This is a genomic window from Kineosporia sp. A_224 (genome assembly GCF_002198655.1).
Lineage (GTDB): Bacteria > Actinomycetota > Actinomycetes > Actinomycetales > Kineosporiaceae > R-H-3.
Genome location: NZ_MWLN01000184.1, coordinates 1 through 55,297, shown reverse-complemented (window position 1 = coordinate 55,297; position 55,297 = coordinate 1). Strand labels below are relative to the sequence as shown.

Annotated in this window: 53 protein-coding genes and 1 pseudogene (1 of these 54 cut by a window edge); 28 read left to right on the top strand and 26 right to left on the bottom strand. The window is 74.3% G+C overall.

Annotation, left to right across the window (positions count from 1 at the left end):
- Positions 1-2,263, bottom strand: the start of a protein-coding gene (locus EDJALFJO_RS19155; RefSeq protein WP_198950450.1) for a multicopper oxidase domain-containing protein. The gene continues 3,587 nt to the left of window position 1, outside the view; 2,263 of the gene's 5,850 nt are visible here — the first part of the coding sequence; its start codon is at positions 2,261-2,263; its stop codon lies beyond the left edge, outside the window.
- Positions 2,264-2,702: 439 nt separating this feature from the next.
- Between EDJALFJO_RS19155 and EDJALFJO_RS19150 the strand changes: the two genes are divergently transcribed.
- Positions 2,703-3,365, top strand: a complete 663-nt coding sequence (locus EDJALFJO_RS19150; protein ID WP_088287909.1) for a response regulator transcription factor — start codon at positions 2,703-2,705, stop codon at positions 3,363-3,365.
- Entirely contained in the window at positions 3,365-4,474 is a 1,110-nt protein-coding gene (locus EDJALFJO_RS19145) for a cell wall metabolism sensor histidine kinase WalK (RefSeq protein WP_088287908.1), read from the top strand. The genes EDJALFJO_RS19150 and EDJALFJO_RS19145 overlap by 1 nt, the downstream gene beginning before the upstream one ends.
- Here EDJALFJO_RS19145 and EDJALFJO_RS19140 read toward each other — a convergent pair.
- From EDJALFJO_RS19140 to EDJALFJO_RS19125, 4 genes are read right to left on the bottom strand one after another with little or no spacing between them, the layout of a single operon-like run.
- Positions 4,452-5,213, bottom strand: coding sequence for an IclR family transcriptional regulator (locus EDJALFJO_RS19140; protein WP_198950449.1), 762 nt, complete (start codon positions 5,211-5,213; stop codon positions 4,452-4,454). The genes EDJALFJO_RS19145 and EDJALFJO_RS19140 overlap by 23 nt on opposite strands.
- A 12-nt stretch (positions 5,214-5,225) precedes the next feature.
- Positions 5,226-6,266 (bottom strand): PDR/VanB family oxidoreductase, encoded by a 1,041-nt coding sequence (locus EDJALFJO_RS19135; protein WP_088287907.1) that lies wholly within the window; start codon positions 6,264-6,266, stop codon positions 5,226-5,228.
- Positions 6,259-6,456 carry a hypothetical protein gene (locus EDJALFJO_RS19130; RefSeq protein ID WP_088287906.1) on the bottom strand — a complete coding sequence of 66 codons (198 nt, stop codon included), beginning with the start codon at positions 6,454-6,456 and terminating at the stop codon, positions 6,259-6,261. The genes EDJALFJO_RS19135 and EDJALFJO_RS19130 overlap by 8 nt, the downstream gene beginning before the upstream one ends.
- Positions 6,453-7,559 (bottom strand): aromatic ring-hydroxylating dioxygenase subunit alpha, encoded by a 1,107-nt coding sequence (locus tag EDJALFJO_RS19125; protein ID WP_088287905.1) that lies wholly within the window; start codon positions 7,557-7,559, stop codon positions 6,453-6,455. Before EDJALFJO_RS19125 ends, EDJALFJO_RS19130 begins: the two co-directional genes overlap by 4 nt.
- 185 nt (positions 7,560-7,744) lie before the next feature.
- Between EDJALFJO_RS19125 and EDJALFJO_RS19120 the strand changes: the two genes are divergently transcribed.
- The 9 genes from EDJALFJO_RS19120 to EDJALFJO_RS19080 all read left to right on the top strand — a co-directional run bounded on the left by EDJALFJO_RS19120 (position 7,745) and on the right by EDJALFJO_RS19080 (position 19,263).
- Positions 7,745-10,096 carry a LuxR C-terminal-related transcriptional regulator gene (locus tag EDJALFJO_RS19120; RefSeq protein ID WP_088287904.1) on the top strand — a complete coding sequence of 784 codons (2,352 nt, stop codon included), beginning with the start codon at positions 7,745-7,747 and terminating at the stop codon, positions 10,094-10,096.
- A 144-nt stretch (positions 10,097-10,240) separates the two neighbouring features.
- Positions 10,241-11,713, top strand: a complete 1,473-nt coding sequence (locus EDJALFJO_RS19115) for an aldehyde dehydrogenase (protein WP_088287903.1) — start codon at positions 10,241-10,243, stop codon at positions 11,711-11,713.
- A gap of 54 nt (positions 11,714-11,767) precedes the next feature.
- Positions 11,768-12,874 (top strand): NAD(P)-dependent alcohol dehydrogenase, encoded by a 1,107-nt coding sequence (locus tag EDJALFJO_RS19110; RefSeq protein ID WP_088287902.1) that lies wholly within the window; start codon positions 11,768-11,770, stop codon positions 12,872-12,874.
- Positions 12,875-12,917: 43 nt separating this feature from the next.
- Positions 12,918-14,234, top strand: coding sequence for an ABC transporter substrate-binding protein (locus EDJALFJO_RS19105; protein ID WP_198950448.1), 1,317 nt, complete (start codon positions 12,918-12,920; stop codon positions 14,232-14,234).
- On the top strand, positions 14,231-14,980 hold the full coding sequence (locus tag EDJALFJO_RS19100) for an ABC transporter ATP-binding protein (protein ID WP_088287901.1): 750 nt from the start codon (positions 14,231-14,233) through the stop codon (positions 14,978-14,980). Before EDJALFJO_RS19105 ends, EDJALFJO_RS19100 begins: the two co-directional genes overlap by 4 nt.
- Positions 14,977-15,726: an ABC transporter ATP-binding protein gene (locus EDJALFJO_RS19095; RefSeq protein ID WP_088287900.1), complete on the top strand. Its 750-nt coding sequence runs from the start codon at positions 14,977-14,979 to the stop codon at positions 15,724-15,726. Before EDJALFJO_RS19100 ends, EDJALFJO_RS19095 begins: the two co-directional genes overlap by 4 nt.
- The gene (locus EDJALFJO_RS19090; RefSeq protein WP_088287899.1) at positions 15,723-16,592 is read left to right on the top strand and encodes a branched-chain amino acid ABC transporter permease; all 870 of its coding nucleotides are present in this window, start codon (positions 15,723-15,725) and stop codon (positions 16,590-16,592) included. Before EDJALFJO_RS19095 ends, EDJALFJO_RS19090 begins: the two co-directional genes overlap by 4 nt.
- The gene (locus tag EDJALFJO_RS19085; protein WP_088287898.1) at positions 16,589-17,677 is read left to right on the top strand and encodes a branched-chain amino acid ABC transporter permease; all 1,089 of its coding nucleotides are present in this window, start codon (positions 16,589-16,591) and stop codon (positions 17,675-17,677) included. The genes EDJALFJO_RS19090 and EDJALFJO_RS19085 overlap by 4 nt, the downstream gene beginning before the upstream one ends.
- Positions 17,674-19,263: a long-chain fatty acid--CoA ligase gene (locus EDJALFJO_RS19080; protein WP_198950447.1), complete on the top strand. Its 1,590-nt coding sequence runs from the start codon at positions 17,674-17,676 to the stop codon at positions 19,261-19,263. The genes EDJALFJO_RS19085 and EDJALFJO_RS19080 overlap by 4 nt, the downstream gene beginning before the upstream one ends.
- Before the next feature lie 67 nt (positions 19,264-19,330).
- Here EDJALFJO_RS19080 and EDJALFJO_RS19075 read toward each other — a convergent pair whose 3' ends face one another.
- Positions 19,331-20,278: an alpha/beta hydrolase gene (locus EDJALFJO_RS19075; protein ID WP_088287897.1), complete on the bottom strand. Its 948-nt coding sequence runs from the start codon at positions 20,276-20,278 to the stop codon at positions 19,331-19,333.
- A 152-nt stretch (positions 20,279-20,430) separates the two neighbouring features.
- Between EDJALFJO_RS19075 and EDJALFJO_RS19070 the strand changes: the two genes are divergently transcribed.
- Positions 20,431-21,177, top strand: coding sequence for a hypothetical protein (locus EDJALFJO_RS19070; RefSeq protein ID WP_233149943.1), 747 nt, complete (start codon positions 20,431-20,433; stop codon positions 21,175-21,177).
- On the opposite strand, the gene EDJALFJO_RS19065 is transcribed toward EDJALFJO_RS19070, so the two are convergent.
- Positions 21,149-22,012 (bottom strand): SDR family oxidoreductase, encoded by an 864-nt coding sequence (locus tag EDJALFJO_RS19065; RefSeq protein WP_088287895.1) that lies wholly within the window; start codon positions 22,010-22,012, stop codon positions 21,149-21,151. The two genes, EDJALFJO_RS19070 and EDJALFJO_RS19065, sit on opposite strands and share 29 nt — an antisense overlap.
- Positions 22,013-22,126: 114 nt before the next feature.
- On the opposite strand from EDJALFJO_RS19065, the gene EDJALFJO_RS19060 reads away from it, so the two are divergent.
- Both EDJALFJO_RS19060 and EDJALFJO_RS19055 read left to right on the top strand, forming a co-directional pair.
- Entirely contained in the window at positions 22,127-23,917 is a 1,791-nt protein-coding gene (locus EDJALFJO_RS19060) for an aminotransferase class V-fold PLP-dependent enzyme (RefSeq protein ID WP_088287894.1), read from the top strand.
- Positions 23,914-24,633, top strand: coding sequence for a PIG-L deacetylase family protein (locus EDJALFJO_RS19055; RefSeq protein WP_088287893.1), 720 nt, complete (start codon positions 23,914-23,916; stop codon positions 24,631-24,633). The genes EDJALFJO_RS19060 and EDJALFJO_RS19055 overlap by 4 nt, the downstream gene beginning before the upstream one ends.
- Before the next feature lie 38 nt (positions 24,634-24,671).
- Here the strand turns inward: EDJALFJO_RS19055 and EDJALFJO_RS19050 are convergent, their stop codons facing one another.
- Entirely contained in the window at positions 24,672-25,403 is a 732-nt protein-coding gene (locus tag EDJALFJO_RS19050; RefSeq protein ID WP_143448656.1) for a DUF2202 domain-containing protein, read from the bottom strand.
- A 167-nt stretch (positions 25,404-25,570) separates the two neighbouring features.
- Here EDJALFJO_RS19050 and EDJALFJO_RS19045 point away from each other — a divergent pair, with 167 nt between their 5' ends.
- Positions 25,571-26,290, top strand: a complete 720-nt coding sequence (locus EDJALFJO_RS19045; RefSeq protein ID WP_088287927.1) for a response regulator transcription factor — start codon at positions 25,571-25,573, stop codon at positions 26,288-26,290.
- The gene (locus EDJALFJO_RS19040) at positions 26,287-27,756 is read left to right on the top strand and encodes a HAMP domain-containing sensor histidine kinase (protein WP_088287891.1); all 1,470 of its coding nucleotides are present in this window, start codon (positions 26,287-26,289) and stop codon (positions 27,754-27,756) included. The genes EDJALFJO_RS19045 and EDJALFJO_RS19040 overlap by 4 nt, the downstream gene beginning before the upstream one ends.
- Here EDJALFJO_RS19040 and EDJALFJO_RS19035 read toward each other — a convergent pair.
- A complete protein-coding gene (locus EDJALFJO_RS19035; RefSeq protein WP_088287890.1) occupies positions 27,717-28,334 on the bottom strand; it encodes a cyclopropane-fatty-acyl-phospholipid synthase family protein in 618 nt (205 codons plus the stop codon). The two genes, EDJALFJO_RS19040 and EDJALFJO_RS19035, sit on opposite strands and share 40 nt — an antisense overlap.
- Positions 28,335-28,511: 177 nt before the next feature.
- On the opposite strand from EDJALFJO_RS19035, the gene EDJALFJO_RS19030 reads away from it, so the two are divergent.
- Positions 28,512-29,711 carry an FAD/NAD(P)-binding oxidoreductase gene (locus EDJALFJO_RS19030; RefSeq protein WP_088287889.1) on the top strand — a complete coding sequence of 400 codons (1,200 nt, stop codon included), beginning with the start codon at positions 28,512-28,514 and terminating at the stop codon, positions 29,709-29,711.
- Between the two features lie 33 nt (positions 29,712-29,744).
- Here EDJALFJO_RS19030 and EDJALFJO_RS19025 read toward each other — a convergent pair whose 3' ends face one another.
- From EDJALFJO_RS19025 to EDJALFJO_RS18990, 9 genes and pseudogenes are all read right to left on the bottom strand, one after another.
- The gene (locus EDJALFJO_RS19025; protein WP_088287888.1) at positions 29,745-30,515 is read right to left on the bottom strand and encodes a GntR family transcriptional regulator; all 771 of its coding nucleotides are present in this window, start codon (positions 30,513-30,515) and stop codon (positions 29,745-29,747) included.
- A gap of 259 nt (positions 30,516-30,774) precedes the next feature.
- Positions 30,775-31,032 (bottom strand): metal-sensitive transcriptional regulator, encoded by a 258-nt coding sequence (locus EDJALFJO_RS19020; protein WP_088287926.1) that lies wholly within the window; start codon positions 31,030-31,032, stop codon positions 30,775-30,777.
- A gap of 50 nt (positions 31,033-31,082) precedes the next feature.
- Positions 31,083-31,226 carry a hypothetical protein gene (locus tag EDJALFJO_RS35080; protein ID WP_198950445.1) on the bottom strand — a complete coding sequence of 48 codons (144 nt, stop codon included), beginning with the start codon at positions 31,224-31,226 and terminating at the stop codon, positions 31,083-31,085.
- Between the two features lie 65 nt (positions 31,227-31,291).
- Entirely contained in the window at positions 31,292-32,752 is a 1,461-nt protein-coding gene (locus EDJALFJO_RS19015) for an NAD(P)/FAD-dependent oxidoreductase (RefSeq protein WP_088287887.1), read from the bottom strand.
- 340 nt (positions 32,753-33,092) lie between these two features.
- Positions 33,093-33,533: a rhodanese-like domain-containing protein gene (locus EDJALFJO_RS19010; RefSeq protein ID WP_088287886.1), complete on the bottom strand. Its 441-nt coding sequence runs from the start codon at positions 33,531-33,533 to the stop codon at positions 33,093-33,095.
- Entirely contained in the window at positions 33,533-34,597 is a 1,065-nt protein-coding gene (locus tag EDJALFJO_RS19005) for an SLAC1 anion channel family protein (RefSeq protein ID WP_088287885.1), read from the bottom strand. Before EDJALFJO_RS19005 ends, EDJALFJO_RS19010 begins: the two co-directional genes overlap by 1 nt.
- Before the next feature lie 42 nt (positions 34,598-34,639).
- Positions 34,640-36,040, bottom strand: a complete 1,401-nt coding sequence (locus EDJALFJO_RS36495; protein ID WP_088287925.1) for an MBL fold metallo-hydrolase — start codon at positions 36,038-36,040, stop codon at positions 34,640-34,642.
- A 270-nt stretch (positions 36,041-36,310) separates the two neighbouring features.
- Positions 36,311-37,015: pseudogene (locus tag EDJALFJO_RS36490) on the bottom strand (sulfite exporter TauE/SafE family protein); the annotation flags it as partial.
- On the bottom strand, positions 37,012-37,335 hold the full coding sequence (locus EDJALFJO_RS18990) for a rhodanese-like domain-containing protein (protein ID WP_088287924.1): 324 nt from the start codon (positions 37,333-37,335) through the stop codon (positions 37,012-37,014). The pseudogene EDJALFJO_RS36490 and the gene EDJALFJO_RS18990, both read right to left, overlap by 4 nt.
- Positions 37,336-37,500: 165 nt before the next feature.
- Between EDJALFJO_RS18990 and EDJALFJO_RS35075 the strand changes: the two genes are divergently transcribed.
- The 3 genes from EDJALFJO_RS35075 to EDJALFJO_RS18975 all read left to right on the top strand — a co-directional run bounded on the left by EDJALFJO_RS35075 (position 37,501) and on the right by EDJALFJO_RS18975 (position 38,706).
- Positions 37,501-37,674 (top strand): hypothetical protein, encoded by a 174-nt coding sequence (locus EDJALFJO_RS35075; RefSeq protein ID WP_088287884.1) that lies wholly within the window; start codon positions 37,501-37,503, stop codon positions 37,672-37,674.
- A gap of 62 nt (positions 37,675-37,736) precedes the next feature.
- Complete coding sequence (locus EDJALFJO_RS18980; protein WP_143448655.1) at positions 37,737-38,081, top strand: hypothetical protein; 345 nt, start codon at positions 37,737-37,739, stop codon at positions 38,079-38,081.
- Complete coding sequence (locus EDJALFJO_RS18975) at positions 38,074-38,706, top strand: rhomboid-like protein (protein ID WP_088287882.1); 633 nt, start codon at positions 38,074-38,076, stop codon at positions 38,704-38,706. Before EDJALFJO_RS18980 ends, EDJALFJO_RS18975 begins: the two co-directional genes overlap by 8 nt.
- 2 nt (positions 38,707-38,708) lie before the next feature.
- Here EDJALFJO_RS18975 and EDJALFJO_RS36120 read toward each other — a convergent pair whose 3' ends face one another.
- The 4 genes from EDJALFJO_RS36120 to EDJALFJO_RS18955 all read right to left on the bottom strand — a co-directional run bounded on the left by EDJALFJO_RS36120 (position 38,709) and on the right by EDJALFJO_RS18955 (position 43,010).
- Entirely contained in the window at positions 38,709-39,503 is a 795-nt protein-coding gene (locus EDJALFJO_RS36120; RefSeq protein ID WP_088287881.1) for a sigma-70 family RNA polymerase sigma factor, read from the bottom strand.
- A 23-nt stretch (positions 39,504-39,526) separates the two neighbouring features.
- Positions 39,527-39,745, bottom strand: coding sequence for a DUF2892 domain-containing protein (locus tag EDJALFJO_RS18965; RefSeq protein ID WP_088287880.1), 219 nt, complete (start codon positions 39,743-39,745; stop codon positions 39,527-39,529).
- Between the two features lie 164 nt (positions 39,746-39,909).
- Positions 39,910-41,793, bottom strand: a complete 1,884-nt coding sequence (locus EDJALFJO_RS18960; RefSeq protein WP_198950444.1) for a glycosyl hydrolase family 28-related protein — start codon at positions 41,791-41,793, stop codon at positions 39,910-39,912.
- A 158-nt stretch (positions 41,794-41,951) separates the two neighbouring features.
- Positions 41,952-43,010, bottom strand: a complete 1,059-nt coding sequence (locus tag EDJALFJO_RS18955) for a LacI family DNA-binding transcriptional regulator (RefSeq protein WP_088287879.1) — start codon at positions 43,008-43,010, stop codon at positions 41,952-41,954.
- 155 nt (positions 43,011-43,165) lie between these two features.
- On the opposite strand from EDJALFJO_RS18955, the gene EDJALFJO_RS18950 reads away from it, so the two are divergent.
- Entirely contained in the window at positions 43,166-44,065 is a 900-nt protein-coding gene (locus EDJALFJO_RS18950; RefSeq protein WP_233149941.1) for a fumarylacetoacetate hydrolase family protein, read from the top strand.
- A 27-nt stretch (positions 44,066-44,092) separates the two neighbouring features.
- Here the strand turns inward: EDJALFJO_RS18950 and EDJALFJO_RS18945 are convergent, their stop codons facing one another.
- Positions 44,093-45,805: an ABC transporter ATP-binding protein gene (locus tag EDJALFJO_RS18945; protein WP_369812557.1), complete on the bottom strand. Its 1,713-nt coding sequence runs from the start codon at positions 45,803-45,805 to the stop codon at positions 44,093-44,095.
- A 251-nt stretch (positions 45,806-46,056) separates the two neighbouring features.
- Here EDJALFJO_RS18945 and EDJALFJO_RS18940 point away from each other — a divergent pair, with 251 nt between their 5' ends.
- Both EDJALFJO_RS18940 and EDJALFJO_RS18935 read left to right on the top strand, forming a co-directional pair.
- Positions 46,057-46,506 (top strand): MarR family winged helix-turn-helix transcriptional regulator, encoded by a 450-nt coding sequence (locus EDJALFJO_RS18940; protein ID WP_088287878.1) that lies wholly within the window; start codon positions 46,057-46,059, stop codon positions 46,504-46,506.
- Positions 46,503-46,955: a GNAT family N-acetyltransferase gene (locus EDJALFJO_RS18935; protein ID WP_198950443.1), complete on the top strand. Its 453-nt coding sequence runs from the start codon at positions 46,503-46,505 to the stop codon at positions 46,953-46,955. Before EDJALFJO_RS18940 ends, EDJALFJO_RS18935 begins: the two co-directional genes overlap by 4 nt.
- On the opposite strand, the gene EDJALFJO_RS18930 is transcribed toward EDJALFJO_RS18935, so the two are convergent.
- Both EDJALFJO_RS18930 and EDJALFJO_RS18925 read right to left on the bottom strand, forming a co-directional pair.
- Positions 46,868-47,230 carry a DUF1971 domain-containing protein gene (locus tag EDJALFJO_RS18930; RefSeq protein ID WP_088287877.1) on the bottom strand — a complete coding sequence of 121 codons (363 nt, stop codon included), beginning with the start codon at positions 47,228-47,230 and terminating at the stop codon, positions 46,868-46,870. The two genes, EDJALFJO_RS18935 and EDJALFJO_RS18930, sit on opposite strands and share 88 nt — an antisense overlap.
- A gap of 49 nt (positions 47,231-47,279) precedes the next feature.
- Positions 47,280-48,242 carry a peptidoglycan-binding protein gene (locus tag EDJALFJO_RS18925; protein WP_158220483.1) on the bottom strand — a complete coding sequence of 321 codons (963 nt, stop codon included), beginning with the start codon at positions 48,240-48,242 and terminating at the stop codon, positions 47,280-47,282.
- 185 nt (positions 48,243-48,427) lie between these two features.
- Between EDJALFJO_RS18925 and EDJALFJO_RS18920 the strand changes: the two genes are divergently transcribed.
- From EDJALFJO_RS18920 to EDJALFJO_RS18900, 5 genes are all read left to right on the top strand, one after another.
- Positions 48,428-48,925: a hypothetical protein gene (locus EDJALFJO_RS18920; RefSeq protein ID WP_088287875.1), complete on the top strand. Its 498-nt coding sequence runs from the start codon at positions 48,428-48,430 to the stop codon at positions 48,923-48,925.
- Positions 48,926-48,986: 61 nt separating this feature from the next.
- Positions 48,987-50,102: a hypothetical protein gene (locus EDJALFJO_RS18915; protein WP_088287874.1), complete on the top strand. Its 1,116-nt coding sequence runs from the start codon at positions 48,987-48,989 to the stop codon at positions 50,100-50,102.
- Entirely contained in the window at positions 50,099-51,067 is a 969-nt protein-coding gene (locus EDJALFJO_RS18910) for a hypothetical protein (RefSeq protein WP_088287873.1), read from the top strand. Before EDJALFJO_RS18915 ends, EDJALFJO_RS18910 begins: the two co-directional genes overlap by 4 nt.
- Before the next feature lie 119 nt (positions 51,068-51,186).
- Entirely contained in the window at positions 51,187-51,993 is an 807-nt protein-coding gene (gene heR, locus EDJALFJO_RS18905; protein ID WP_088287872.1) for a heliorhodopsin HeR, read from the top strand.
- A 116-nt stretch (positions 51,994-52,109) separates the two neighbouring features.
- A complete protein-coding gene (locus EDJALFJO_RS18900; protein WP_088287871.1) occupies positions 52,110-54,509 on the top strand; it encodes an FdhF/YdeP family oxidoreductase in 2,400 nt (799 codons plus the stop codon).
- On the opposite strand, the gene idi is transcribed toward EDJALFJO_RS18900, so the two are convergent.
- On the bottom strand, positions 54,502-55,086 hold the full coding sequence (idi, locus tag EDJALFJO_RS18895; protein ID WP_088287870.1) for an isopentenyl-diphosphate Delta-isomerase: 585 nt from the start codon (positions 55,084-55,086) through the stop codon (positions 54,502-54,504). The two genes, EDJALFJO_RS18900 and idi, sit on opposite strands and share 8 nt — an antisense overlap.
- Between the last annotated feature and the right edge of the window lie 211 nt (positions 55,087-55,297).

The following is a 55,297-nucleotide window of genomic DNA, read 5'->3' as shown; positions in this document are numbered from 1 at the left end:
GCGTGCCGGGGATGAGCTCCGGCTCGCAGAACGGGTCGGTCTGGTAGGTCCAGGTCGCCGGGTCGTCGAGCTTGCAGGCGGCCGTGTAGTACGGGTTCTTGATCGGGCCGTACTGGGTCCCGGTCGCCGGCGGCCAGAACCACGGGCCGTACATCCAGCGGCCGTAGGCGCTCATGCCGGAGGGGTCACCGGGGTTCTGCGCCGGCATGTAGACGTGGTGGTACCAGAACGAACCCTTGGTGCCCCAGCGGGTCTCGTCCCACGTCGGGTCCTGGAGCGCCATCTGGGCGGCGTCCGGGGTGAAGGTGCGGTCCTGGACGACGAGCGGCAGGGTGTCGTTCGCGCCGGGGATGGTCCCGGAGCTCACGAGCGCCTGCTCGGTCTCGTCGGTGATGACGTACCCGGCGGCCTCGCCGGCGTACACGTTGAGCCGGGTGATGCCCCACGAGTGGTCGTGGTAGAACATCAGCCGCGCGCTCTGCTGGTTGGTGTAGTAGAAGGTCTGGCAGCCGTCGTCGGTCTTGTCGCAGACCACCGAGTTGTCGGCCGGGTCGACCATGTCGGGCACGTTGCTCACCGCGACGCCCTGCGGCCACGCGGCGTTCTCGCCGGCCGGGGTGACCCACTGGTGCGGCGTGCCGTCGCTGATCCACGGGGTCGTGCCGCCGTGCAGGTGCAGCTCGGCGCGGTTGTCCGTGAAGCAGTGCGCGACGTCCTTGGGCTCCTGGGTGCAGTCCGGGTTGCGGACGCCGTCCATGACGGTGCCGTCGTCGACCAACGGCGTGCCCATGTCCATCGGGCCCATGCCCGAACCCATCATCGTGGAGTCGACGGGCAGGAACAGGTCACCCTTGGCGCCGGTCGGCAGGTAGTTGTGGAAGACGATCCGGGTCGGCCGGTTCTTCGTCGCACCGATGAACGGGCCGAGCCACTGCGGCGCGGTGACGCCGAAGACCTGCTGCCCGGACGTGTCGAGGACAGGCACCTTCGTGCCGTCGAGCAGCTCGTTCGTCAGCGCGACGTGCTGGCTGACGGCCGCGTTGTCCGGCGTCTCGATCTGCACGTAGCCGCGCACGAGCGTCGGGTCGATGTCGGTGTGGAACTTCGTCCGGTACTGGACGAGGCCGATGACGTACTCGTCGGCCTCCTCGCCGCTGTACGTCTTGGCCGCGGGGACGCCGAGCGGGATGAACTTGTCGGTCGCGCCCGTCGGGCAGCCGCCCGGCGCCGCCGGGCTGCAGGTGACCGGCAGCGCGTCCTGGAACTTGCGGATGCCGACGGCGAGGTACCCGGCGCCCGGGGTGTCGACGGTGATCGCGGTGACGGCACCGATGTCCGTCGCGCTCGTCGCCGTCGCGCCGGAGCCGGGGGTCCCGGTCTGGTCGCCGTCCGCCACCGCGACGTCCGGCGCGGAGGTGTAGCCGCTGCCGAAGTCGACCGGGTCGATCGCGGTCAGGTGCAGGGTCGTCGTGGCCGTCGCGAGCGTGGCGCCGGCGAGCGGGTCGGCGAGGGTGCCGTTGTGCACCGCGATCCCGGGGGCCGCGAGGTAGCCCGAGCCCGGCTCGTCGACGACGACCTGGGTGATCGTGCCGTTCGCGTCCATGCCGTCGACCGGGTCGCCGTTGGCGACCATCGGGACGTGGCCCTTGGCCTGAACGCCGTTCGCGAGGTCCGGCATGTCGAACTCGACGGTGGGCATGACGTAGTTCGCGCCGCCGTCGGTGATGGTGATGGTCGGGTCGACGCCGCCGGAGCCCTGCCCGGTCGCGGCGGTGCCGCCGCCGCCGGTGAGGGTGACGTCGAAGAACCGGTAGCCGGAACCGGCCGCACCGACCGTGTACCCGGTGACGCTGCCGGACGTCGTCACCGTCGCGGTCGCCGTCGCCGCGTTGCCGGGGTCGCCGCCGCCGATCGTCACGGTCGCGCTGCCGGTGTAGCCGCTGCCGGCGTTCGTCACGTCGATCGTCGCGATGCCGCCGGTCAGCGGGTCGACGTTCGCGCTGGCGGTCGCGCCGGTGCCGCTGCCGGTGATCTCCACGGTCGCCTTGGGCGTCGTGAGCTGGCTCAGGGCCCAGTTGGGCCACGGGCCGAAGTAGTGGGGGACCTTCGACGCGTCGGTCGGCCCCGTGGGGGTCGCGGCCTCGGCCGCGCCACCCACCAGCCCCGGCAGCGCGACGGTCAGAGCCCCGACGAGCGCCGCCGCGGCGATCGTCGCTGTCAGCGGCCGCCGTCCGACGGCCCGGCCGGCACGGCGTCCTCGCACGTGTCGCATCACTGTGTGTGTCATTGCGCCCCTTCTCCCTGACCGTCACCCCCATTCGGTGACGGAGAGCGCGGCTCACGCACGTGCCCTGAGCACACCGTGCGCCCCAGGTCGGCAACTGTCTGCATTCATGACGCGGCTGTCAGAACCGGGTCATCGGGGCGGCATGACAGGTCGATGACAGCCCCATGACGGGGCTTCATGCGGGGCCGAATGAGCCGTCGACGGACTGTGACGGAACTGGCACGCTGGGTCGCTAGCAGGGTCCGTCGGCGTGGCGCAGTCCGTCGTTCGGGCGATTGCTGTCACGGGACACATGTCATCCGGGGCCGCCGCGGTGAGGGCGAAAACTCACGCCGCGCGATGACAGCGCCGATGATGTCCCCAAGGGCCGGTGAGCGACCGGCGAACGGCTCGGAGGAAGGGTGGTGGACGCGCGATGGCGCGCCTGCTGGTGGTCGAGGACGAGGAACGGCTGCGGTCGTTCATCGTCCGCACCCTCGAGTCGGACGGGCACTTCGTGGCCGTCGCGGGGACGGGCCCGGACGGCGTCCGGCGCACCTACGAGGAGGTCTACGACCTCGTCGTCCTCGACCTCATGATCCCCGGCTTCGACGGGCTCGAGGCCCTGCGCCGGATCCTCAACCACGACCCCGAGCAGCGCGTCCTCATCCTGTCCGCGGTCGCCGACGTCGCCTCGCGCGTCCAGTGCCTGCGGATGGGGGCGACCGACTACCTCACCAAGCCGTTCGCCGCGGCCGAGCTCGTCGCCCGGGTCCAGGCCCGGCTGCGCGCCCCGAAGTCGACGGGCCTGCAGCGCTGGCTGCGGGTCGGGCCCGCGACGCTCGACCTCGAGCGGCAGGTGCTCGAGGTCTCCGGGAAGGTCGTCGCCCTGACCCACCGCGAGCTCCTCCTCGTCGGCTACCTCATGCGGCGCGCGGGCGAGGTGTGCAGCCGCGACGAGCTGCTCTCCAGCGTCTGGGGCTACGACGACCCGAGCAGCAACGTCGTCGACGTCACGGTCCGCAGGGTCCGCGGCAAGATGCCGCTGCCGATGATCGAGACCGTCCGCAACGTCGGCTACCTCTTCACGGCCTCCTGATGCCGGGCACCGCGACCACCGACCTGACCCGTGCCGCGGCCGGGCCCGCCGCCGGGCCCGCCACGGGCCGGTTCTCCCGCGACGAGCTCGTCTTCGCCGCCTGGGTGCTCTTCGCCGCGGCGAACATGGTCGTCATGGTCGCCTTCGCGGCGGCCGGCGTCATCGCGTTCCACGTCATCTGGGTGTCGATGTCGGTCGTCTACGGCGTCCAGGGCTGGTCGGCCCGACGGACGTCCGTCGTCCTGGCCGTCGTCGTCGTCGCGACGACGTTCGCGATGACCGCCTTCATCCGCGTCGAGGGCGCCGACTGGATGGAGCTCACCGAGGTCCCCCTGATGGCCGGGGTCTTCCTCGCCATGGTCTGGCACGTCCGGCGGCGGGCCGCCGCGCTCGCGGAGAGCCTCGCGGCCTCGGAGCGCGAGCGGCGGGCGCACGAGCTCAAGGAGCTCTTCGTGCGCAACTGCTCCCACGAGATGCGCACCCCCATCACGGTCGCCCGCGGGTACGCGGAGCTGGTCCGCAGCCAGGTCCAGACCGACGGTGCCCGGGAGGACGTCGACGTCGTCGTGGACGAGCTCGACAAGCTGGGCGGGCTCGCCAACCGGCTCCTGCAGCTCGCCGACGCCTACGAGGCGACGCACTTCGACTGGGGCGACGTCGACCTCGACGGCCTCGTCCGCCGCACCGTCCAGCGCTGGCGCCCCGCCGCGGACCGGGACTGGCGGGTCGAGAGCGCCCCCGTCGTCGTCGAGGGCGACGAGTCCCGGCTGGAGACGGCGCTGGACTCGCTCGTGGAGAACGCACTCAAGTTCACCTCGGACGGCGACACGATCCTCGTGCGCTGCGTCCCGACGGCCGACGGTGCCGACCTCGTCGTCGAGGACTCCGGGGTGGGGTTCGCGGCCTCGCGCAGCGGCGGGACCCGGGCGTCGGGCCGGCCCGGGACCGGCCTCGGGCTGGCGATCGTCAAGGCCATCGCCGAGACCCACGGCGGCGGCACCGAGCTGCGCGACCGGGTCGGCGGCGGGTCGGTCGTCACGCTGCGGGTCGCCCGGCACCGTCCCGCGGTGGCGCCGCGGCCGGAGGTCAGCGCGCCAGCGCCCGGCTGATCGCGGCCGCCGCGGTCCGGACGGCGGGTGCGAGCGTCCTCGGCCCGGCGCCGTCCGCCTGGACGACGACCGACAGCGCGGCGACGACGTCGCCGTCCGGCCCGCGCACGGGCGCGGCGACGGACAGGGCGTCCATCGTCACCTGCCGGTCGCTCACCGCGATGCCGCGTCGCCGGACGTCGGCGAGCATGCTCCGCAGCCGCCGCGGGTCGACGACGGTCCGCTCCGTGAAGCGCTCGAGCGGGGACGACAGGGCCTCCTCCTGGACCTCCCGCGGCGCGAACGCGAGGAGCACCAGGCCGACGCCGGTGGCGGACATCGGGAAGCGCAGCCCGACCCGGGTGAGCACCGGGACCGCGTGCCGCCCGGCGATCCGCTCGACGAAGACGACCTCGAGGCCGTCCCGGACGGCGAGCTGGACGTTCTCGTGGGTCGCCTCGTAGAGGTCGCCCATCGACGGCGCGGCCGCCTCCCGCAGCCCGATCGTGCGGGGCGCGAGTGCCGCCACCTCCCACAGGTGCAGCCCGACCCGGAGCAGCCCGTCGTCGCCGCGCTCGAGCCCGCCCCAGGCGAGCAGGTCGCCGACGAGCCGGTGGGCGGTGCTCACCGGCAGGCCGGCCCGCCGGGCGAGCGCGGACAGGGTCAGGGCCCGGTGCTCGGCGTCGAACGCGTCGAGGACGGCGAGCAGCCGTGCGCTCGCCGTCCTCGAGCCGCGCGCGGCGGCGCTGCCCTCGCCCACGCGGTGAGGGTGTCAGACCTCGACGACGAGCCGCCCGCCCGCGGACCGGGACACGCAGACGAACATCGTGTCGTGGGCGTCCCGCTCGGCGGGGGTGAGCAGCGCGTCCCGGTGGTCGACCGTCCCCGCGAGCACCGACACCTCGCACGTCCCGCAGGTCCCCTCGCGGCACGACGAGAGCACCGGGACCCCGGCCTCCTCGAGCACCTCGAGCGCCGTCCGGCCGGCGGGGACCGTCACCGTGACGCCGTGGGAGGCGACCTCGACCTCGAACGGGACGTCGCCGGCCTGGGGCGCCGGGTCGGTGGCGGCCCGGAACCGTTCGACGTGCACCCGGCCCGGCCCGAGCGCGTCGCCCTCCTTCTCGACCGCCTCGATGAGCCCCTCCGGCCCGCAGCACCAGATCCCCGCACCGGACGCCGCGGCGCGCTCGACGAGCGCGGCCACCGGCAGCGGGCCGCCGGCGTCGAGCGGGTGCAGCACCACCTCGCCGGCCCCCGCCGAGGCCGCGGCGAGCGCGGTCACCTCGTCGACGAAGGCCATCGAGGACGCCGTCCGGCCGCCGTACGCGAGGTGCCAGCGGGCGCCGGCCAGCACCGCCGCCCGGACCATCGCGAGCACCGGGGTGATCCCGATCCCGCCCGCGACGAAGACGTACTCCGGCGCCGGGTCGAGCACGAACCGGTTGCGCGGCCCACGGACCGCGACCGCGGTGCCGGGGAGCAGGGCCGCGTGCACGGCCGCCGAGCCGCCGCGGCCGGCCGGCTCCCGGAGCACCGCGACCCGGTAGGACGTCGCGTCGTCCGGGTCGCCGCAGAGCGAGTACTGCCGCACCAGCGGCCCGTCCGGGCCCGGGACGACGAGGTCGACGTGCGCCCCCGGCGTCCAGGGCGGCAGCGGGCCGCCGTCCGGTGCCCGCAGGACGAGCGCGACGACGTCGTCCGCGACGCGGGAGCGGTCGGCGACGACCAGACGCAGGTCGTGGTCCTGGCCGTGGTCCTGGCCGTGGTGCTGGTCGTGGTGCTGGTCGTGGTGCTGGTCCCGGTCAGGCATCGCCCGCCACCCCCGCCGGCAGCGGCGCGAGGAGCGCCTCGGGGCCGCTCGTGTCGTGCCCGTCCGGGTGCGCGCCGAGCCAGTCGAGCAGGGTCGCCGGGTCCTGCGCGGACGACGTCGCGCCGCAGTGGCAGCGCCCGCGCAGGACGTCCGAGCCCGGCAGCCAGTCGACCGTGAAGGTCGTGCTCATCGCACCGCGGCGCCGGCGGCGGCCCCGGCCGTTGCGTCGACCGCTGCGTCGGTCGCGGCGGTCATCCCGGCGGTCATCGCGGCGATCATCCGCCGGGCGGCGAGCGCACCGGTGTCGATGTTGATGCTCAGCTCCTGGGTGCCGGCCGGCTCCGCGGCGACGACCGTCTCGAGCAGGTCCAGCGCGGTGACGTCCTGGAGGACGACGGTCCGGTTGCTGTCGTGCAGGAACCGGCTCACCTCCTCGTCGTCCCGGGCGAAGTCGCGCGCGACGGCCCAGAAGTCGTACGTCGACGTCGCGGTCGAGGGGGTGATCGCGTAGACCACCTCGACGTGGAAGGCCCCGTCGTCCGGGCCTTCGGCGGGCGGCAGGACGCCGACCGGGGCGACCCGGCTGTGCAGCGTGTACAGGCACGGCGGGAAGTACTCGATGTCCTGCCAGCGGGTGATCCGGCCGGTGATCCCGGTCGAGTTCGCATAGAACGGCGGGCACGCGGCGTCCGCCATGTGCCGGCTGACCCGGACGATCCGGGCCTCCTCGTCGACCTCGGTGGTGATCGGCGTCTCGGCGACCTCGGGGGTGCCGATGTACCCGCCGTGCAGGTACGTCTCGTGGGACAGGTCGAGCAGGTTGTCGACGAGCAGGCCCCAGCGTGCCGCGAGCGGCTCCATGCCGCTGACCGTCGTCCAGGCCTCGTCGGCGAGCCAGGGCGCCCGCGGGATCCGGGTCGCGTCGGCGAGCGCGGGGTCGCCGATGAACACCCAGACGAACGAGTCCTGCTCGACGACCGGGTACGCGGTCACCCGGGCCGTCCGCGGCACCCGGCTCTGCCCGGGAACGGCGACGCACGTGCCGGTGCCGTCGTAGGTGAACCCGTGGTACCCGCAGACGACGGTGTCGCCGACGACCTGGCTCGGCGCGGCGGAGAGCGGGAACCGGCGGTGCACGCAGCGGTCGGCGAGGGCGGCGACGGTGCCGGACCCGGTGCGGAACAGGGCGATCGCCTCGCCGCAGACGGTCCGGCCGAGGACCTCGGAGGTGACCTCCCGGCCGTAGGCCGCGACGTACCACTGGTTGCGCACGAACGTGACGGGGCTGCTCAACGGGACCTCCGCGGGTGGGTGCCGGCGTCCCCGGGGAGGGGGCTGCCGGCCGACGGTCGGGGCGTCGCCGTCGCCGGCGACATGCCGAGGGTGTGGTGCGGGCCACCTCGCGGGGAACCAGGGTTTCCGCCTGACGGAAAGTCCGCTCCTGCCCGGCCGGGGGCGGGCACCTACGATCGCTCCCGATGAACGACGACCAGTCGGCCGCGGCACCAGGGACGTTGCCCGCGACGGTGACCCGGTTCGTGGGCCGCCGGCGGGAGCTCGGTGACGTCCGCCGGCTGCTGGGGGAGTCCCGGCTGGTCACCCTCACCGGGCCCGGCGGGGTCGGCAAGACCCGGCTGGCCCTGGCGATGGCGGCCGACGTCCGGCGCGCGTTCACCGCCGGCGTGTGGTTCGTGGACCTCGCCGTCATCACGGACGGCGGCCGGATCGCCGAGGTCGTCGCGAACACGCTCGGGGTCGCCGAGCGTTCGCCGCGGCCCGCCGTCGACAAGGTCATCGAGCACCTGCGGGACCGCAACGCCCTGCTCGTCCTGGACAACTGCGAGCACGTCGTCGCCGACTGCGCCCGGTTCGTCGACCGGATGCTGCGGCAGACGACGGACGTCCGCGTGCTCGCCACCAGCCGGCACACCACCGGCGTCGACGGCGAGCACCTCTTCGCCGTCCCCCCGCTCGCCGTCCCCGACCTGCGGCTGCCGCAGCACGCGGCGGTGACGAGCCAGTTCGACGCCGTCCGGCTGCTCACCGACCGGGTCGTCGCGATCCGGCCCGGGTTCGCGGTCACGGACGCGAACGCCGAGGCGGTGGCCCGGCTCTGCATCCGCCTCGACGGGATCCCGCTGGCGATCGAGCTGGCCGCCACCCGGCTGCGCTCGCTGTCGGTCGAGCAGGTCGTCGAGCGCCTCGAGAGCCGCTTCGCCCTGCTCACCTCGGGCAGCAGCGCCGCGCAGCCCCGGCAGCAGACCCTGCGCGCGCTCGTCGACTGGAGCCACTCGCTGTGCTCCCCGGCCCAGCGGCTGCTCTGGGCGCGGCTGTCGGTGTTCAGCGGCTCCTTCGACCTCGCCGCCGCCGAGGGGGTCTGCTCGGACGACGGTGCGCTCACCGCGGCCGGGGTGCTCGACGTCCTCGACCACCTCGTCGCGCAGTCGATCGTCGTGGGTGAGCACGACGGTCCTGCTGTCCGGTTCCGGCTGCTCGAGACGATCCGCCAGTACGGCCGCGAGCGCCTCGAGGAGCTGGGCGAGGTCGAGGACCTCACGCGGCGGCACCGCGACCACTACCTCGCCGTCGTCGAGGAGACGGCCGCCCGCTGGTGCGGGCCGCGGCAGGAGGGCGACCTGGCGCGGCTGCGGGCCGACCACGGCAACCTGCGGGCGGCGCTCGAGACGTCCGTCCGCACCGGGGACGGCGACCCGATGCCCGCGCTGCGGCTCGTGGCCGGGCTGCGCAACCACTGGTACGCCGACGACTTCCTCGCCGAGGGCCGGCAGTGGCTGGACGCCGCCCTGGCGCTGCCGGCCCCGGACGACGCGCTGCGGGCCCGGGCGCTGTGGGTCGCCGCCTGGGTCTGCCTGCTCCAGGGCGACGAGCCGGCCGCCTCGGCCCGCCTCGACGGCTGCGAGGCCCTCGGCGGCCGGGTCGGCGACGGCGCCTCGGTCGCGCACGCCCGGAGCCTGCGCGGGACGGCGGCGCTGTTCGCCGGCGCGCTCGACGACGCCGCGGCGCACTTCGAGGGCGCGATCGCCACGATGGCCGCCGACGGCGACACCGAGGGCCTGCTCTGGAGCCACTTCCAGCTCGCGATCACCCAGGTGCACCGCGGCCGCGGCCGCGACGCGGTGGCGATCTGCCAGGGCGCGCTGGCCCTGTGCGAGCAGCACGGCGAGCAGCTGTGCCGCTCCTACACGCTCTGGGTGCTCGGTTTCGAGGCGTGGCGGCGGGGCGACGCGGCGCAGGCCGAGGCCCGGGTCGCCGAGGGCCTGGCCACCCAGCGCCGGTTCAACGACTCGGTCGGGGTGGCGCTCATGATCTCGACCCTGGCCTGGGTCGCGGCGTCGACCGGCGACCTGGACCTGGCTGCCGTCCGGCTCGCGGGGGCGGACGTCGCCTGGCGGACCGCGGGGACGACGATCGCCGCCTTCGGCCCGCCGCTCGCCGGTCACCAGGCGGCCTGCCTGCAGCGGATGCAGGACGGCGGCCGCCGCCCGGGCGGGATCCCCGCCGGCGCCGCGCTGGCCCAGGTCGTCGAGGCCGTCCTCGACGGGGGCCGCGCGCGGCCGGCGCGTCCGGGGGCTGCCGGACCGGGCACTGCCGGACCGGGCACGCCGGGGCCGGGCGAGCTGACCTCCCGGGAGCTCGCGGTCGCCGAGCTCGTCGCCGAGGGCCTGAGCAACAAGGCGATCGCCGCCGCGCTGGTCATCTCGCCGCGGACCGTGGACGGCCACCTGGAGCGGATCCTCGCCAAGCTCGGGTTCTCCTCCCGGACCCAGGTCGCCGGCTGGGTGGCGGCGCGCCGCGCGGCGGCCCGGTAGCCGGCCCGCGCGCGACCGGTGCCGGGGGCCACGGGTACCCGGGTGGACCGGAACGGGTGGTGGATGGGGTGGTTCCACCCTCCCGGGTGACACCCCGCGCCGGTGACTCTCGTCGCTCCAGCAGTCGTGACGAGGAGGTCGACGATGACGGCGGTGGCCGACGAGCAGACGGTGGCACGTCCGGAGCCCGCACCCGGGGTGCTCTGGATCGGCGGGCAGCGGGCGGGGGCCGCCGACGGACGGACCCGCGAGATCCTCGACCCGTCGACCGGGGACGTCGTCACGACGGTCCCCGAGGCCGGTGCCGAGGACGTCGGACGGGCGGTCCGGGCGGCGCGTTCGGCCGCCGACTCCGGGGTGTGGTCCGGGCTGCCGCCGCGGCGGCGGGCCGAGGTGCTGGTCCGGGTCGCGGGCCTGGTCCGGGAGCACGCCGAGGAGCTCGCGCGGCTGGAGTCGCTCGACGTCGGCAAGCCGCTCCAGTTCACCCGGGCGGTCGACGTCCCGACCGTGGCCGACACCTACGAGTACTACGCGCAGCTCGCCGCGACGATCGAGGGCGCGGCCCGGTCGACGTCGATCCCGGCGTTCGCGTACACCCGCAAGGAGCCGCACGGCGTCGTCGCCGCGGTGACCCCCTTCAACTTCCCGCTCATCCTGTCGACGACGAAGCTCGCGGCGGCCCTGGTCAGCGGCAACACGGTCGTGCACAAGCCGGCCGAGGAGACGCCGCTGTCGGCCTTGCGGATGGCCGAGCTGTTCCACGAGGCGGGGCTGCCGGACGGTGTGCTCAACGTCGTCACCGGCGGCGCCGACGCGGGGCGCGCACTGGTCGGTGCCGACGGGGTCGACAAGGTCGCGTTCACCGGCTCCAGCGCCGTCGGCCGGCAGGTCGCGCAGGACGCCGGGGCCGGCCTCAAGCACGTCACCGTCGAGCTCGGCGGCAAGGGCGCGAACATCATCTTCGCCGACGCCGACCTCGACGCCGCGATCGGCTCCGCCGTCGCCGCGTTCGTCTTCAACACCGGGCAGTTCTGCATGGCCGGCACCCGGCTGCTCGTCGAGCGCCCAGTCTACGACGTCGTCGTCGGTGCGCTGCGCGGCGCCGTCCAGGGCGTCCCGGTCGGCGACCCGTTCGCCGACGGCACCGTGATCGGCCCGATGGCCGGCGCCCGGCACGCGGCGAAGGTCCGGGAGTTCCTCGACCACGGCCGCGGCCGGGGCTACGAGGTCGTCTCCGGCCCGGAGCGGACCGGGAGCGGCTTCTTCGTGCCCCCGACGGTCGTCACCGGGGTGCAGCAGGACTCCCGGCTCGTCCAGGAGGAGATCTTCGGCCCGGTCGTCACGGTGCAGCCGTTCGACACCGAGGAGGAGGCCGTCGCGCTCGCGAACGGCACCGCCTACGGCCTGGCCGCCGGCCTGCAGTCGAGGGACGTCGCCCGGGTGCACCGGGTCGCCGCGGCGCTGCGCGCCGGGATCGTCTGGGTCAACGGCTGGTCGCTGCTCGACGTCGCGATGCCGTTCGGCGGCACCGGGGCCTCCGGCCACGGCCGGGAGAACGGCCCCGAGGCGCTCGCCGAGTATCTGCGGACCAAGTCCGTCGTCGTCAACCTCGGCTGACACCCCTTCTGCGACAACCCGTTCCGGTCAGACTCGATCGAGAGGAAGTCCACCATGCCCACGCCCACCCGCGCCGCCGTCGTCGAGGCGCCCGGTTCCCCGTTCGTCGTCACCGACGTCGTCCTCGACGACGTCCGGGCCGGCGAGGTGCTCGTCGAGATCGTCGCGGCGGGCCTGTGCCACACCGACCTGGGCGTCCAGGTCGGGGGCATCCCGTTCGCCCTGCCCGGCATCCTCGGCCACGAGGGCGCCGGCATCGTCCGCGAGGTCGGCCCCGGGGTGACCCGGGTCGCCCCGGGCGACAAGGTGCTCCTCAGCTACACGTCCTGCGGCCGGTGCGAGAACTGCCGCGGCGGCCACCCGGCGTACTGCGCGACCTGGGTGCCGGACAACCTCATCACCGGGGTCCGCCGCGACGGCACCCCGACGGTGAGCCGGGCCGGCACCCCGATCGGCGGCCACTTCTTCGGCCAGTCGTCGTTCGCGGCGCACGCGATCGCCGACGAGCGCAGCGTCGTCAAGGTCCCCCAGGACGCCGACCTCGAGGTGCTCGCGCCGCTCGGCTGCGGCGTCCAGACCGGCTTCGGCACGGTGTGGAACATCCTCGACCCGGCACCCGGCAGCACGATCGCCGTCTTCGGGGTGGGCGCCGTCGGCCTCGCCGCCGTGATGGCCGCGAACCTGCTGCCGCTGGCCGCGGTGGTCGCGGTCGACCGGGTGCCGGAGCGGCTCGCGCTCGCGGCCGACCTCGGCGCCACCCACACCGTGGACGCCGACAACGAGGACGTCACGAAGGCGGTCCTGGAGGTGACCGGCGGTCGTGGCGTCGACGCGACGATCGACACCACCGCGGTGCCGGCCGTCGTCCGGACCGCGATCGACGTCCTCGCCGCCCGCGGCACCTGCGCCGTCGTCGGGGCGCCGCCGGCCGGCACCGAGGCGTCCTTCGACGTCCAGGGCATCCTGCCCGGCAAGAAGGTCGTCGGCGTGACCCTCGGCGACGGCGAGCCGGAGACCCTGCTGCCGCAGCTCGTCGCGCTGCACGGCAAGGGGTTGCTGCCGCTGGAGAAGCTCGTCCGGCACTACACGCTCGACCAGCTCGACGAGGCCGCCGGCGACATGCACCACGGGCGCACCGTCAAGCCCGTCGTCCGCTTCTGACGGTCGCCCCCGGCACCACCACCCTTCACCGCCACCCGAACCCGTGTCGAACGACGTCAGCCGTCGCGGACTGCTCCGGGGGGCCGCAGCCCTCGGCGCGGCCGCCGGCGGTGCCGGCCTGCTCGCCGCCTGCGGCGGGGTGAAGTCCGCCGGCGGCAGCACCTCCGCCGCCTCCGCGGGCGGCACCCAGACCCTGCGGATCGGCTACGTCACGCCGTCGACCGGTTTCGCCGCCGGCTTCGGCGAGGTGGACCCGTTCGTCGTCGAGCAGGTCACGAAGGCCGTCTCGAAGGGCCTGACGATCGGCGGCACGATCTACCAGGTCCGGATCGAGGTCAAGGACAGCCAGTCCGACCCGCAGCAGGCGGCGAAGGTCGCCAACGAGCTCATCGCCTCCGGCGTCGACATGCTCGTCACGAGCTCGACGCCGGAGACGGTCAACCCGGTCGCGGACGCGGCCGAGGCCGCCCGGGTGCCCTGCCTGTCGACGGTGTGCCCCTGGGAGGCGTTCTACTTCGGCCGCGGTGCCACCCCCGACAAGCCGTTCACGTACACGTACCACTTCTTCATCGGCGTCGACGACCTCGCCGTCGTCTACAAGTCCCTGTGGCTGAACGGCGTGCCGAACAACAAGAAGGTCGGCGTGCTCTGGCCGAACGACGCGGACGGCAACGCGATCCGGGCGGGCCTGGGCCCGATCCTCACCAAGGCCGGGCTGACCGTCGTCGACCCGGGCGCGTTCCCGACCGGGACCCAGGACTTCACGTCGATCATCTCGACGTTCAAGAAGTCCGACGTCGAGGTGGTCAACAGCTTCGCCATCCCGCCGGACTTCGCGACGTTCTGGAAGCAGGCCGCCCAGCAGGGGTTCCGGCCGAAGATCGCGACGATCGCGAAGACCGGCCTGCTCCCCGAGCAGGTCGAGGCGCTCGGCGACATCGGGCCCGGCCTCACCGCCGGGGTCTACTGGCACCCGTCGTGGCCGACGAGGTCGGCGCTGCTCGGGCTGTCGAGCGCGGACCTCGCCGCCGCGTACGAGAAGTCCTCGGGGAACCAGTGGACGCAGAACCTCGGCACGACGACCGCGCTGCTCGAGACCGCGATCAGCGCCCTGGTGTCGTCGGGCAGCCCGAAGGACCGCACGGCGGTCGCGAACGCGCTCGGGAAGACGTCGATCGACACCGTCGTCGGCAGGCTCGACTGGACCTCCGGCCCGGTGAAGAACGTCGTCGCCGAGCCGCTCGTCGACGGCAAGTGGGTCAAGGCCGAGGACGGGCCGTTCCCGCTGGACATCCGGATCGTCGAGAACTCCGGCTACCCGTCGGCCCCGGTCGCCGCCGCGGACACGGCGCTGTCGTGACCGCGAGCCTCGCCGGACCGGACGTCGCGCCCGCCCTCTCGGTGCGCGGCGTCCGGCACGCCTACGGCGCCGTCCCGGTGCTCCAGGGGGTCGACCTCGACGTCCGGTCCGGTGAGGTGGTCGGCGTCGTCGGCCCCAACGGGGCCGGAAAGACGACCCTGGTGGACGTCCTCACCGGGGCGGTCACCCTGCAGGAGGGGCGCGTCGTCCTCGGCGGGGACGACGTCTCCCGGGTCCGCGGCGCGGTGCGGACCCGGCACGGCCTGGCCCGCACGCACCAGGTGCCCCGACCGTTCACCGGCATGACCGTGTTCGAGAACGTCCTCGTCGGGGCGACCGCGGGCGGCGTCGACCGGGCGACCGGGTACGACCGGGCCGCCCGCGCCCTCGTCGCGACCCGGATGACGGCCCTGGCGAACCGCCCCGCGGGCGCCCTCGGCCTGCTCGACCGCAAGCGGCTCGAACTGGCCAGGGCGCTCGCCCTGCAGCCCCGGGTGCTGCTGCTCGACGAGGTCGCCGGCGGGCTGACGGACGCCGAGACCGACGACCTCGTCGACCTCGTCGGGACGCTGAGCGGCCAGGGGCTGGCCGTGGTCTGGATCGAGCACCTCGTGCACGTCCTGGTCCGGGCCGCGACCCGGCTGGTCTGCCTCGCCGAGGGCACCGTCATCGCCGACGGGCCGCCGGACGAGGTGATCGCCTCGCCGCGGGTGCAGCAGGCGTACTACGGAGGGCCGGGATCGTGACGCTGCTGCGCATCGAGGGTCTCGTCGTCCGGCACGGGCTGCTCACCGCCGTCCGCGAGGTCGACCTCACGGTCGCCTCCGGGGAGGTGGTCGCGCTCGTCGGCGCCAACGGGGCCGGCAAGTCGACACTGCTGCACGCGGTGGCCGGCAGCCTGCCGGTCGCCCGGGGCCGGGTCCTGCTCGGCGGCACCGACGTCACCGCGGTGCCGGCGCACCAGCGGGTGCGGGCCGGGATCAGCCTCGTGCCCGAGGGGCGCCTGCTGTTCCCCGGCCTGTCGGTGCTGGAGAACCTGCTCGTCGGGGTCCCCGCCCGGTCGCGTCGCGGTGCCGACGAGGCGTCCGCGCTGCCGCGCGGCGGCTGGGACGTCGAGCGGGTGCTCGACGCCTTCCCGCTGCTGGCCCGGCTCAGGGACCGCCCGGCGGGCCTGCTCAGCGGCGGTGAGCAGCAGGCCACCGCGATCGGGCGGGCCCTCGTCGCCGACCCCGCCCTGCTGCTCCTCGACGAGGTCTCGCTCGGGCTGTCGCCCGCCGCGGTCGACGTCGTCTACGCCTCGCTGGAGGCGGTGCTGGCCGGCGGGGTCGGGGTCGTCCTCGTCGAGCAGGACATCGAGCGGGCGCTGCGGACGGCGACCCGGGTGGTCTGCCTGCTCGAGGGCAGGGTCACCCGGGACGTCGCCCGCGAGCACGCGGACCGGGAGGAGATCACCCGGGCCTACTTCGGGACAGGAACGGAGGTGGCGTCATGAGGCTGCTCGACGCGGTCGTCCAGGGCTGCCTGCTCGGCGGTCAGTACGCCTTGTTCGCGGCCGGGCTCTCGCTCGTTTTCGGCGTGCTCAAGGTGGTCAACCTCGCGCACGGCGACCTCGGCATCCTCGCCGCCTTCGCCGCGATCGGTCTCGCCGCCGGGGCCGGGCTGCCGCTCGCGCTCGCGGTCGGCGTCGTGCTCGTCGGGATGCTCGCGGTCGGGGCCGCGCTGCACGCGGGCCTGCTCGCCCGGACGACGGGTGCGCTGCCGCAGATCTCGATGATCGCGACCTTCGGGCTGAGCGTCGTCATCGGGAACACCCTGCAGGAGGTGTTCTCGGCCGACCCGCGGGCGCTCGACCTCGGGTCGTTCGGCACGGCCGGGGTGACGGTGGGCGGCATCTCCGTCGGGCTGCTCCCGGCAGCGGTCCTCGCGGTCGCGGTGGCCGCGCTCACCGGCCTCCACCTGGTGCTGACCCGGACGGCGTTCGGCCGCCGGGTCCGGGCCACCGCCGACGACCCGGCGACCGCCGCCCTGGTCGGGGTCGACGCCCGGCGGACCTACCTGGTCGTCACGGCGCTCGCGGTCGGCCTCGCCGGCCTGGCGGGGATCGCCTACGCGGCCTCGTCGCTCGTCACCCCGCTGGCCGGTCCGAGCCGGCTCATCTTCGCCTTCGAGGCCGTCGTCATCGGCGGTCTCGGGTCGCTCTGGGGGACCCTCGTCGGAGCCGTGGTGCTCGGGGTGGCGCAGTCCGTCGGGTCCGTCGTCGACCCCTCGTCGGGTGTCCTCGCCGGTCACCTCGTCTTCCTCGCGGTGCTCGCGACCCGGCCGGCCGGCCTGCTCGCCAGGACGCGGGTGCGGGCATGACCGCCGTCCTGGAGGTGGGGCCGGCACCGACGGTGCAGGTGGTCCGCTGGTCCCGGGCCGCCTCTGCGACGGTCGCCGGGTTCGTCGTCCTCGTCGCGGTCGCGGCGGCGGTGCCGATGCTCTTCGTGCCGCTCGTCGGCAACCGGCTCACGGCGCTGCTCGCGCTCGTCGTCCTCGCGGTGACGTGGAACGCGCTCGCCGGCTACGCCGGCCTGGTGTCGGTGGGGCAGCAGGGCTTCTTCGGGCTCGGGGCGTACGCCGTCCTCGCGCTCAGCGACCTCGGGCTGAACGCCTACCTCTCGGTCCCGCTCGCCGGGGTGGTCTGCGCGCTCGCCGCGCTGCCGTCGTCGCTGCTGCTCTTCCGGCTCCGGGCGGGGCAGTTCGCGATCGGCACCTGGGTCCTCGCGGAGGTCTTCCGGCTGCTCGTCAGCAGGGTCCCGCAGCTCGGCGCCGGGACCGGCCGGTCGCTCACCTCGACGACGGACGTCGACCCGGCGCTGCGTCAGGCGTTCACCTACTGGACGGCGCTGGCGATGACCGTGCTCGTCCTCGTCGGGGCCTTCCTGCTGCTCCGGTCCCGGGTCGGAATCCGGCTGCAGGCGGTCCGGGACGACGAGAACGCCGCGCGCTCGCTCGGGGTCGGGGTGACCGGGGAGAAGCGGCTCGTCTTCGTGCTCGGCAGCGGCGGGGCCGGGGTCGCGGGGGCGATCACCCTGACGAACTCCCTCACCGCCCAGCCGGACAACATGTTCGGTGTCCAGTGGGCGGCACTGATGATCTTCATGGTGGTCATCGGCGGGATCGGGACGTTCGAGGGCCCGATCATCGGCGCGGTGCTGCTGTTCGCCGTCCAGCAGCTGTTCGACGGCTTCGGCAACTGGTACCTCGTCGGGCTCGGGGTGCTGGCCGTCGTCGCGACCCTGGCCGCCCCGCGCGGGGTGTGGGGCGAGCTCGCCCACCGCCGGGGGTGGACGGCGGCACCGCTGTTCCACGACGTCCGCTGGCCGGCCCTGCCGCTGGCGCCGGGCGCCGCCGCACGGCACGATGCCGCGGACACGACCGTTCGGGAGGAAGGACGCCGGTGACCGCGCTGCCACCGCAGAACCTCGGGCTCGGCACGTGGCCGCACCGCCGGGCCCGGATCACGCCCGACGCCGTCGCGCTCGTCCAGGGCGACCGGTCGCTCACCTACGCCGGTCTCGACGAGCGGGTCCGCCGGGTCGCGGCCGCGCTCGCCCAGGGCGGCGTCCGGCACGGCGACCGGGTGGCCTACCTCGGCCCGAACGACATCTCGACGTTCGAGACGTTCTTCGGGGCCGGTCTGCTCGGCGCCGTCCACGTCGCGCTGAACACCCGGTTGTCGGCGGCCGAGATCGCCTACATGCTCGACGACTGCGCGCCGACGGTGCTCGTCCACGCCGCGTCGCTCGGGCACCTCGTGCCGGCGGTGCTGCCAGCCTCGGTGCGGCGCGTCCTCGTCGTCGTGGACCTCGGAGGCGGCGAGGACGCCGAGCACACCGCCGGTGCGGCGTGGGAGGCGGTGCCGTTCGAGGCGGCCCTGGGCGCCGTGGAGCCGCTCGACGAGGTACCGGCGGTCGGGCTGGACGACCCGTGCCTCGTCCTCTACACCTCGGGCACCACGGGTCGCCCCAAGGGGGCCGTGCTCACCCACGGCAACCTCACCTGGAACACCGTGAACCAGCTCGCGCACGTCGACGTCCTGAGCACCGAGCGGGCGCTGTGCATCGCGCCGCTCTTCCACGTCGTCGGGCTGGGGCAGGTGACGCTGCCGACGCTCTTCAAGGGCGGCAGCGTCGAGGTGCTGGCGAGGTTCGACCCGGAGGTCGTGCTGTCGGCCGTCAGCGAGCGCGGGATCACGAGCTTCGCGTGCGTGCCCACGATGCTCCAGATGATGTGCGAGCACCCGGCCTGGGACGGCAGCGACCTGTCGACGCTGCGCACGGTGATCTACGGCGGGTCGCCGGTCCAGGAGCGGGTCGCCGTGGCGTGGCACCGGCGCGGTGTGCAGGTGGTCCAGGGCTTCGGGATGACCGAGGCCGCGCCGGGGGTCTGCATGCAGATCCGCGACGGGGCCGGCGACAAGCCCGTGTCGATCGGCCCGCCGCACTTCTTCGTCGACGTCGCCGGCCACGCGGCCGGCCGGCCGGCGGACCTCGGGGACGCGCCGGCCGAGCTCCTCGTCCGTGGTCCCAACGTGTTCGCGGGCTACCTCGGCCGCGCCGAGGAGACGGCCGAGGCGTTCCCGGAACCGGGCTGGTTCCGCACGGGCGACATCGTCCGGCGGGACGGCGACGGCTGGTTCTACGCCGTCGACCGGGCCAAGGACATGATCATCTCGGGCGGGGAGAACATCTACCCGGCCGAGGTGGAGGCGGTCGCGGTGCAGCTCGACGAGGTGGCCGCGGCGGCCGTCGTCGCCACCCCGGACGAACGCTGGGGCGAGGTCGGGCACGCCTACGTCGAGCTGCGTCCGGGTGCGGACCTCGACGAGGACCGGTTCCGGGCGCACCTGCTCGCGAACCTGGCCCGGTACAAGGTGCCGAAGTACGTCACCTTCGTGGAGTCGTTGCCCCGCAACGCCACCGGGAAGATCCTGCGGGTCCGGCTGCGCGAGGCGGCCGCAACCGGCCTTCCGCCGCCTCTGAGGTAGATCGCCGTGCGTATGGACGGCGATCTACCTCAGAGGGCTGGTCGCGACCGGCTCGTCCGGAGGTGCCTCAGGCGGTGGGCCGGGCGGTGCGGGCCCAGGCCGCGCCCACCTCGGCCACGACGACGTCGAGGAAGTCCCGGGTCGGGCCGGTCGGCTCGACGTGGGTGAACGCGTGGTCGACGCCGGGGGCGACGTGGTGCCGCACCGGGACGCCGGCGGCCGCGAGCCGCTCGGCGTACCGGTCGCCCTCGTCGCGCAGCAGGTCGTGGTCGGCGGTGACGACGAGCGCCGGCGGCAGGCCGGCGAGGTCGCCTGCGTGCAGCGGCGAGACCAGCGGGTCCGCGAGCCGCGCGGGGTCGGGGACGTAGCTGTGGTTGAAGACCCGGGCCAGGCCGGGGGAGATGAGCGGCTTCGCCGTCCGGGCGTGCTTGTCGCCGGGGTCCTGCACGAGGTCGAGCGGCGGGTAGACGAGCACCTGCAGCGCCGCCTCGAAGCCGCCCTCGTCGCGCGCCCGCAGGCAGGCCGAGGCCGCCAGGTTGCCGCCGGCGCTCTGGCCGCCGACCGCGAGCCGGCCGCCGTCCCAGCCGTGCTCCCGGGCGCCGGTCGTCGCCGCCCAGGCGGCCACCGCGTACGCCTGCTGCGCCGCGACCGGGAAGGGCCGCTGCGGGGCCACGTCGTAGTCGACGTTCACCACGACGCAACCGGTCTCGGCGGCGAGCACCCGGCAGATGTGCGCGTCGAACTCCGGGTGCCGGGCGACGAACCCGCCGCCGTGGAGGTTCACGTAGACCGGGGGAGCGCCGTCCGTGCCCGCGTCCGTGCCCGCGTCCGTGCCCGGGGCGTCGGCCGGCGGACGGTAGACGTGGACCGTCACCGGGCCCGTGTCCGTCGGGACGACGACCCGGGCCGGCGCCGCGACGTGCGCGGCGAAGGCGTCGTAGGCCGCCGGTGGTCGGGTGACCCGGCCCGCGAGGACCTGGAACCCCTTGGCGAGGAGCCGGTGGTGCAGCGGCATGACGGCCTGCCCTACTGTCCTGACTCGTAGAATTTCTACGAGTCAGAACAGTAGGGTGACCCCGACCCTGGGTCAACGGGTCTCGTCGACAGCTCTGGAGGGGTCGCCGGATGGACGGGTCGTCGTCCCGCCCGGTGCCGGTCCGTCGCCGGATGCCCAAGCGCACCAAGGAGCAGACCCGCGCGCTCATGCTGCGGGCCGCTGTCGACCTGCTCCGCGAACGCGCACTGTCGCAGGGGGACGACGTCGTCTCGGCTGCCCTCGCGCACGTCCGGGTGACCGACATCGCCCGCCGTGCCACGGAGCTGGTCCGGGCCGACCTCGGGACGGCGGGCGACGGCCGGCCGGAGGCCGCGGCGATCACGACCGGTGCGGCGTACCAGGTCTGGCCGCGCCAGGCGGACCTGCAGGCCGACCTGCTCTTCCACATCGCGGAGCTGCAGGCGGTGCTCGGCCCGGGGGCCGCCGAGGTCGTGGCGAGCTTCCGCGCGGCGGCGGACGCCGGCGCGGCGCTGGAGGACGTCGTCGTCGGTGCGGTCGAGGAGATCTGGCGGGCCTACCGGGACGACCCGATCTTCCGGGTCGAGCTGAGCTTCCTCGTCGCGGCCGTGGACCCGCGGGTGCGGGCGGCGCTCGCGCACCGCCGGGAGCGGTTCGCCGCCACCGCGGACGACGTGTGGCAGGGGCTGCTCGAGGCCTACGGCCTGCGGATGCGGCCGCCGTACCGGCTGCGCGACCTCACGACGGCGGTCGCGGCCCAGGTCGTCGGCTCCGTCGTCCTGTGGTGGGCCGACCAGGAGGTGCTCGCCGACCCGTTCGACGGCGGCCGCAGCCTCGCCTCGCGGGCCGCGGCGCTCGTCGTCACGGGGCTCACGGAGCCGGCTGCTCCGCCCGGCTGAGCACCTCCTCGAGCCCCGTGGCCGGGTGCCCGGTGAGCCGTTCGACGTCGTCGGTCACGCCGTCCAGCTCGCCGGCCGCGATCGCGGTGTACGTCGACACCCAGGCCTCGACGAGCCACTCGGGGGCCGCGTACGGCGCTCGGGAGGCGAACGCCTCCTCGACCGTCTCGTCGTGGAAGGTCACCGCCCTGCCGGTCGCCGCGGTGAGCCGCGTCGCGGCCTCCGTGAGCGTCAGGGCCTGCGGGCCGGTGAGGTCGTAGGTCCGTCCCGCGTGCGCCGCCGGGTCGAGCAGGACGGAGGCCGCGACGTCCGCGATGTCGTCGAGCGCGACCGGGGCGAACCTGCCGTCGCCCGCAGGGCCCCGGATCACGCCGTCCTCGCCCGCAAGCAGCGGGAGGAAGTCGAGGTAGAGGTTGTCCCGCAGGAACGTGAAGCCGAGCCCCCTGCCGCGGACGTGCTCCTCGGTGTGCCAGTGGTCGCGGGCGTGGGTGAACGTCGCGTCCGGTGCGGCGCCGAAGAACGAGACGTAGACGAGGTGCTCGACCCCGGCGGCGACCGCAGCATCGACGAAGGTGCGGTGCTCGCCGACCCGGTCCGGGTCCTCGGACGCCGAGACGAACAGCACGACCCGGTGCCCGGCCAGGGCGGCCCGGACGGCCTCGCCGTCGCCGTACGTGGCGGTCGCGACCCGGGTGCCGGGCAGAGCGGGGGCCCGCGACGGGTCGCGGACGACGAGGGTCTGCGCGGCCCCGGCCGCGGCGAGCCGGCGGGCGACGCGCCCGCCGAGCCGGCCCGTCGAGCCCGTGACGGCGATCGTGCCCTGCGGTGCTGCCATGGTGTGTCCTCCGGGGGGAGCGTGCCGACGAGGCCGGCAACGGTCGAAGGTCCTGCGACGGGCTCGCGCCGCGTCGCGTAGCGTACCCCCAGGGGTATCTGGAGGTGGTGTTCGATGACGCACCCGCCGACGACGGCGCCCGTGCCGTCCGAGCGTACGGCCGAACCGGGGCAGGGCCCGCCCGGGCAGGCGCTCCTGGCGCGGATCGCGGCGTCCGTCATCGGGGACGACCGGCTCCAACCCGGTCCGTACGGCCCGCGGCGGGTCACGTACGCCGACTGGACGGCGTCCGGGCGGGCGCTGACGTTCGTCGAGGACTTCGTCCGCGACGAGGTCCTCCCGCGCTACGCGAACACCCACACCGAGGCGAGCGGCACCGGCCTGCAGACGTCGCGGCTGCGCGAGGACGCGCGCCGGGAGGTGCGGGACGCCGTCGGCGGCGACGCCTCCACCGCCGTGATCTTCGTCGGCTCCGGCTCGACCGCCGCGATCGACCGGCTCGTCGGCATCCTCAACCTGCGGGTGCCCGCCGACCTCGACGCCAAGTACGGGCTCACCGACCACATCCCCGCGCACGAGCGGCCCGTCGTGCTCATCGGGCCGTACGAGCACCACAGCAACGAGCTGCCCTGGCGCGAGAGCATCGCCGAGGTCGTCACCGTGCCCGAGGACGCCTCCGGGCACGTGGACCTCGCCGCGCTCGAGGCCGCCCTCGTCCGGTACGCCGACCGTCCGCTGCTCATCGGCTCGTTCTCCGCGGCGAGCAACGTCACGGGGATCCTCACCGACACCGACGCGGTCTCGGTGCTGCTGCACCGGCACGGCGCCCTCGCCTTCTGGGACTACGCCGCGGCCGCCCCGTACGTCGACATCCGGATGGTGCCGGACGCCGCCGCGGGGGCGGACCCGCTGGCGTACAAGGACGCCGTCTTCCTCAGCCCGCACAAGCTCGTCGGCGGCCCCGGCACGCCCGGCGTCCTCGCCGTCCGCCGCGACCTGGTCCGCAACAGCGTCCCCGTCGTCCCCGGGGGCGGGACCGTCGAGTACGTCAACCCCGACGAGCACGTCTACGTCGACGACGTCGAGCACCGCGAGGAGGGCGGCACGCCCGACATCGTCGGCTCGATCCGCGCCGGCCTCGTCTTCGGCCTCAAGCGGGCCGTCGGGGTGCCCGTCATCCGGGCCCGGGAGGCGGCGCTCCTCGACCGCGCGCTGGGTCGCTGGCGGGCGAACCCGGCCATGGAGATCCTCGGCAACCCCGACGCCGAGCGGCTCGCGATCGTCTCCTTCGTCGTCCGCCGGGTGCGGGCCGACGGCACACCGGGCCGCTACGTCCACCACAACGCGGTCGTGGCGATCCTCAACGACGTCTTCGGGATCCAGGCCCGCGGCGGCTGCTCGTGCGCCGGGCCGTACGGCCACCGGCTCCTCGGCATCGACGTCGAGCGCTCGCACGCGTTCCAGCGCGAGATCCACCGCGGCTGCGAGGGCATCAAGCCCGGTTGGACCAGGGTCAGCCTCAACTACTTCGTCACGGACGCCGTCGCCGACTACGTCGTCGAGGCCGTCGACCTCGTCGCCCGCGACGGCTGGAAGCTCCTGCCCGACTACCGGTTCGACCCGCGGACGGGGCTGTGGCGGCACCGGCACGGGCCGGCCGAGCCGCTCCTGCGGCTCACCGACGTCCGCTACGACGACGAGGGCCGGATGACGTACCCGCGGCACGACGACCGGGTGCCGGAGTCGGTGCTCGCCGACCAGCTGGCCCGGGCCCGCGAGCTCTTCGACCTCGCGACACCGGCCCGGGCGGACGCCGACGGCGAGCACCTCGCCGAGGCGCGTTGCCCGTCGCCCCAGTTCCACGACCTGCTCTGGTTCGACCTGCCGGAGGTGTGCCTTCGATGAGCGCTGCCCACGAGACCCGTTCCGCCGCAACCGATGCGGATCCGTCGCCGACGGCGGCCCTGCCCGGTTGGCGGCGTCCGCTCGTCGTCGTCGCGCACCCCGACGACGAGTCGTTCGGCCTCGGCGCGGTGCTGTCCGCGTTCGTCGGCGCCGGGGCGTCGGTGGCGGTGCTGTGCTTCACGCACGGCGAGGCCTCGACGCTGCACGGCGTCGAGGGCGACCTGCGCGAGCTGCGGGCCGGGGAGCTCGCCGAGGCGGCCCGCCGGCTCGGCCTCGCCGGCGTGGAGCTGCTCGACGAGCCGGACGGCGCGCTCGGCGCCGCGGGCTCGGAGCGGCTCGTCACCGCGGTGCTGCGGGCGCTCGACCGGCACGGCGCCGACGGGTTCGTCGTCTTCGACGACACCGGGATCACCGGGCACCCCGACCATGTCGCCGCGACGGCCGCCGCGGTCACCGCGGCCCGCGGGGCGGGTCTGCCGGTGCTCGCCTGGACGCTCCCCGAGCCCGTCGCGCAGGCTCTGCGGGACGAGTTCGGTGCCCCGTTCGCCGGCCGGCCGAAGGCCGAGGTCGACCTCGTCCTCACCGTCGACCGGGCCGCCCAGCTCGAGGCGGTCGCCGCGCACCCGAGCCAGGCCGTGCCCGGCAGCGTCCTGTGGCGCCGGCTGGACCTGCTCGGGCCGGTGGAGCACCTGCGGTGGCTCCACCGGCCCGCGTGAGCGTCCGCCGGGACCTGCCGGGCGGGACCCTGCGGGGCTCAGCCGCCGAAGGCGGCGAGGTGGTGCTGCGACGCGGCCGACAGGCGGCTGTAGACGGTCGTCACGTCGGCGGCCTTCACATCGGCGCCGGCCTTCGCCAGGTCGGCGATGTCGAGCTTCTCGATCTTCTGGCCGACGGTGAGGGCCGCGGTCAGCGAGCTCTTGCCCTCGGCGACCAGGCTGTCGTAGAGGCTCTGCACAGCCGGGGTCGTGAAGCTGCCGTCGGCCTTGCCCACGGTCGGGTCGGTGACGTCGTACCGGTCCAGGAGCGTCCGGACGGCCGACAGGTGCCGGGCCTCGGACGCCGCGATCATCGTGAAGCGCCGGTCGCCGGTGGAGCCGGCGAGGACGACGTAGACGTCGTGGGCGAGCTTCTCCTCCTCGGCCATCCCGGCGAGCGTGGACTTCTGCGCGTCGGTCAGGGTGCCGCTCGCGGGCAGGTTCGCCCCGGGGTCGCCCATCATGCCGCCGCCGTTGCGCATGCCGTAGCCGTTGCCGTCGGCACGGCCCCGCATGCCGTTGCGCATCCCGTTGCCCATCCCGTAGCCGGTGCCTGTGTCGTCGTCCGTCATCGGGCAGGTCGTCGCGGTGTTCGTCGCGGTGGTCCGGGTGCCGGGCCCGCCGCCCCAGCCGGTGGTGTTCGCCACGACGGGGGTCGCGAGCAGCAGCACACCGGCTCCGCCGGCGACGGCGGCCGTCACGAGGGCGGTCCTGGTGGTCCTGCTGTTCATGGTGTGCTCCTTGGTCTGAGGTTCCGGAACCCGGGGGAGGCTGGTCCGCCGTCCCGGGCTCTTGGTACGACTCTCGGCCCGCGGGGTGGACCGGCCGTGCAGCCGGTGTGGAGACGATGTGGAGAGCGGCCGTCGGTCCCGGCCGGGCGGCGTCGCGGGAACCGAGGATGAGTGCTGTGGGAACCGTGCTGGTCGTCGAGGACGACCGCGACATCCGGGACGTCGTCCGGCGCTACCTCGAGCGTGCCGGCCACGCCGTGCTGTCGACCGGGTCCGGCATCGAGGCGCTGCGGCTGCTCGACGACGCCGCCGTCGACCTCGTCGTCCTCGACCTCGGGCTGCCCGACCTCGACGGCTTCGAGGTGCTCCGCGAGGCGCGCCGGGCCGGTGGCCGGCTGCCGGTCGTCGTTCTCACCGCGCGGGCCGAGGTCGACGACCGCATCCGCGGGCTGTCGTCCGGTGCGGACGACTACGTGACCAAGCCGTTCAGCCCGACCGAGCTCGTCCTGCGGGTCGGCGCCGTCCTGGCCCGGACCGTCGGCCCGTTCGGGGACGACGGGGCCCTGCTCTTCGGGGAGGGCCGGCTGCGGATCGACGAGGCGCGGCACGAGGTGACACTCGACGGGCGCACGCTCGACCTCACGGCCACCGAGTGGGGGATCCTCGCGACCCTCGCCTCGGTGCCGGGGCGCCCGTTCTCCCGCTACGAGCTCGTCAACCGGGTCCGCGGCTACGAGTTCGCCGGCTACGAGCGGAGCATCGACTCGCACGTGAAGAACCTGCGGCACAAGCTCGGGCAGGACCCGACGTCGGTCGTCGACACCGTCGTCGGCGTCGGCTACCGGCTCGCCCTGCGGCGGGACGTCACGACCGGGAGCCCGCGATGAGCGGGCCCGCAGCGGGGCCGACGACGGCGACGAGCCTGGGCCCGCTCGGTCGGCGGCTGCTCGCGTCGTTCGTCCTCGTCGCGCTCGTGGCCGTGGCCCTCGTGGCCACGGCCGGGCTCGTCGGCAGCTCGCTCGGGGTCTCCCGCACGACGGCGCAGTCCCGGGCGCTCGCGGCGCAACGGGTCGCCGCCGCGGCCGCGACCGGGTACTCGGTCACGGGGGAGTGGGCGGGCAGCGACCTCACCGCCGCCGTGACGACCGCCGCCGCGGCCGGGGCCCGGCTCGCCGTGCTCGACGACGCCGGCCGCGCCGTGACCTCGACCGGCCGGGGCCAGGGCATGGGGATGGGGTCCGGCATGGGCACCGGGATGGGGATGGGCGGCGCGGGCACTGCGACGACCGGCGGGGTGCAGGTCACCGAGCCGGTCCTCGTCGCCGGCACCCGGGTCGGCACGGTGCTCCTCACGTTCCCGGCGGCCGACACGGGCGGACGGCGTCTCGCGTGGTCGTGGATCCTCGTCGCGGCGGTCGCCGCCGTCGCGGTCGCGGTCGCCGCCGGCTGGTACGTCGTCCGACTCCTGACCCGCCCGCTCGTCGCGCTCACCGACGCGACGCGGGCCTTCGGTGCCGGTGACGTGACGGCCCGCCCGGCCGAGCGCGGCGTCGGTGAGCTCGGTGAGCTCGCGGGCGCCTTCGACCAGGCCGCGCAGGCCGTGGCGGAGCAGCAGCGGCTGCGCCGGCAGATGACCGCGGACGTCGCGCACGAGCTGCGCACGCCGCTCACCGCGCTCCAAGCCGGGCTCGAGGAGCTGCGGGACGGCCTCGTGGAACCTGACCGCGAGACGCTGACCCGGCTCCACGACCAGGCGCTGCGGGTGACCCGCACCGTCGCCGAGCTCTCCGAGCTCTCCGCCGCGGACGCCGCCGCGGCCGGCCTGCACCGGGCCCCGGCCGACCTCGGTGCCGTGACCGGCGAGGCGCTCGACGCCCGGCTGCCCCAGCTGCGGGCCGCCGGTCTCGCCGTGACCCGGGACCTCGCGGGCGGCGTCCTCGTGGCGCTCGACCCCGACCGGTGGCACCAGGTCGTCGGCAACCTCCTCGACAACTGCGCGCGGCACTGCCGCCCGGGGGACATCGTCCGGGTCCAGGTGGCGCCGGCGGACGGCGGCACCGCGCGGCTCGTCGTCGCGGACAGCGGGCCGGGGATCGCCCCCGACGAGCTGCCCCACGTGCTGGAACGGTTCTGGCGGGGCCGGGACCGGCACGCAGTGGCCGGCTCCGGGGTCGGGCTCGCCGTCGTGGCGCGGCTCGTCGAGGCGCACGACGGCGCCGTCGTCGTGACGTCGGACGGCGCCTCGGGCACGACGGTGACGGTCACGCTCCCCGCGATGCCGCCCGCCGTCGCGCAGGACGCCGGGCGACCGGGTCAGGCCCTGCGGAGGACGACGAGCGCGTCGACCGCGTGACGGTCGCCGTCCCCGACCGGGCGGAGCACCCGCTCGGCCCGCTGGACGGCGAACGCGCCGTCCGCCATGGCCTGCGCGAGGTCGTCGAGGACGTCCGCCTCGGTGTAGAGCACCGCCGGGTCCTGCGGGCCGCCGACGCCCTCGGTCAGGTTGTCGCTGTGGTGCGCGACGACGACGAGCCGGCCGCCCGGGGCGACGCAGCGGGCCGCGCCCCTGAGGGCGGCGCGCCGGGCCGGCGCCGGGAGCTGGATGTAGACGACGAGCGCCAGGTCGTAGGTGGTCGCCGGTTCGAAGGTCGTGAGGTCGCACCTCTCGGTGGTCAACCGGTCGGCGTCCCCGCCGAGCCGCTCGGCGGCGAGCTGCCGGGCCCGGTCGAGGGCGACGCCGGAGAAGTCGACGGCCGTCGCCCGCCAGCCCTTCGCGGCCAGCCACAGCGCGTTGCGGCCCTCGCCGGCGCCGAGGTCGACGGCCGTGCCGGGCGGGAGGTCGGAGCAGACCTGCTCGACCCACAGGTTCGGGCCCGCCGACCAGACGGGCTCGCTGCTCGCGTAGCGGGTGTCCCAGTCGGTGCTGTCCACGCTGCTCCTTCGTCCCGGCCGGAGCGACCGCCGGTCGACGCGAACCGGCCTCTCGGCGGCATCACGCTACCAGCCATCTCTTGACATCTCCGAATGTCCGGACATCCTGTATTCCGTACGGTCTAGTTGTCGTCAACGCCGTGATGCCCTCGAACGTCCGCCGCCGAAGGAGTCGCCATGAGCACGTCGAGCCACCGTGTCGTCATCATCGGAGGGGGCTCCGCGGGAGTCACCGTCGCAGCCAGGCTACGGCGCGCGGGGGTGAGCGACGTCGCGATGGTCGAGCCGTCGCAGGACCACTGGTACCAGCCGCTGTGGACCCTCGTGGGCGGCGGCCTCGCCGACGTGGCCCGCTCACGACGGCCGCAGTCGTCGGTCATGCCGAAGGGCGTCACGTGGATCCGGGGCCGGGCCGCGGCCGTGGACCCCGAGGCCTGCACCGTCACCCTCGAGGACGGTCGCACGGTCGGGTACGAGTACCTCGTCATGGCCCCGGGCATCCAGCTCAACTGGGGCGGCATCACCGGCCTGCCGGACGCACTCGGCCGCGACGGCGTCTCGAGCAACTACGACCACGCGCTCGCCCCGCGAACCTGGGACTTCGTCCGGGCGACGACCCGCGGCACCGCCGTCTTCGCCCAGCCGGCGGGGGCCATCAAGTGCGCGGGAGCACCCCAGAAGATCGCCTATCTCGCAGCGGACTACTGGCGGCGGCAGGGGGTCCTGAAGGACATCGACGTCCACCTCGTCCTGCCGACGCCGGGCATGTTCGGCGTCCCCGAGTTCGCCCGGATCCTCGAGCAGGTCGTCGAGCGCTACGGCATCACCGTGCACTTCAACAGCGAGGTCGTCGAGGTCGACGGCGCCACGCGCGAGGTCATCATCAGGGACAACGCGAACGACACGAAGGAGCGGCTGGGGTACCAGGTGTTCCATGCTGTCCCCCCGCAGTCGGCCCCGGACTGGGTCCGGCAGGGCCCGCTGGCGGACACGAGCACCCCGGCCGGCTACGTCGCGCTCGACAAGCACACCCTGCGCCACGTGACCTACGGGAACGTCTTCGGCCTCGGTGACGCGGGCTCGACGCCGAACTCGAAGACCGGGGCCGCGGTCCGGCACCAGGCACCGGTGCTCGTGAAGAACCTCCAGGAGGTGATGTCCGGCCGGGAGCCGTCCGCCGAGTACGACGGTTACGCCTCGTGCCCGCTGACGACCGCCCGGGACCGGATGCTCCTCGCGGAGTTCGACTACAGCCTCAAGCCCGCGCCGAGCATCCCGATCCTCGACACCACGCACGAGCACCGGGACTTCGGCCTGCTCAAGAAGTACGGGCTGCCGACGCTCTACTGGAATCTCATGCTCAAGGGCCTGGCCTGAGCGCAGGCCGCCCGGCGCCCAAGCGGGTCCGGCTCAGCCGGGCCCGGCGACGGCACCCACGGACCAGCCGCGCGCCGTCCAGTCCGCGACGACCGACCACCGGTCGCCGCGGACGACGGTGACGCGCCGTTCGACGAGGCGGGCCTCCGCGTAGCCCGAGCGCTCCACGGTGAGGCAGGCGACACCGCGAGGGACGGCGAGCAGCGCCCGCTCGGCGGGCGCGGGCACGGTCGCGCTGATCCGCTCCCGGCCGCCGGTCACCCTGACGCCGCACCGCTCCGCGAGCTCGTCGTAGAGCGCGCCACGGGTGAAGTCGGCCTTGACCAGAGGCGCGGCGAGGGAGGCGGGCAGCCAGACCCGGTCGTGCGCGAGCGGGACGCCGTCGGCCAGCCGGACCCGTTCGAGGTGGAACAGGCGGGTCCGCTCCGGCAGGCCCAGAGCGGCGGCGGCCTCGGCGTCCGTCGTCAGCGACTGGTCGAGGATCTCGCTCGTCTGGGTCATGCCGCGGTTCTCGACCTCGCGGAAGAGCGAGTACAGGCTGCCGAGCGGCTGCTCGATGGCGGCCCGGACCTGGGTGGGCCGGCCGCGCGCGGAGTCGAGCACCCCGGCCTCGCGCAGCCGGCGTAGCGCCTCCCGGACGGTGTGCCGGGAGACGTCGTACTCCCGGGCGATGTCGAGCTCGCCGGGGAACGCGGTCGCGAAGTCTCCCGCGGTGAGGCGTCGGGACAGGTCGCGCTGGAGCTGGGCCCACAGCGGCAGCGGGTCCTGCCGGTCGAGCGGGCGTGCGCCGGGGTCCGCGGGCACCGTGCTCCTGTCCGTGCCGGGCGGCCGTGCGCCGCCGTGTCCGGACAAGCGTACTCACGCGTGCTGTGCGGCCTCAGACCGGTCAGGCACCCGGTGTGTACGCTCGGGCGGCGAACGACGGGCTCAGAACGTACCGGTCGGGTGCCTGACCGCCGCGCGCTGTCCACCCCGCCGCTCATACTCGCGGTGGGTAACGGAAAGCGGCTCCGGCAGCGGCGTTCTCGGTACCCGGCGCGAGCATGAGCGGGTCTGGAAAGGCTCAGGCGAGCGAGATGAAGAGCTTCTCGATCTCCTCGGGCGTCATGTCCCGGTCCGCCTCGTCGGTGAGCAGGCACTCGGCCAGGCTCGCGGCGACGAGCTTGTAGCCGGCCCGGTCGAGCGCCTTGGAGGCCGCAGCGAGCTGCGTCGCGACCTCCCGGCAGGACCGGCCGCTCTCGATCATGGCGATGACCCCCTCGACCTGGCCGCGGGCACGGCGCAGGCGCGAGGTGATCTCCTTCTGGGCGACGGGGTCCATGGACCGACGGACCGGCCCGGCCCCCTGCTCGGGCTGCTCGGACATGGCGTTCAGTGCCCCTTGCCGATCATCCGGATCATGCGCAGGTTGACCACGGCGAAGCGCCACAGCTGGATCGGCAGCGAGTGCCGCCGGCGCAGGGTCTTCGCGGTGGGCATCGGCGCGGTGGCGATGCGGTCGTCGACGTCGCTCATGACGTGCTCCTCAGCCGTGCTCTCGGTCGGGTGTGACGCGCTCGGGACGTCTCGCTCGGGACGTCTCACTCGGGGATGAACGCCCAGCCGGGCCGGGCCTTCGCCTTGTAGATGAACAGGAAGTGCAGCAGATGCTTGATCCAGTGCGCGCCGAGGCCGATCTCGCCGTACGTGTCCTTGAGGCTGCGCCCGGTCTCGGGGTACTTCACGGTGTCGGGCACGACGGGGTACATCGTCATCGCGGCGGCGGTGCCGGTCCGCAGCCCCGCGCCGGCCGAGGCGATGCACGCGGCACCCATGTGCGCCATGGAGGCGGTGTGCGTGGGGACCGTGGCGCCGGAGCGCACCATGTCGGCGATCGACCGCGCGACCTGCCGGCCCATGACGCCGGACGGCATCCCGGTGCGCGGCGGCGCGGGGGCGATGACCGTGCCGTTGGGGCTCTTGCGCGGCCGGGAGATCGCGTGCGGCGGCGCGAACGCGATGCCGACCGCGAAGATGTTCGGGTAGGCCTGCGTGACGTACGTGGACGGCCAGTCCTCGGCGCGCCACTCCTCGAACGGCTTGACGGCGTAGTCCGCGTCGACCTTCGTGAAGCCGTTCGGTGCGAAGAGCCGCTCGGTGATGTCCGCGCCCGCCCGGTCGTAGGCCGTGAGGTCGGCACCCCGGAACGGCGGGAGCAGCATCGCGAAGTCGAAGGACAGCTCGTGCCGCTCGCCGTCGAGCGTCTCGTAGTGGACGACGCCGGGCTCGACCCGCTCGACGTGGGCGCGCAGGATCGCCTTGACGCCGCGCTCACGGAAGAGCGACTCGGTCCAGGTCTGGCTCGAGGTGACGAAGCCCTGCTGCGCGAAGGACATCCCGCCGACACCGAAGTCGCCGAGCTCGTACTCGTTGCTCAGGTAGACGATCTCGGCGAGGTCGCGCACCCCCGCCGTCCGCAGCTCGTGCTCGACGTTGAAGGTGTACTCGAAGGCGGCGCCCTCGCACGTGCACATCCCGTGGCCCATGCCGATGACGATCCGCTGCGGGTGCCCCGCGCGGAGCTTGGCGATGACCTCGGTGAGGGCGGAGGCCGCCTCCTCGGCGTGGCCGGACGTGCAGACGGACCAGGAGTTGCCGCCGTCCGGGCCCAGCCCCGGCGTCGCGGCGAAGTTCAGCCGCGGACCGGTGGCGTTGACGAGGTAGTCGTAGCGGAGCTGCTCCTCCTGGCCGGAGCGCTCGGGGGAGGTGTGGACGACGTCGACACACCCCGTCGGGTCGTCGTCCGTCCCCTCCGGGCGGACGGCGACCGCCTTGGCCTGGACGTAGGTGATCCCCTTGCGCTTGTAGACGGGGGCCAGGGGGAACGTCACCTGCCCGCTCGTCATCCGGCCGACGCCGACCCAGATGTTCGACGGGATCCAGTTCCACTTCGAGTTCGGTGAGACGACGACGACCTCGTGCTGCTTGGGCAGGAGCCTGCGCAGGTGGAGTGCCGCCGTGTGGCCGGAGATGCCGGCGCCGAGGACGACGATGCGGGCCATGTTCAGGCTCCTTTGCCTGGGTGTCCGGTGTGGCTCAAGGAGCGGCCCGGGGTGGACGCCGGGTCGTCGTGGTGGTCCTTTGCGGGATCAGAGGGCGGTGCGGGTGCGGTCCCGGCTCAGCGGCAGGTGCACTGCTTGTCGCGCGGGACGCTCGCCATGACCTGGTCGACGTGCATGCCGCAGCCGGTCCAGGTGACCTTGCGGCAGCGGGGGCAGACGGCGGGGCTGCACATGAGAGGTGTCTCCTTCTCCCGGCCCGGATGCGGGCCGTTGTCCTGTGGTCTTGATATGACTATATACCCCAGGGGGTATCTGGTTCAAGCGTCACCGCTGGCCCGGCCTAGGAGGTGACGACCGCCTGGCCGGCCCCGGTCCAGGCGGTGATCCCGCCCTCGAGGTCGGCGACGTGGCCGAACCCGTCGGCCTTCATGACCTCGAGCGCCTGGCCGGACCGGTTGCCGCTGTGGCAGTACACGGCGTAGGTCTTCGCGTGGTCGAGCGCGTGCACCTGGGCGGCGAAGTCCCCGGCGTTGAAGTCCACGTTGACGGCGTTCGCCAGGTGGCCGGTCGCGAACTCGGCAGGCGTGCGGACGTCGAGGACGACGACCGACGGCGTCGAGGCGAGGGACGCGAACGCGTCGACGCCGATGTGCTTCACGCCGTCGACGGCCGTGACGGCGCTCCCGGCGCTGCCGGACGACGACCCGCAGCCGGTGAGGGCGAGGGTCGCGGTGAGGACCAGGGCGGCGGCCGGGACGGCGCGGGCGGTGCGGCGGGACATCAGGTCTCCAGATCGGTGTCGGTGCGGCCGTCGGCGCTGGTGCGGGCGACGGGGATCGGGGGTGCCGGGTCCGGGAGGCAGAGCTCGCCCCGCCGGACGGCGAGCAGCGTGCGGGCGCCGAGCCCGGCCACCACGAGGCTCAGGACGGCGAGGACGGTCGCGCCGAGCCACGTGAAGCCCGCGCCGAGGCCGGCCGCGCCGGCGCCGAAGAACGCGGACGCGGCGGCGGCGAGCGGGAACGTGTAGGCCCAGCCGGAGATCGCGAACGGCAGGCGGACGAGCGCGGGCGCCTGGGTGGCGAGCAGCAGAAGCTGGAACAGGGTGACGTCGAGCAGGATCTGGCTCGGCGCGTCCCCGAAGGTGCCGCCGAGGCGCACCCAGGCCAGGGCCGCCAGCGCGGGTGGTGCCACGAGGACGGCGAGGGTCGGGGAGAGCCGCCCCGGCAGCGCCCCGCCGAGGACCAGCCGACCCAGGACGATCGGCAGCAGGGCCAGCCAGTAGACCAGGCCCACGGAGAAGAAGAACCACGACATCTGCCGGGGGCCGTGCGCGACCCCGGCGAGCGGCACGACGAGGTTGCCGACGACGGGGATGAACCACGCCGGGTGGACGTGGTCGAGTGTGAACCGGGGGTCGCCGATCCAGGTCCGCAGGACGTCGAGCGTGAGGACGAGCTGCGCCGGTGCCCCCACCCACCACAGGACGGCCGAGAACGTCGGGGCCGTGTCGAGGAACGCCGCCGCGAGGATGACGAGGGAGATCGTCGCCGTGGGCACGAAGGCGAGCTTCACCGGGTGCCGCCACTCCGCCCGGACCGCGGGCAGGTGACGCACCACCTTCGTGAGGTAGGCGCTCGCGACGACGGCGAGGACGCCGGCGGCGAGCCAGGCGAGCCCGGTCCCGACGGCGGGGGTGACGTGCCCGGTCCGGGTGGCGCGCTGCCAGGCGAGCGACGTGCCCGCCAGCCCCATGACGATGGCGAAGACGGTGACGGGCAGGTGCTCCAGACGGGCCGCGGCCCCCGCCGCGGGTGCGGCGGGGGCCAGGGCTGCGGTGTCGGTCACGAGGTGCTCCGGTGGTCCGGCGGGAGGTGGTCGGGCTGGTGGTCAGGCGCTGACCGGCTCGTTCATCGCCTGCCAGGCGGCGAACCCGCCGACCAGGTCGGAGACGTCGCTGCGGCCGGCGTTGCGCAGCAGGCTCGCCGCGACGCTGGAGCGCCAGCCGCCGGCGCAGTGCAGGACGACGGGCCGCCCGGCCGGGATCTCGTCCATCCGGCGGCGCAGTTCGGCGAGCGGGATGTGCAGCGAGCCGGGGATGTGCCCGCCCTCGCGCTCGCCGATGTTGCGCACGTCGACGACGACGGGTGCGTCCGCCGCGTCGGCGGCCTCGCCGGTGGTGAGCTCGGCGAGCCGGCCCGGGGTGAGCCGGCTGCCGTGCTCGACGTCGCCCGGGCGGTCGAGCATGACGGCCTCGGGCCGGGCGAGGTAGCCGGCGACCTTGTCGAAGCCGATCCGGGCGAGCCGGGTCGCGACCTCGGCCTCCCGGCCGTCGGGAGCGACGACCACGACCTCCTGGTCGGCCGTGAGCACCATCCCGGCGGTCTCGGCGAAACGGCCGTCGGCGGGGACGTTGAGCGAGCCGCGCAGGTGGCCGGCGGCGAAGTCGGTGACGTCCCGGGTGTCCAGGACGGTGGCGCCACGGCCCACCGCCGCGTCGAGCGCGTCGGCGTCGAGCGCCGGGACGGCCGCGTCGGCGTCGTACACCTCGCGGTTCTTCCGGTTGAGGATCGCGTCGTAGACGAAGTACTCGGGGGCCGACGGCTGCCCGGCGGTGACGAGGGCGACGAAGTCCTCCTGGCTCATCGGCTGGCAGGCGTAGTTGAGCAGCCGCTGCTGGCCGATCGTCGACTGCCGCTCCGTCGAGAGGTTCTTGCCGCACGCCGAACCCGCGCCGTGCGCGGGGAAGACGCGGACGGCGTCGGCGAGGCCCATGAGCTTGCGCTGGATCGAGTCGTAGAGCTGGACGCCGAGCTCGTCGGCGGTGACACCGATCGACGCGAGCAGGTCGGGGCGGCCGACGTCGCCGATGAAGAGGGCGTCGCCGGTGAGGACGCCGTAGGCCACCTCGTCGTCGGCGTGCTCGTAGACGAGGACGCTGATCGACTCCGGGGTGTGGCCCGGGGTCTCCATGATCTCCAGGGTGACGTCGCCGAGCGGGATGCGCTCGCCGTCCGTGAGGGGGCGGGTCTCGAACTCGGCCTGCGCGACCCGGCCGTAGCCGATCCAGGCGCCGGTCGCCTTCGCGAGCTCGAGGTGCCCGGAGAGGAAGTCGGCGTGGAAGTGGGTGTTGACCATCCCGACGATCGTCAGGCCCTGCGCCGCCGCGTCGTCGAGGTACTCCTGGACGTCGCGGCGCGGGTCGACGACGACGGCCTGGCCGGTCGAGGTGTCGCCGACGAGGTACGAGGCCTGGGAGAGGCAGTCCACGTAGTACTGCGTGAACACCATCGTCGAGGGGCGGGTCGTGGTCTCGGGCTGCGGGTCGGACATCTGTGTCTCCTGACGGCTCGGGGTGCGGGTCGAGGTGCGGGGCGTCGCAGGCCCCTGCGGGTCGGGCAACGAGGTCAACTCTATACCCCCGGGGGTATATTTCCAATGCCGGGAGCGGATGGTCGCGAGCAGTGCCCCGACGGTCAGCAGCGAGACTGCGACCGCTGCGGCGGTCCAGCGCGCCGCGCCCGCGGGGACCTGCTCGACGAGGACGAGTGCGGCGATGGCCAGGACCAGTGCGGCGAAGGCGCGCCGGAGCCGGTCGGCCGGGATCCGCCCGGCGAGCCGGCTGCCCACGAGGCTGCCGAGCACTGCGGACGCCGTGACCGCCAGGACGAGCGGCCAGGGCAGTGACGTGCCGGCGAGGTGGCCGGCGAGCCCGGCGGCGGACTGGAGGGTGATGACGAGCAGGGACGTCCCGACGGCCGCGGTCATCGGCAGCCCGGCGACGAGGACGAGCGTGGGCACGATGACGAACCCGCCGCCCGCTCCGACGAACCCGGTGACGACGCCGACGGCGGCGCCGAGGCCGATCGCGGCGGGGACGCGCAGCTCCTCGCGGCCGGTGTCGCCGCCGCGCCGACCGCGGAGCATCCCGACGGCGGCGGCGAGCATCATGAGGGCGAAGGCGCCGAGCAGGACCGGTCCCGGGACGAGCGCCGAGACCCGGCCGCCGCCGTAGGCGCCGGCCATCCCGGCGGCGCCGAGGAGCAGGCCGGTGCGCCAGCGCACCCGCCCCGCCCGGGCGTGGCTCAGCAGGCCCACGCCGCTCGTCACGCCGACGACGAACAGGGACCCTGCGGTCGCCTCGTGCGGGTCGAGACCGCCGACGTAGACGAGCAGGGGCACGGCGAGGATCGAGCCGCCCCCGCCGAGCAGGCCGAGCGACACCCCGACGGCGAGTGCCAGGACGACCGTCAGGGTCGCGGTCACGACGTGCGGGCCCCGGTGACGACGGGGCGGCCGGACCGGACCCAGCCCGAGGTGCCGCCGGCCACGGACAGGGCCCGCAGGCCCGACGCGGTGAGCGCCGCGGCCGCCCGCAGGCTGCGGTTGCCGCTGGCGCAGATGACGTAGATCGTCCGGTCCTCGGGCAGGCCGGCGGCGGCTCCCGCGAGGGAGCCGGCCGGGACGAGCCGTGCCGTCGGCACATGGCCCCCCGCGTACTCGTCGGGCTCCCGGACGTCGATGAGGAACGCGTCGGGCTGCACTGCCGCGAACGACTCGAGGTCGACCTCGAGCTGTGTCGTCATTGTTCTCTCCTCGGTCGTCGGCGACCTGTGCTTGACGTCTATCCGGAGTTCCGGATGTCCGTACAATAGCTTCACAGGGCAAAGTTGAGCAAGTGATACCCCAGGGGGTATAAAGTCGCTGCAGTCGAGCGCCGAAGCCACCGTCAGACCTACGGAAGGACCATCATGTGCCGAGCCGCCACCTGCCCCGCCTGCAGCAAGACCACCTGGAAGGGGTGCGGGCAGCACGTCGACCAGGTCATGCGCAGCGTTCCCAAGAACGACCGGTGCCGCTGCACCGCGGAGATGAAGGCGGCAGCCCAGCCGCCGTCCTTCCTCTCGCGGCTCTTCGGCCGCTGATGCGCCTGCGGCCGGCCGGCCGCGCGGCCCGGGACCGTGACCCCCGCCGTGCTGCGACGGCGGTGCTGGTCACGGGCCCGCTCGCGTGGCTGTTCCACGACGCCGCCACCCCGGCCTCGGCCTGGTGGGTCTGGCCCGGTGCGGCCGTGTGCGCCGTGCTCGGTGCGGTCGCCGTGGCCGGGTACGTCGCCCCGCGAGGGTCGGGCCGCCTCTTCGAGCGCGGCTGCACGCCGTGCGCCGTCGTCCCGGCCGTGAGCATCGTCGGAGGGCTGCTCCTCCTCGACACCACCCCCGGCGGTGGTGGCATGCTCACCGCCGTGGTCCTGCTCGTGTTCGGCCTCCAGCAGCGCCGTACCGCCACGGCGGCGTGCGCGGTGCCGGTGAGGGTCGCGCCTCCGGATGCATGACGCGGCGGCGGCCGCGGCCCGGTGGGTCCGCGGCCGAGACGTCGCCGTCACCTACGGTGCGGTCGTCGCCGTGGCGGCGGTGCTGCTGCAGGTCGCGCCGGACGCCGTCGCGCAGGAGGTCGTCCTGCGCAGCAGCACGAACCTCGTCAACCTGCGCCAGCACCTGCCGTTCGCCCTCGTCGTCAGCGCCTTCCTCGTGCCGACGCCCGCCCAGGTGCTGCTCGTCGTCCCGCTCGTCTGGGCCCTGGGTGCGGTGCAGCGCCGGCTGGGTCGCGGGGCCGTCGTCCTGACCGCTGCGCTCGGGCACGTCGGCGCCACCCTCGTCGTCTCGACGATGCTGCTCGCCGGCATCACGCACGGCCGGGTCGCGCTCTCGGTCGCCACGGCGCCGGACGTCGGCGTGAGCTACGTGCTCGTGGCCGCCCTCGGCCTGCTCACTGTCTGGGCGCCGCAGGGCCGGCGCCGCCCCCTGGTCCTGGCCGGGTCCGCCGTCCTCGGCACGGTCCTGGCCGTGGACCGGGCGTTCACCGACCTCGGTCACCTCGCGGCGTGGTTGCTCGGGCTGGCCCTCGCGTCCTTCGTTGGGCGTGCTGCCCGCGCGGCCCGGGAGACGCCGGCCGCCTGACGTCAGCCGTCCGTCCGGCCCAGCAGCGCCCCGACCCGGCGCGCGAGCTCGGGCGGGACCACGGAGTCGGGGTCCCGGTCGCCGGACCGGGCGCGGCGGTCGCCGAGCGCCTCGGTCGTCGCGACGAGCGCGGCGTACAGCGGTGGGCAGGTCGGGCAGCCCTCGAGGTGCCGGACGACGAGCGCGGCCTGCGCGTCGTCGAGGTCGCCGTCGAGGAAGTCGCTCACCTGGCCGCGGGCGTCGCGGCAGCGCATCGGGACCCCCTTCTGGGCGGCCCGGCGCTCCGGGCCGCGGGCGAGCTCAGAGACGAGCATCATCCGGCCGCGGCGCAGCCGTTGCTTCGCCGCCGGCAGGCTCACCGACTGGACGGTCGCGACCTCGAGCGAGGTCAGGCCCTCGACGTCGTGGAGGAGCACCGCGGAGCGGTACGCGACGGGCAGGTGGACCAGTGCGTCCTCGAGGTCCTCGCGGGTCTGCGCCCGCAGGGCGACGGTCTCGGCGTCGACCGTGTAGGCGTCGTCGCCCCAGAGGGTCTCGACGGCCTCGGCGACCTCGTCGACGGGCACCTCGCGGCTGCGCCGGGCCCGGTCGACGGCGAGGTTGTGCAGGATGCGGTGCAGCCAGGTCGCGGGGGCGGACTCGCCACGGAACGAGTCCGCCTTCTCCAGGGCGCGCGCGAGGGTCTCCTGGACGAGGTCCTCGGCCTGCTCCCGGTCGCGCGTCAGGGTCCTCGCGTACCGGTACAGGCCCGGGACCTCGTCCGGGAGCGCGGCTCCCAGTGCGTCGCGGGCATCCATCGCTGCAACGCTAGTCCTTCGTGTCAGTGCACCGAGCTCTTCGGCATCGGGCACGTGCTGAGGCCGAAGACGCGGTACAGCGGGCAGAACCCGACCGCCGCGGTGACGAGCATGACGGCCCCGACGACGAGCAGGACGATCCCGAGCGCCGAGCCGGCGCCGACCGTGAACGCGACGACGACGGCGACGACCGCGACGACGAGGCGGATGATGCGGTCTGCGGTGCTCTCGTTGCGGACCATGACGACCTCCTGGTGGATGCCCCGCTCCCTGCGGGGTCGGCGCATGGACGCCGTCGGGTCCCGCAGGGATACAGGGTCGCAGGTGTGACCCGCACGACACCGGCCCGCACCCCTGAGCGGGATGCGGGCCGGTCGTCGTCCGGGCGCCGTGACGGCGCTGCGGATCAGGGGTAGCTGACCACCGTGACCGGGACGTCCGGGTTGGCGATCGTCGACGAACCACCGACGCCGTTGACGACGTTCTCGATCCCGCCCTTGCCGTTGGCCGGGTCGAGGAAGATCGTCAGCAGGTTGGTCAGGCTGCCCTTCGGCAGGGTCTTCGGGACCTCGAACGCGTTGTCCGCGAAAATGTCCAGACCCTGGTTGAAGAAGCTGTAGCTGCCCGCGCCGGTCATCGTGAAGGCCTTGACCCGGTTCGAGACCTTGAGCGCCGGGTAGCCCTTGACCCCGCCCGGACGGCTCCACGCCGCCTGGCTCGGTGGGTCGTACGGCAGCTCGTTCTGGAAGAAGACCACGTTGCCGCGCTCGCCGTTCCAGATGACCTCGGTCTTCTGGTAGTGCTCGACGAACAGGCCGGTCGCCGTGACGTCGTCGCCGTTCACGACGAGCCCGGTGTCGGCGGTGTTGACGGTCCAGCCGACGGTGCCGGGGTTGCCGTGGTCGGCGCGCCAGAGCCAGAGGTTGTCCAGCAGGGCGTCGTCGCTGTTGACCTCCATGGTGACCGTCGCCTTGCCGACCTGCGGGCCGCCGATCCGGACGAAGACGTCCTGCAGGGCCACCGGGGTGCCCGACCGGCGCACCTTGTCGTCGCGGGAGCCGATGCGGATGAGCAGCTTGGAGTTCACCGGTCCGGCGTCGACCATGACGCCGGCGATGTCGATGCCGCGGGCGTCCGCGACGTCGAGCACGAGCGCGCCGCGCTGCGCCGACAGGGACGGCAGACCGAGGCCCAGGACGACCGTGTTCGCGCGCTCGACCTCGATGGTGCGGGCCACGTCGTAGACGCCCGGCGTGAGCAGCAGGTGCTTGCCGCGGTCGAGCTGCTCGTTGATCGTGCGGACCGACGTCGACGGCTTGGCCACGAAGAACCTCGACAGCGGGACGGACGTGCCCGGGGTCGGGCCGTTCTCCCACGTCGTCCCCGACGAGTCGCGGCGAACGGCCGGGACGAAGACGTTCCAGCTGCCTGCCGCGTCGACGTAGAGGTATGGCTTCTCCTTGCTCACCGGGGTCTTCGCGAGCGTCGTGTACGGGCCCCCGCACGTCGCGGCGTCGGCCGGGAAGCACGTCGCGGGCGCGCCGTTCACGCCGGAGAAGACCTGGTTCCAGACACCGTTCGACCAGCCGCCGACCGTGCTGTCCCGGGTGTACCACTGCTGCTGGGACCCGCTGATGACGAAGCTCGCCTTGGAGTCGGAGATGAAGCCACCGCTCGCGAAGGACGGGCCGCTGCAGTAGTCCATGAGCGAGAGGTTGCCGCCCGTGACGTTGACCCGGCGCATCGGTGCCGCCTGCGAGACGGCCCAGAACGTGGCCGAGTCGCGGCAGCCGTCCTGCCCGATCGCCTTGACGTCGATCGTGAGGTTGGAGAGCGAGCGCCAGAAGTTGTTCAGCGCGATGCAGCTCTGACCGCCGGTGGGGGTGGGGAAGCAGCGGTTGACCACGTCGACGTGGCCGTTGATCGTCACGTCGGTCGGGTTGAGCCCGAGCCCGGCGACCTCGGTGTAGTAGCCGACCTTGACGTTGAGCGGGGCCGCGGCGGTGCCGTAGGTGCCCGGCTTGAAGAGCAGGGCGTACCGGTCGCTGCCCATCTCGTTGTCGATCTGCTTCGCGGCGATCTCGTCGATCTTCGCCTGGATGGCGCTCGTGGCCATCGACGGGTCGAAGACCGCGACGTTCGGCCCCAGGTCGGGGTCGCCGGTGGCCGCCGAGGCCGGTGCGACGCCGGTGGCGAGCGCGACGCCCGGCACGACGAGGGCCGCGGCGAGGGCCAGCGCGCCGACGGTGCGGCGGGGGCGGGCGGTGGACGGCGGACGCGTGGGACCCATGGCTGCGAACCTGCTTCCTCGGAGGCTGCTGCGTGCTGAGAGAGCGCTCTCCCGGCAGAGACAACCACAGGGCCGTACGGGGGCACAAGGGGGAGATACGGACAGTGGTTTGTCAGGTCGTGCGGGCGGCACCGGGACGGGGTGCGGCGGGTGGTCCGTCAGGCCGAGTCGCGGACGACGAGCGTCACCGGCAGGACGACGCGGTCGGTGCCGTTGTCGTCCGGCAGGTCGGCGTCGGCCGGCAGGACGAGCCCGGGGCGGGTCCGGGCCAGGAGCATCCGCACCATGGCCCGGCCCTGGGTCACCGAGCGCTGCCGCACCGTCGTGAGCGGCGGATCGGTGAGGGTCGCCATCCGGATGTCGTCGAAGCCGACGAGCGCGACGTCGTCCGGCACCCGGCGCCCCGCCCGGCGCAGCGCCTTGAGCGCGCCCATCGCCATGAGGTCGTTGGCGGCGAAGAGGCCGTCGAGGTCGGGGACGCGCTCGAGGAGCCGCTGTGTCGCGGCCTCCCCGCCGTCCACGGTGAAGTCCCCGCGTTCCACGCGCGCGCTGCGCCAGGCCCGGCCGAGCCCGGCCCGGAAGCCGGCGAGCCGGTCGATGCCGGCGGCCATGTCGGCCGGCCCGGCGACGCTGCCGACGACGGTGCGCCCCAGGCCCGCCAGGTGCTGCGCGGCGGCAGCCCCGCCTCCGACGTTGTCGTTGTCGACCGAAGGGACGTCGAGCCCGGCCTGCAGCGGCCGGCCGCCGATGACGACCGGGATCCCGGCGGCCACCATCGTCGCCGGCAGCGGGTCGTGGCCGGCGTGCCCGGAGACGAGGAGGACGCCGTCCACAGGGGCGGTCGTGAGGTACCCGGCGATCCGGTCGAGGTCGCCGTGGGACTGTGCCATGAGGAGCGTGATCTGGAGGCCGAACGCCATCGCCTCCTGGCTCACGCCGCGGACGACGTCCCCGAAGAACGGGTCGCCGAAGACGCGCTGGTCCGGCTCGGACGCGACGAGCGCGATCGTGTCGGTGCGCCGGGTCACCAGCGAGCGGGCCGCCTGGTTCGGCACGTACCCGAGGTCGGCGACGGCCTGCTCGACCCGCTCGCGCAGCGCCGGGTCGACCGAGGCGAAGCCGTTGACGACCCGGGAGACGGTGGCGCGCGAGACCCCGGCGCGGGCCGCGACCTGCTCGAGGTTGGGGCGCGCCGCGGCGCGGTGGGTCGTCGTCACGGGGGCACCTCCTCGCGCCTGGCTCGCGGGTCCGGACAGGGCCTGCCGGCCACCTCAGCGTAGGGGCCGCCGCACTGCCGCCCGGCGGCGCGGGTGCCTAGGCTGGGCCGCGAACGACGCCGGGCCGCCCGGCTCCCCGCCGTGGAGGAGGTCCCGTGCCGGACCAGATCGTCCGTCTCGCCACGCCGTCCGGCGTGGTCGTCGCGCTCGCCCCCGACGGCGACCCGGCTGCCGCCCGCCGGCTCGCCGTGCCGTCCGTCGCCGACCTGCTCGCCGGCGACGCGGCCGCGTTCCGGCAGGCGGTCGGGTCGCCCGGCGAGCCCGTCGCGGGCCCGGTGCGGCTGCTGCCGCCCGTCGACGGGCTCACCGAGGTCTGGGCGTCCGGCGTGACGTACCGCCGGTCCAGCGAGGCCCGTCAGGAGGAGAGCGCCGTCGCCGACGTCTACGCCCGGGTCTACGAGGCACAGCGTCCGGAGCTGTTCCTCAAGTCGGTCGCCTGGCGCACCGTGGGGCACGGCGAGCCGATCGGCATCCGGACCGACTCCGGCGTCGACGTCCCCGAGCCCGAGCTCGCGCTCGTCTGCAGCGCGAGCGGCGAGGTCGTCGGGCTGACGGTCTGCGACGACGTCTCGTCGCGGACGATCGAGGGCGAGAACCCGCTCTACCTGCCGCAGGCGAAGACGTACGCCGGGGCCTGCGCCCTCGGGCCGGGCGTCGTCCCGCTGTGGCAGGTGGACGACGTCCGCGACCTCGCGATCGAGGTCGCGGTGCTGCGCGGCGGGGCGGTCGTCTGGTCGGGGTCGACGTCGACGGCCGCGATCCACCGCAGCCTCGACGACCTCGTCGAGCACCTGTTCCGGGCGCAGCGGTTCCCCGCCGGGGTCGTGCTCTCGACCGGGACCGGGATCGTGCCCGAGCTGGACTGGACGCTGCTGGCAGGGGACGTCGTCCGGGTGTCGGTGGCCGGGGTGGGCGTGCTGGAGAACCCGGTCCGGGACGTCACCGGCGACGCGTTCGACTGGCTCACCCCGGACCCGGCGCGCACGCCGGACTGAGCCGTCCGTCGTCCGCCGCCGGGCCGGTCAGGCGGCCAGCGCCGCGTACCGCCCGTCGCGCGCGACGAGCTCGTCGTGGGTGCCGGTCTCGACAGCCCGGCCGTGGTCGAGGACGACGATCCGGTCGGCGTCGCGGACGGTCGAGAGCCGGTGCGCGATGGTGATGGTCGTGCGGCCCGCGGACAGCCGGTCGAAGGCCTCCTGGACGGCGCGCTCGGTCTGGGTGTCGAGGGCGCTCGTCGCCTCGTCGAGGACGAGCACCTTCGGGTCGCGCAGCAGGGTGCGGGCGATCGCGATGCGCTGCTTCTCGCCGCCGGAGAACCGGTGCCCGCGCGAGCCGACCATCGTGTCGTAGCCGTCGGGCAGGGACGCGATGAGCTCGTGGACCTGCGCGGCCCGGGCCGCGGCCTCGATCTCGGCGTCGGTGGCGTCCGGCTTGGCGTAGCGCAGGTTCTCGCGGACGGTCGTGTGCAGCAGGTAGGTCTCCTGGCTCACGACGCCGACGACCTTCGCGAGGTCGACGAGGCGCAGGTCGCGCAGGTCGACGCCGTCGATGGTGATGCGGCCGGCCGTCGGGTCCTGGAGCCTGGCGACGAGCGCCGCGAGGGTGCTCTTGCCGGAGCCGGTCGGCCCGACGAGCGCGAGCGTCGTCCCCGCGGGGACGTCCACGGTGACGTCGTCGACCGCGGGCGAGTCGCTGCCCGGGTAGGTGAAGGTGACGCCCTCGAGCCGGACGTGGCCGCGCACCGTGGCGGGGTCGACGTCCACCGGCTCGGTCGGGTCGTCGACGTCGACGGGCAGGTCGAGGTACTCGAAGATCCGCGCGAAGAGGGCGAGCGAGGAGACGAGGGAGACGCCGACGTTGAGCAGCCCCATGAGCGGCCGGAAGAGGTTGGCCTGCAACGCGGTGAAGGCGACGAGGGTGCCGATGGTCATCCCGCTGCGCGTGGCCGGCAGGCCCGCGGCGAGGTAGATCGCGGCCGGGATCGCCGCGAAGATGATGCTCATCGTGGCCATCCGCCAGCGGCCGGCGAGCTCGGAGCGCAGCTCCAGGTCGATGAGCCGGGTGGACGACGCGGTGAACCGGTCGACGAGGGACTGGCCGGCGCCCATCGTTCGGCTCAGCTGGATCCCGTTGATGGACAGGCCTTCGTCGATGACGACGTTGAGGTCGGCGAGCTCGCGCTGGCGCTGCGCGGTGATCTCGCGGCGCATCGACGCGACGCGCCGGGTCAGGGCGATCGCCGGCGGCATGACGACGAGCGAGATGAGGGAGAGGCGCCAGGAGAGGGCGAGCATCGCGACGGCGGTGGCGATCGCCGTCGTGAGGTTCGAGGCGATGGACGTCGCGGTGGACGTCACGACGCCCTGCATGCCGCCGATGTCGTTCGTGATGCGGGACTGGACCTCGCCCGTGCGGGTCCGGGTGAAGAAGCCGATCGACTGGCGCTGCAGGTGCGCGAAGACGCCCGTGCGCAGGTCGTGCATGACCGACTGGCCGACCCTGGTGCTGATCCACGTCTGGAGGACGCCGAGCACGGAGGTGGCGGCGGCGACGGCGACCATCGCGACGACGAGCTTCACGAGGAGCGCGACGTCCTGCTGCGGGAGCGCGACGTCGATGACGTGGCGCAGGAGGAAGGGCGAGGCCATGGCCACGACGGACGACGCGACGATCGTCGCGACGACGAGGGTCAGCGGGCGGCGGTGCGGGACGAAGAGGGCGCCGATCCGGCGCAGCGAAACGTCACGGGCCTGGGCGCGCTCGGCCTCGGTGACGCGGCGCGAGCCGCGGCCGCCGGGTGCCTCGGTGCGTGCGCCGTCCGGAGCGGGGGTCTGGGTGGTGGTCGGGGTGGTCGTCTGGGAGGTGGTGCGGGTCCTGGGTCTGGTCGTGATGTCCGTCAAGGGCGTGCCTCCTGGGGTCGGGTCCTGATTTCTTGAGGTTACCTCATTATGAGGCGGTAACGCGATGTGTTGCTAGTCTGTTCCCCGTGCCCGATCCCGACGACCTCTCGCTCCCCGAGGCGTTCACGACCGTCGCGCGGACGCTGCACCACCGGTCGGCCAAGGCGTTCGCCCCGCTCGACGTCACCCCGGGCCAGGCCCGCGCCCTGCGTGTGCTGACCCGCCACGGCGAGATGCGCATGAGTGCGCTGTCGGAGCACCTGCGGATCGCGCCGCGCTCGGGCACCGAGGTCGCCGACGACCTCGAGCGCCGGGGCCTGCTCCGGCGGCGCCCCGACCCCGACGACCGCCGCGCCGTCCTCGTCGCCCTCACCGAGCAGGGGGAGCACGTCTCCGAACAGGTCCGGGCGGCCCGCTCGGCCGAGGGCGACGCCTACTTCGCGGCCCTGAGCGACGCCGACCGCCAGGAGCTGGCGCGCATCCTGCGGGTGCTGCGCGCGGCGAACCCGGTGGGCCGGCCCGGGGGAGCGGGTTGACCCTGCATGAGGACTACCGGCTCGTCGAGGGTCCGCCCGACGTCGAGTCCTACCTGACGCTCCGGGAGCGGTCGGGCCTCACGCCGCGGGCCCGTGAGCAGGCCGCCCCGGCGCTCGCCGGCGGCTGGGCGGCGTGCCACGTGGTGGGGCCGGGCGACCGGCCGGTCGGCATGGGGCGGCTCATCGGCGACGGAGGCTGGTACTTCCACGTGGTCGACATGGCCGTCCTGCCCGAGCATCAGCGCCGCGGGATCGGTGACGCCGTCCTGACCTGGTTGCTCGACCGGATCGAGGCGCTGGCACCGCCGGGTGCCTACGTGTCCCTCATGGCCGACGAGCCGGGCCGGCGGCTCTACGAGCGTCACGGCTTCCGGGCGACGGCACCCCGGTCCGTCGGGATGGCGATCCCGGTCGGCGGGCGGGTCGTCGACCTGTCCGTGACCCGGTAGAACTCGACGGCGAAGCCCGCCCCGTCGTCCGGCTCGACGTGGTGCAGCCGGCCGGGCGGGATGACGACGTGCCCGCCGGCGGTCACGGTCACCGGGGTGTCCGGCTCGTCCTCGAAGCGGAACACGACCGTGCCGGCGCGGACGACGAGCCGGCCCCAGACGCCGTCCGCCACGCGGTGCGCGCGCAGCAGCCCGGCCGGCACGGTGCGGGCATCGAAGTCCGGTGTCGTGCGGACGTGCTCGGCACCGTCGGGCAGTGCGGTCGGGCGGTCCATCCGGTGGGTCCTCCCGGTGCGCGGCGGCGGGCGTGCGCCCCAGCATCACCTACCCGGTGCAGGGCAGCGACCTCGGCAGCCTGGTCGGTGTCGTGCCGTCGTACGCCGCGCACAGGGCGAGCCCGCGGGCCTCGAGGCCGGCGCGGATCTGGCTCAGCGCCGACGGGGTGAAGGCGTTCCAGCCCATGTGCATGAGCACGGTGTCGCCGGCCCGGGCGTTCGTCACGACGTACGTGACGACCTGGGCGGCCGTCTTGCCCGTCCAGTCCCGGGTGTCGACGGTCCACGTCCACTGCCGCATGCCGGCCGCGGTGTAGGCCGTCGCGACGGTCGAGTTCGACGCGCCGTACGGCGGCCGCCCGACGTTCGTCACGACGCCCGGGGCCGCGAGCTGGGTGAGCACCGATGCGTAGCTGATCGTCGTCAGGTCCGGGTGGGAGACGGTGTGGTTGATGACGTACTGGCCGTGCGAGCGGGCCAGCGCGGCGAGGTCCACGCCCTGGTTGCGGTACTTCGTCAGACAGGTGCCGGTCGGCGCGAGCACGAGGCCGACCCCGGCCGCGTCGGCGGCCTCGACCATCGCGCGGAACGCCGCGACCGACGGCGGGCAGTCGTCGAACGTCGCGACGACACGGGACGTCGCGTTCGGGCCCCGGCCGCGGTCGTACGCGGCACCGGTGCCGAGCTTCGCCCACGTCAGCGGGCCGACGACCCCGTCGGCGTCGAGCCCGAACTCCTTCTGGAACGCCCGGGCCGCGCGCAGCGTGGCGTTGCCGAAGTCGCCGTCGGCGCCGGCCGACCCGACGCTGTAGCCCTTGGACACCAACGCCTTCTGGGCGACGACGACGCAGCTGCCGGAGTCGTGCAGCCGCAGCGTCGGCCGCTGCGCGACAGGCGTCGAGGTGCTGCACGACCGGACGGCGGCGCCCGCGGGTGCCGCCGTGAGAACGACCTGGCCGGCCGCGAGGACGACCGCGGCGAGAACGGTGAGAAGACGCGAAGCGTGCCGCATGGCCACCACCCCCATGGTTGGCGCGTGCACTGCTTCCATTGTCTCCCGGCCGGCGCGCGGGCGCGCAGGACAGCGGTCCTTCGACCGGTGCGTCTTCGGCGATGATCCGAACAGGACGCCGTGGCCGGCACTAGTTTTGGCCCCGCCCGGTCGACGATCACCGGCAGCGCCCGTCGGAGGACCGCGTGACCGAGCCGCTCTTCGCCACCACGCCGGTGGAGCACTCGCCGGGTGCGTGCCTGCCGCTCGCCCTGGGCGCCCCGTTCGTGGCGTTCGGGCTGTTCTCGCTCCTCATGGCGGGGTTCTCGGCCCACGGGGTCGAGCGGGTCTGGTTCGCCGCGTCGGGAGCGGTCGCGGTCGCCGTCCCCTTCGTCGTCCGCCGGTTCCTGCGGCCGGGCGCCGACCCGACGACGCTGAGCCTCGCCCACGACGGCACGGTGACCCTGCACGTGCGCCGCGGCGACGTGGTCATGCCGCCGGCGCGGCTCGCGCGCGTCGTCACCGGGGCGGTGACGACGTCCGTGCAGGGCTCGCGGAGCAGCCGCCGGGTCGTCGTCTTCGTCGACGGCGCGGGCGAGCAGATCGCCCAGGTCGGCCGGGCGAGCTTCGCCGACGCCGACCTCGGGGCCTTCTTCGAGGCGCTGCGCACCGTGCGGCCCGACGTGACGTTCGAGCACCGCTGACCGACCGACGCGACCGACCCGCCCGACCCGTCGAGAACCTGTTCCCGCCCGAGGAGAGACCGTGAACGACCCGACCCCCGAGGAGCTCGACCGGCTCCTCGCCGAGGGCAACGCCCGGATCGCCGACGGCGACCCGGAGGGTGCCGTCCCCGTGCTGGAGCAGGCCCTGGCGGTCTGCCGCGTCCTCGTCGAGGAGACCGTCGTCGCCCGCTCGGCGGAGCCCCGGGTGCTCGGCCGGATCGCCATGGCACTGAGCCTGAGCGGCGAGCCGGCGGAGGCGGTGCGGGTCGGCCGCCGGGCCCACGAGCTCACCGGCAGTCTCTACGGCGACGACCCCGACTGCACGCTCGTCGACCTCACCCTCGTCGGCGTGAACTTCGCCCGGTTCCTCGCCGCCGACGGGGAGGGCGACGAGGCCCTCGAGTGCGCCTACTACGCGCTCCAGCATCTCGACGACCTCGCGCCGGGCGCACCGCTGACGTACCTCGGGTGGCGTGCGGCGCTGCTCCAGGCGGTCGCCGAGGTCGAGCCCGAGTCGGACGAGGAGCCGTGGCTCACCCCGCTGGCCGCCCGACGCGACCTCGTCGCGACGTGCCGCCGGCTCGTCGACCTCGACCCCACCGAGGCCCAGTACGCCACGAACCTCGCGGAGGCGTTGCTGCTGCTCGCGAAGGCGGTGTCCGACGAGCCGTCCGAGGGTGGCGAGGACGGCGGGACGGACGACGAGCCGGTCGCCGTCCGGATGGCCCGGGAGGCCGTCGGGATCCTGCACGCGCAGGCTGCTCCGCCGTCCGGGCTCAACGCCCTCGCACGCGGGCTGAGCGTGCTCGCCGACCTGCTCTCCGACGAGGGCCGGGACGACGACGCGGAGGCGTTCGTCGCACAGGTCGCGGCCGGGTTCGGCGAGCCCTGGGCGGGCCGGCTCCCGTTGCTCGTCGTCACCTGGGAGTGGGCCCTCGCCCCGACGTTCGGCAGCGAGCAGAGCGTGCTCGAGTTCAACGACGAGCTGCGGGACGCGGAGGCGGACGACGTCGTGGAGTTCGCGTTCGCCGACCTGCCGCCGACGGAGGCGACCCGGCTGCGCACGCTGCGGGTCGCGTCGCGCGAGCTGGGCGTCGGCGAGGCCTACAGCCGCCGCGCCGAGGACCCGCTGGGCTTCCTCATGACCTACGCGTGAACGGGGCGGAGAGCGGGATCGACGAAGGGCGCGACGACGGGGTCGACGACCTCGTCGCCCGTGCCGAGGAGGCGTTGCCGGTCGGGGACGCCGTCGTCGCGAGGAGCCTCGCCGAGGAGGCGCTCGCCCTCGTCGTCGAGGCGCAGGCCTGGCCCCGGGTGGCGGAGACGGCCGGGCTGCTCGGGCACGCGAGCGCCCTCGTCGGCGAGATCCAGCGCGCCGAGACGGCCTACCTCATGGCGGCGGAGTGCCGGCGCGGTCTCGCGGAGGCGGACGTCCACCTGGACGGGCGGCCTGGTGCGCGCTGGGGCTGGTACCTGCGGACGACGTACCGCTGGGACGACGCCCGCGAGGTCCTCGAGCGCAGCGCCGCCGGGTGCACCGAGCGTGGCGACACGGTGGCCGCCGCCCTGGCCGACGTCGAGCTCGCGGCGCTCGAGCTGGACAAGAAGCTCGCCGGTGCCACCCTCCTGCGGCTGGACACGGCGCTGCCCGTGCTCGACACCGAGGGGCAGGTGCCGGACGCCGTCCGGGCCCGGCTGCTGCGCGCCGAGGCACTGCTGGCACGCGGTCGACACGACGAGGCGGGCGAGACGGTCGTGGCGGTCCTCGACGCGTGCGGCACCCACGGTCTGCTCGCGCTGCGCGGCGACGCGCTCGTCGTCCGGTCGCGCCTGACCCTCGAGACCGGGGGCACCTCGACCGAGGCCGCCGTCGACGCCCGGGCCGCGCTCGACCTGGCCCGCGACCGTGGCCTGGTGTGGCTCGAGATCGCGGCACTGTGGGCGATGGCCGCGACCGAGGACGTCGGCCGCGGCCTGTTCGACGACGACCCGCCGCCGGCCGGTCTGCCGCCCCGCGCCGGCAGCTTCGCCGACCAGGCGGGGCGGCTGCGGCAGCAGCTCAACAACCAGTGGTTCGACCTGCACCCGCTACGGACGGTGGAGCAGCGCGTCGGGCGGTGACGGGCTACGTTGACCATGTTGCCCCGGCCCCCGGCGACGGTCTGTGCACATCGCACATGAACATCGCACATGAACACCGCACATGAACACCGCGCGGCGCGAGGGCATCGGAGTCAGCCATGGTCGTCCCGGGCACCACGTCCGAGCACGTTCGCCCGTCCCAGGTCGCACCCGGGGTCACGCCGACGCGGCTCGCGGACCTGCACCGGTGGAACCTCGGGCTCGCCGCGCTGCACCTCGCGCAGGCGGTCGCCGTCCTCGCGCTGGGCGGCTCCTTCGCCATCACCGTGACGTCGTCGGTGCCCACCGGACCGCCCGGCTCCGCCGCAGTGGCGCCGGAGGGGCTGTTCGACGTCCGGATCGCCTGGGCCGTCGCGCTGTTCCTCACCCTGGCGGCCGCCGACCACCTGCTCACCGCGACGTCGTCCCGCCGGGTCTACGAGAGCGACCTGCGGCGGGGGATCAACCGGTTCCGCTGGGCGGAGTACTCCGTGAGCGCCACGCTCATGGTGATCCTCATCGGCTTCTACTCGGGGCTGACCGGTCTCGACGTCGTCCTCGCCGTCGCCGGGGCGAACGTCGGCATGATCGGGTTCGGGTGGCTGCAGGAGGTCATGAACCCGCCCGGGCGGGCGGTCACGACGATGCTGCCCTTCTGGTTCGGCACGGTCGTCGGCCTCGCGCCCTGGGCCGCGATCGGCTTCAACGTGCTCGCCGCCGACACGGTCCCCGGCTTCGTCTACGGGATCGTCGTGACGCAGGTGGTGCTGTTCTTCAGCTTCGGCCTGAACCAGTGGCTGCAGTACCGCGGGGTCGGCCGCTGGGGCGACTACGCCTACGGCGAGAAGACGTACCTCGTCCTCAGCCTCGTCGCCAAGTCCCTCCTCGCCTGGCAGATCTTCGCGGGCTCGCTCGCCGGTTCCTGACCGACTGCGGGGACGGGTGGGGCTGCGGACGTCGCCCCGCGTGCCTACGTTCCTCGGGCCAGAGGCTGCGGGCCGCCGAACGGGCCCGCGCCGTGCCGGCTGCCGTGAGGAGACCCATGACCACGCCCGCACCGCAGGACGACGTCCCGGCGACCCAGGTCGAGGTGGGGCCGCCCAAGACGACCGCCGCCGGCGTACCCGCCGTGGTCGTGGCGCTGAACCGGTCGCGGGAGCAGATGGGGGTCGTGCGGACCGCCCGCACGCTGACGCGGCTCAACCAGGCGCACGGGTTCGACTGCATGGGCTGCGCGTGGCCGGACCCGCGGCCCGGCGACCGGTCGCGGGCCGAGTTCTGCGAGAACGGGGCCAAGGCGGTCGCGGAGGAGGCGACGGTCCGCCGGGTCGGGCCGGACTTCTTCGCAGCGCACCCGTTGCGGGACCTCGCGACCCGGTCGGACTACTGGCTCGGGCAGCAGGGCCGGCTGACCCACCCGATGGTCCGCCGGGACGGGGCGGACCACTACACGCCGATCTCCTGGGACGAGGCCTTCGCGCTCGTCGCGTCGCGTCTGCGGGCGCTCGGCTCGCCGGACGAGGCGATCTTCTACACGAGCGGCCGGGCCTCCAACGAGGCGGCGTTCGTCTACCAGCTCTTCGTGCGCGCCTTCGGCACCAACAACCTCCCCGACTGCTCGAACATGTGCCACGAGTCGACGTCCGTCGCACTGGCCGAGACGATCGGCATCGGCAAGGGCAGCGTCTCGCTGGACGACGTCCACCAGGCCGATCTCGTCGTGATCTGCGGGCAGAACCCCGGGACGAACCATCCGCGGATGCTCACCGCGCTGGAGAAGGCCAAGCAGCGCGGGGCGCGGATCCTCGCGGTGAACCCGTTGCCGGAGGCCGGTCTGCTCGGGTTCCGCAACCCGCAGACCGCGCGCGGCGTGAGCGGCATCGGGACGACGCTCGCCGACCTGCACCTGCCGATCCGGACCAACGGCGACCTCGCGCTGTTCCAGGCCGTGGGGGCGCTCCTGCTGGACGCCGACGCCGCGGGCGGGGTGCTTGACCACGACTTCGTCGACCGGCACACCGAGGGCTTCGACGCCTGGCGCAAGCACCTCGCCGAGCTCGACTGGGACCGCGTCCTCGAGGCCACGGGGCTCGACCGCGGGCAGATCGAGCAGGCTGCGGCGATGTTCGCCGGCTCCCGGCGGACCGTGGTCTGCTGGGCGATGGGCATCACCCAGCACCGCAACGCGGTCGCGACGATCAAGGAGATCGTCAACGTCGCGCTGGCCCAGGGCAACATCGGCAAGCCGGGGGCGGGCCTGTGCCCGGTGCGCGGCCACTCGAACGTCCAGGGCGACCGGACGATGGGCATCTGGGAGAAGCTGCCCACGCACTTCGGCGACGCGCTACGGGACGAGTTCGGGTTCGAGCCCCCGCGCCGGCGCGGCCTCGACGTCGTCGACTCCGTCCGCGCCCTGCGCGACGGTGCGGCGAAGGTGTTCGTCGCCCTCGGTGGCAACTTCGCCGCCGCGGCACCGGACACGCCCGTGACGTACGCCGCGCTCGAGTCGGCCGACCTCACCGTGCACATCTCGACCAAGCTCAACCGGTCCCACGTCACCGCGGGCCGGACGTCGCTCATCCTGCCCACGCTCGGGCGGACCGAGGTCGACCTGCAGGAGTCCGGCCCGCAGTCGGTCTCCGTCGAGGACTCGATGTCCGCCGTCCACCTCTCGCACGGGCCGCTCGCCCCGGCGGGGCCGCTGCTGCGCTCCGAGGTCGCGATCATCACCGGCCTCGCCGAGGCCACCCTCGGCTCCTCCCCGGCCGGCAGCCGGATCGACTGGGCCGCGATGCGGGCCGACTACCGGCGCATCCGTGAGCACATCGCCCACGTCGTCCCCGGCTGCGAGGCGTACCCCGAGAAGGTCGAGCAGCCGGGCGGTTTCGTCCTGCCGCACCCGCCGCGGGACTCACGGACGTTCGAGACCCCGGACGGCAAGGCACAGTTCAGCGTCAGCCCGCTCGACGTCCTCCGGGTGCCCGACGGCTACGTGCTGCTCCAGTCGCTGCGCAGCCACGACCAGTTCAACACGACCGTCTACGGGCACGACGACCGCTACCGAGGGATCTCCGGCGGCCGCGACGTCGTCATGGTCCACCCCGACGACATCGCGGCGTACGGCCTCGAGGCGGGCGGGCTCGTCGACCTCGTCGGGGCGTGGGACGACGGCGCCGTCCGCGCGGTCCGCGGGTTCCGGGTGGTGCCCTACGACACCCCGCGTGGGTGCGTGGCCGCCTACTACCCCGAGGTGAACCCGCTGGTCCCGCTGGACTCCACGGCGGTCGGGAGCAACTGCCCGACGTCGAAGTCCGTGGTGGTCCGGCTGGTCCCGACCACGGCTCCGGACCACGACGCCGCCTGCGCCTTCGGCCCGAGCCCGCGGCCGGTGGGCTCGGACGACCACCACAAGAGCGGCGTCCAGCCGCACCACCTCAGCTGACGGGTCCGCTCCCGGGCCGGGCCAGGCAGCCGGCGTCGAGCAGCTGCCCGAGCTGGAGCAGCGCCCAGGGGCTGTAGGTGCCGTCGGCGGCGACGTCCGCGACGAGGTCGTCGACGCTCGTCCAGCGCCACTCGGCGACCTCGTCGGGGTCCGGGTCGAGCCGGCCGTCGGCGAGCTCGGCGAGGAACACCGGGCACACCTCGTTCTCCCGGGTGCCGTCCGCCATCGTGGCCTCGTACCGGAAGTCGGGCAGCACGACGCGGACGCCGGTGACCTGCGTCCCGAGCTCCTGCCGTGCCCGCCGGCCGAGGGCCGCCTCCGGTGGCTCGCCCGGGCCGGGGTGGCCGCAGAAGGCGTTCGTCCAGATCCCGGGCCACGTCCGCTTCGACTCCGCACGGCGGGTGAGGAGGACCCGCCCGGCCCGGTCGACGACCCAGCAGGAGAACGCCAGGTGCAGCGGCGTCGTCCGGGTGTGCACGTCGGCCTTCGGGGCGGTGCCGCAGGGCTGCCCGTCGTCGTCGAGCAGCACGACGAGCTCGACGGCGGACGGAGCGGGGTCGTGGGCACCGGGGCTCATGGCATCAGCATGCCTGGTCGGACGGCGTTCCCGGGGTCGGGACGGCGTCCGATGCCTCGTGGGAACCGGCGTCTTTCGGCCCCCTTCTGTGCCGAGAAGCGCGCGTACCGTCGATGACGCCCGGGCTGCAGCCCATGGCCCGGCATCCCGAGGAGGCACCTCATGTCTCAGCGTCTGGCCGGACGTCCCGCACCCGCCACCCCCGCACCCA

Bases quoted from the DNA above. Each gene is read 5' to 3' on its own strand.
- EDJALFJO_RS19150 (WP_088287909.1), top strand. From the start codon at position 2,703: ATGGCGCGCCTGCTGGTGGTCGAGGACGAGGAACGGCTGCGGTCGTTC.
- EDJALFJO_RS19145 (WP_088287908.1), top strand. From the start codon at position 3,365: ATGCCGGGCACCGCGACCACCGACCTGACCCGTGCCGCGGCCGGGCCC.
- EDJALFJO_RS19135 (WP_088287907.1), bottom strand. From the start codon at position 6,266: ATGCCTGACCGGGACCAGCACCACGACCAGCACCACGACCAGCACCAC.
- EDJALFJO_RS19130 (WP_088287906.1), bottom strand. From the start codon at position 6,456: ATGAGCACGACCTTCACGGTCGACTGGCTGCCGGGCTCGGACGTCCTG.
- EDJALFJO_RS19120 (WP_088287904.1), top strand. From the start codon at position 7,745: ATGAACGACGACCAGTCGGCCGCGGCACCAGGGACGTTGCCCGCGACG.
- EDJALFJO_RS19115 (WP_088287903.1), top strand. From the start codon at position 10,241: ATGACGGCGGTGGCCGACGAGCAGACGGTGGCACGTCCGGAGCCCGCA.
- EDJALFJO_RS19110 (WP_088287902.1), top strand. From the start codon at position 11,768: ATGCCCACGCCCACCCGCGCCGCCGTCGTCGAGGCGCCCGGTTCCCCG.
- EDJALFJO_RS19090 (WP_088287899.1), top strand. From the start codon at position 15,723: ATGAGGCTGCTCGACGCGGTCGTCCAGGGCTGCCTGCTCGGCGGTCAG.
- EDJALFJO_RS19085 (WP_088287898.1), top strand. From the start codon at position 16,589: ATGACCGCCGTCCTGGAGGTGGGGCCGGCACCGACGGTGCAGGTGGTC.
- EDJALFJO_RS19075 (WP_088287897.1), bottom strand. From the start codon at position 20,278: ATGCCGCTGCACCACCGGCTCCTCGCCAAGGGGTTCCAGGTCCTCGCG.
- EDJALFJO_RS19070 (WP_233149943.1), top strand. From the start codon at position 20,431: ATGCCCAAGCGCACCAAGGAGCAGACCCGCGCGCTCATGCTGCGGGCC.
- EDJALFJO_RS19065 (WP_088287895.1), bottom strand. From the start codon at position 22,012: ATGGCAGCACCGCAGGGCACGATCGCCGTCACGGGCTCGACGGGCCGG.
- EDJALFJO_RS19060 (WP_088287894.1), top strand. From the start codon at position 22,127: ATGACGCACCCGCCGACGACGGCGCCCGTGCCGTCCGAGCGTACGGCC.
- EDJALFJO_RS19055 (WP_088287893.1), top strand. From the start codon at position 23,914: ATGAGCGCTGCCCACGAGACCCGTTCCGCCGCAACCGATGCGGATCCG.
- EDJALFJO_RS19050 (WP_143448656.1), bottom strand. From the start codon at position 25,403: ATGAACAGCAGGACCACCAGGACCGCCCTCGTGACGGCCGCCGTCGCC.
- EDJALFJO_RS19045 (WP_088287927.1), top strand. From the start codon at position 25,571: ATGAGTGCTGTGGGAACCGTGCTGGTCGTCGAGGACGACCGCGACATC.
- EDJALFJO_RS19040 (WP_088287891.1), top strand. From the start codon at position 26,287: ATGAGCGGGCCCGCAGCGGGGCCGACGACGGCGACGAGCCTGGGCCCG.
- EDJALFJO_RS19030 (WP_088287889.1), top strand. From the start codon at position 28,512: ATGAGCACGTCGAGCCACCGTGTCGTCATCATCGGAGGGGGCTCCGCG.
- EDJALFJO_RS19020 (WP_088287926.1), bottom strand. From the start codon at position 31,032: ATGGACCCCGTCGCCCAGAAGGAGATCACCTCGCGCCTGCGCCGTGCC.
- EDJALFJO_RS35080 (WP_198950445.1), bottom strand. From the start codon at position 31,226: ATGAGCGACGTCGACGACCGCATCGCCACCGCGCCGATGCCCACCGCG.
- EDJALFJO_RS19015 (WP_088287887.1), bottom strand. From the start codon at position 32,752: ATGGCCCGCATCGTCGTCCTCGGCGCCGGCATCTCCGGCCACACGGCG.
- EDJALFJO_RS19010 (WP_088287886.1), bottom strand. From the start codon at position 33,533: ATGTCCCGCCGCACCGCCCGCGCCGTCCCGGCCGCCGCCCTGGTCCTC.
- EDJALFJO_RS36495 (WP_088287925.1), bottom strand. From the start codon at position 36,040: ATGGTGTTCACGCAGTACTACGTGGACTGCCTCTCCCAGGCCTCGTAC.
- EDJALFJO_RS18990 (WP_088287924.1), bottom strand. From the start codon at position 37,335: ATGACGACACAGCTCGAGGTCGACCTCGAGTCGTTCGCGGCAGTGCAG.
- EDJALFJO_RS35075 (WP_088287884.1), top strand. From the start codon at position 37,501: ATGTGCCGAGCCGCCACCTGCCCCGCCTGCAGCAAGACCACCTGGAAG.
- EDJALFJO_RS18975 (WP_088287882.1), top strand. From the start codon at position 38,074: ATGCATGACGCGGCGGCGGCCGCGGCCCGGTGGGTCCGCGGCCGAGAC.
- EDJALFJO_RS36120 (WP_088287881.1), bottom strand. From the start codon at position 39,503: ATGGATGCCCGCGACGCACTGGGAGCCGCGCTCCCGGACGAGGTCCCG.
- EDJALFJO_RS18965 (WP_088287880.1), bottom strand. From the start codon at position 39,745: ATGGTCCGCAACGAGAGCACCGCAGACCGCATCATCCGCCTCGTCGTC.
- EDJALFJO_RS18960 (WP_198950444.1), bottom strand. From the start codon at position 41,793: ATGGGTCCCACGCGTCCGCCGTCCACCGCCCGCCCCCGCCGCACCGTC.
- EDJALFJO_RS18930 (WP_088287877.1), bottom strand. From the start codon at position 47,230: ATGGACCGCCCGACCGCACTGCCCGACGGTGCCGAGCACGTCCGCACG.
- EDJALFJO_RS18925 (WP_158220483.1), bottom strand. From the start codon at position 48,242: ATGCGGCACGCTTCGCGTCTTCTCACCGTTCTCGCCGCGGTCGTCCTC.
- heR (WP_088287872.1), top strand. From the start codon at position 51,187: ATGGTCGTCCCGGGCACCACGTCCGAGCACGTTCGCCCGTCCCAGGTC.
- EDJALFJO_RS18900 (WP_088287871.1), top strand. From the start codon at position 52,110: ATGACCACGCCCGCACCGCAGGACGACGTCCCGGCGACCCAGGTCGAG.
- idi (WP_088287870.1), bottom strand. From the start codon at position 55,086: ATGAGCCCCGGTGCCCACGACCCCGCTCCGTCCGCCGTCGAGCTCGTC.